Raw genomic sequence first — 57,671 nt, 5'->3', positions numbered from 1 at the left:
AGGGGTGTTATTTTGAAAAAAGGTTTAATCATTACACTATCAGCTGTGTTTTTGTTTTTAATCTACAGTTTACTTGATTATGCCTGGCTAGCCAATCGCCAGAGTCCATTGTCATACAATACAAGCCATGTGAATGTTACGGACTCCGAGCTCTATGGTCAAAATTCAGATTATTATCAATACAAATCCACTAAAGTTGAAAATTATCCAGCGATTACAACGATAGTAATCCCTGGTTCACAATACGATACGATGACCGGTAATCAACAAATACTTGGTAACTATCAAGGTTTATCGGATGTCTTACTCACCGAAGAAACAGGTACAGTCACTTATAAATTCAGTGTACCTGAGTCTGGTTTTTATCATGTTTTGGTTCAATACTACCCATATGAAGGAAAGTCAGCGAACATCGAAAGAAAGATTTTGATCAATGACACTATTCCTTTTATAGGGTTAGAGAATGTGGTTTTCCACCGCATTTGGGGCGCAAAAGAAGCGGTTAAAAAAGACATTTATGGGAATGATATTCGCCCATCACAAGTGGAAAAACCGCAGTGGCAACAAACTTACATTAAAGATGCTGTTGGTTATATTACAGAACCTTACGAGCTTTATTTCCAAGCAGGTTCAAATACCATCACCTTCGAATCGGTGAGAGAACCGATGGTCATTGGTCGATTAAACATCTCATCGGTAGTTGCGTTACCGACCTATGCAGATATGAAATCGATGTATGATTCGATGGGGTATACCCCAGCTGATCAAGCCAATCTCATCATTCAAGCAGAAGACCCAACGTATACAACCGCACCAACCCTATACCCACTCAATGACAGAACCAGCACCCTCACCATGATGTCTGATCCAAGCAAGATTATTTTAAACACCATTGGTGGAAACAACTGGCGTATCTCAGGGGATAAAATCAGTTGGTCATTTGAAGTAGAATCCGATGGGTTATATCAACTATCGATGCGTCTTAAACAAAAGATTGCAAGCGGGGTGAATGTCGGTAGAAACATTTATATCGATGGCGAGATTCCGTTTGCTGAACTTAGAAATTACGAATTTAAACACGCCAACGATTGGAGACTACAAACCTTAGGCACCAAATCCGAAGCTTATTTGTTCTATTTTGAAGCTGGAACCCATGAAATCACTTTGGAAGTATCCTTAGCTCAGTATGGGATTTTGATCGATGAAATTCAAAACTCAATCGCGAATCTCAATAAAATTTATCGTGAAATATTGGTCTATACAGGTCCAGAACCTGACCAATATCGTGATTATCAATTGACAGAGAGAATTCCTAACTTGGTCGGACGTTTACAAGACGAACGTACCACCTTAAGAAATGTTCGTAAAGCCTTAATAGCCATTTCGGGATCAACCTCTGAAAAAACGGGTATTCTCGACACGATGCTTTTACAACTCGATGATTTCATTAAAAAACCTAGAGAGATTCACCGTAAATTATCTGCATATAACTCAAACATTTCAGCGTTAGGGACATTGATTACTTTACTTGATGCTCAACCCCTTGAAATCGATTATTTTGTATTACACGAGCCAAATGCGAAACTGCCAAAGGCTAAAGCCAGCGTCATGGAAAGCATGTGGTACAGTGTTCGTGCCTTCTTCGCATCCTTCTTAACCGATTACTCAGCTGTAGGTAAAACAACCACAGGCAGCAGTGAAACCATTGAAGTATGGTTATCCATCGGTAAAGACCAAGCGAACATATTAAGAAAACTCATCGACGAATCGTTTACGCCTGAGTCTGGGATTCAAGTGGATTTGAAACTCGTCAATGGCGCAGTCCTATTACCGGCTACTTTATCCGGACGTGGTCCAGATGTCGCGATGGGTGTAGACCACAGTGTACCTGTGAACTACGCGATGCGTAATGCGGCTTACGATTTATCGAATTTCAGTGATTTTAATACCATCAGCGAACGCTTTATGGATAGTGCATTTACACCTTACGAATACAACAACGGTACTTATGCATTACCTGAACAACAAACGTTCTTGATGATGTTCTATCGAACCGATATTTTTGAAGAGATGGGTTTTGATGTTCCACAAACTTGGACCGATGTCATTCAATTGGTACCAGACCTTCAAAAACACAACTTAGAATTCTATTTACCAATTCCAGCGTCTGCTGGTAATGTTGCGAACCTACCTGCGAACCCTGTGTTCTCATCGATGTTCTATCAAAATGATGGGGCGTTCTATATCGATAACAACAGCCAATCAGGGTTTAACGAAGGTAAAGGTCCAGCTGTATTTGAAACTTGGACAAAGTTCTATACAGATTATTCATTCCCTGTAGAAGCCAACTTCATCAACCGTTTTAGAAGTGGACAAATGCCGATTGGTATCACCTATTACAATACTTACAATACCCTCGCGGTGTTCGCCCCTGAAATCAAAGGTAAGTGGAATTTCGTATCCATTCCAGGTACAGCTGACTTTGATGAACTTGGTAACCCAATCATCCGCAGAGAAACCGTATCCTCGGGTACAGGCGTCATGATTCTCGAACAATCGAAGAAGAAAGAAGCGTCATGGGACTACCTAAAATGGTGGACCTCGACAGAAACGCAAGTACGATTTGGACGCGAGATGGAAGGGATTTTAGGTGCAGCTGCACGTTACCCTACCGCGAATATCGACGCTGTAGCCCAATTGCCTTGGACGGTATCCGAATACAACAAACTCATGGATACATGGGTTTGGGTCAGAGGGATTCCTGAAGTACCAGGCGGATACATGACAGGTAGACACTTAGATAATGCATTACGATTGGTCATCAATGACAATGCGAATCCAAGAGAAACCCTGTATGATTACGTACAAATCATCAACGAAGAAATAACGAAGAAACGAAACGAATTCGGACTAGATTAAGGAGGTCTATTGTGCAACAAGCATTGAATCCAAAACCTAAATACACAAAACGACAACTCCTTAAAATGGAAATCAAAAAGCATAAACATCTGTACATTTTAATGGCACCGTATGCAATTCTATTTTTCACATTTACAGTGATCCCGGTGTTCATGTCGTTAGGCATCAGTTTTTCTTATTACAATTTATTAGAAACCCCAAGATTCATTGGGTTAGACAACTACTTGAAGTTGTTGTTATACGATGATGAATTTATCATCGCAATTAAAAATACGCTCATTTTAGCCGTCGTTACAGGACCGGTGAGTTACATGATGGCCTTTGTATTCGCATGGCTTATCAACGAACTTAGACCTAAAGTGAGAGCATTCATGACCTTAATCTTCTACGCACCATCCATTTCTGGTAATGCGTATTTGATGTGGCTCATCATTTTCTCTGGAGATATCCATGGTTACGCCAATGCATTCTTGATCCGTTATGGATTCATCGATAACCCCATTCTTTGGTTAAAAGATCCGGATTATATTATGATGGTTATCATCATTGTACAATTATGGTTATCGTTGGGGGTATCCTTCCTATCCTTCATCGCAGGGCTTCAAAGTGTAGATAAAACACTGTATGAAGCAGGGGCGATTGACGGGATTAGAAACCGTTGGCAAGAACTTTGGTACATCACCTTACCAAGCATGAAACCACAATTATTGTTCGGTGCCGTGATGCAAATTACCACCAGTTTGGCCATCGCTGAAGTATCGATGCAACTGGTTGGGTTCCCATCCGTTCAATATGCAGGGCACACGATTGTCACTCACTTGATTGACTACGGTTCAACCCGATTTGATTTGGGTTACGCCAGTGCGATCGCAACCATTTTATTCCTCATCATGATGAGCGCGAACTTATTCGTTCGTAGCTTCTTAAGAAAGTTGGGTGATTAAGATGGCGAAAAAATTAAGAATCAAAAAGAACCGTAAACTCAACCGTTCGTTAGGTGGCGATATTTTCCTAATGACATTACTCGCTTTGTTTGGAATCTTTAGTGCATACCCACTCATCATGACCGTGTCGAATGCCTTTAAACCACTCGATGAATTGTTCAAGTTTCCACCAACCTTATTACCTAGAAACATCACATTTGACAACTTTAGAGACTTATCTGAATTGATGGAAAACTCATGGATTCCATTCTCTAGATATTTCTTTAATACCATCTTCATCACATTAACCGGGACTGTAGGACACGTCATCATCGCTTCGATGGCAGCCTATCCACTCGCAAAATACAAATTTCCAGGGAAGACCATTTTCTTCACATTGGTTGTTTATTCCTTGATGTTTGCACCACAAGTTACCGCTACACCAAACTACATCATCATTTCATCGATTGGCTTAGTAGATACGCCATTCGCCATCATCTTACCGGCCATCGCATCATCCCTTGGGCTTTACCTCATGAAACAATTCATGACACAAATCCCGGATGAATTGATTGAGTCGGCGAAGATTGACGGTGCGAGTGAATACCGTATATTCTTCCAAATCGTGATGCCATTGGTTAAACCAGCTTGGTTAACCTTAGTCATCTTGTTATTCCAAAGACTATGGACAACCGATGGGGGTTCCTTCATCTTCTCTGAAGAGTTGAAACCTGTCTCGTATGCGTTAAGACAAATCGCCCAAGGGTCGATTGAACGTGCCGGTACCATTGCTGCGGTTGCTTTTGTTATGATGATTGTTCCAGTCACATTCTTTATGATTTCACAGTCTAGAATTGTTGAAACATTTAGCCATTCGGGCATGAAATAAGGAGGATACACATGAAAATATTCGCATTTTTCACCCTGTTATTCACCTTACCATTGCAAATTTCATCGGTTTCGTATAATTATTCCTATTATAACGAAGTCATTCATTCCGCACCAGGCATGACGTTTGCTGCGTATTTCAATGCGCAAACTTTAGGGACAACCTTATCTACACCAGAAGATATGGTGGTTTTTGATGATCACATTTATATGCTGGATTCCACAGAAAATGCAATCGTGGTTGTGAATCCACAATTTGAACTCGTTGAAGTAGTTAAGGATTTTCCATTTACCCAAGCTTTTCTGGATAAACAAGAACCTGGTTTCGCAGAAGCGTCAACAACACTCAATGGGGCATTTGGATTAGAAGTGACCAATAACGCCATTTATGTGGCTGATACAGGTAATAAGCGCATTGTTAAACTCAATCGTGACTACGAAGTCATCGATGTGTTTGATACCATTGATGACCCAACGTTTGAAGAACTTAACTTTGAACCCATCAAGATTACTGTGGATGCGACAGAACGCATGTACGTAATCGCGAAAAATGTCTATGAAGGCATCATTGAACTTTCTTCTAATGGTGATTTTAATCGCTTTACAGGTGTCAATCCAATACAGATGACACCCTACGAAATATTTAGAAGAAACATGATGACAGAAGCACAGTTGGCACAGTTAAAGTTATTCTTACCAACCGAATACACCAATGTGGTGCTCAATCCAGAAAGTTTCATTTATGCGACATCGAAACCCAGCGAAAACAACGCTAAAAATACCATTCAATTGATCAATCCAAAAGGGATCGATGTCATTAAAAAACGTGGTTATTTCCCGCCAATGGGGGACATTCATTACCTAGAAGCAGGCAATAAATACGTTGTAACTGGACCATCATTACTTCAAGATATCGCCTATACTGAACATGGTATTTATACTGTATTAGATCAAAAACGCTCAAGACTTTTCACCTATGATAATGAGGGTAATTTACTCTATATCAATAGCGCTGAAGGTCAACAAAGCGATAAGTTCACAGAAGGTGTGGCTGTTGCCTATCTAAATGATGACATCATGGTGCTAGACCGTAAAACTAGAACAGTCATCGTTTATCGACTCACCGATTTTGGACGTTCAGTCAATCAAGCCGTATCCCTTCAAGATGAAGGTTTATTTGATGAAGCTGCACAAATTTGGCGTGAGGTCTTGGTATTAAACACCAACTATGAAGTGTCTTACAATGGCATTGGTAAATACTTGTTAAGACAAGGTGAATACAAAGAAGCCATGGCCTATTTCAAATTAGGACACGATGATTTCTATTATTCGAAAGCATTTAAAGGTTACCGTAATGAAATCCTAAGAGAAAACTTTGGTTGGATCATGGGCGGAACGGTTGCTTTAGCAGGTCTATTCGTCTACATCAAGATTCGTAAGACCATCAGAAGTGGAGGTCACGTTCTATATGAAGATTAATTTCAAACGCTTCAAGGAACAATTCCTCAGCTTTCCAAAATATGTATTATTTCATCCATTTGATGGGTATGAAGAATTCAAGCGCTATGAAAAAGGCAAAATGAGTGTTGCAATTACCTTTATCTTCTTGTTTGCATTCCTCCGCATTTTTACCTATCAATATGAAGGACCACTCATCAACAATCGTAATCCGATGTTGTTAAATTCCTTAGAAGAAATATTTGCTGTGGTCTTATTGGTTGGCATCTTTACCGCTGCCAATTGGTCAGTGACCACGTTGATGGAAGGTAAAGGCAAATATAAAGAAATCCTCATGGTAACAGGGTATTCCTTGTTTCCTATCCTCATCGTTGGATTTCCAGCCGTCATTATTTCAAACTTTTTAACCCTCGAAGAAATGGCATTCTATACCCTAGCAGTTTCGATTTCATATGTCGCTGCAGGTTGGATGTTATTCATGGGTATTTTAAACATTCATAATTATGGTCTCTTTAAAACCATCTTAGCATTTATCGCAACCTTCATCGCGATGGCGGTATTGATGTTTTTAGGGTTACTATTCTTTGATTTAATCCAACAGTTTATTTCGTTTGTGGCTTCCATCTACAATGAAATATCGTTGCGATATTAGGAGGCAATCACTATGAAATTAAAAATATGGATTGGCATCCTAGTCATCATCTTAGGCATCACAACCTATCAATTGGCATTTAAATTAAAGGCTGCAGACTTACAATTCCCTGAACTCATTCCATTTGATGAAACAGGATTTGTGGCAGGTAGTGAACTCAGTGATAACAACAAATTGGTAGTATCAAATACGAATTTTGAACTGTATTTGGACGAAACCAATACGTATTTCAAAGTGGTAGATAAACGCAATGGTGAAGTATGGCAATCGAACCCAACCATCCCAGACCCATGGGAAGCCGAATCTGGTAAAATTACCCCTACCGCGATTGAAAAACAAAAAGCAACCTTAGAAGTTCAATATGTGGATGCGAATGGATCATTAACGACCATCAACAACTATAAATTTTCCATCAGTCATCCAGAAAGCAGACTCTCTGCAGCTGGAGAACGCACCTATAAAATCAAGTATCTCAACGATGGTTTCCAAGTCTTGTATATGTTAGAAGACTTAGAAGTCGATTACCTATTCTTTCCTAAATTTTTACCAAAAGAAATCATGGAAACCTTAGAAGACCGAGCCATTTTAGAACAAATCGCCTATACCAAATTTGATGAAGTCACGGGTCTATACGAGATTGCTCGTTATGAAACCATGAGCCGTTTAGTCATCAACCGTTTATACGACATATTCTATGGTAAGTTGGGTTATACCCGTGAACAAGCCATTGAGGAAAACTTTGGTTATGGCTATACCGTGGATTATGAAAAAATCCGCTTTCAGATTGGTGTAGAAGTGAAACTCACAGATAAAGGTATTCAAACTGCCATCATGCGAAATACCTTACAAGAATTTGGTGGGTCTCGTATTTCAAGTATTTCCTTATACCCAATGTTCGGTACAGCCATCGCGGAAATCGCTGGCGTCCCAACCGAAGGTTACATCGTCTTACCGGATGGTGCAGGAGCCATCATGAACTTTAACAATGGTAAGTATTATCAAAACCCTTATCGCAAACGCCTTTATGGTCAAGATTTGGCTTTACTACCATTTAAGATGAGAGAACAACAACAAGACATCACCATCCCAGTCTTTGGTATGATCAAAGAAGTCGGTGGATTTGCAGGTATCATCACTGAAGGGGATGCTATGGCAACCATCAACGCCGATGTCTCTGGGCGTATTGACTCTTACAACAATGTATTCATATCATTTAACCTTAGAGAATCTGAAGCCATCACGTTAGGTACCCCATCGGTACCACACGGAATCACACTATGGACAAAACCGATTGTCAGAACCGATTTTGTGGTTCAGTACGAGTTTCTCACTGGCGCGAATAATAATTATGTGGGGGTAGCTGAGAGCTATCGAAATTACTTGATCGATACTTATGGATTAAGTTTAAATGATCAAACCACACAAACCGTCATCACCACAGAGTTTTTAGGTGCTTACGATAAAAAAGAATTCTTCTTAGGTATCCCGTATCATACCACACGCTCACTTACCACTTTCAAACAAGCACTGAAAATCATTGATGAGATGCAAGCGTTGAACATCGATGACATCAATGTGATTTATTCCGGTGTATTCAATGGTGGTCTTTCACAATCCATTGAAACCAAGATGGATGTCGAACGTGTTTTGGGCAATGAACAAGGGTTTAAGCGTATGGTGAATACGCTAGAAACCGATCATATTGACGTGTATGCATCGGTGAAATTGATGACGGTCAATGGGTATCGTCGTTTCTCTGACCAATACACCTACTCAGCAAAGAGAATCACAGGCAACAATGCGTATTTATACGAATATCATTACCCAACAGGATTACCTTATTCTGAAACGATGTATCCACATAGCGATGCGGATTACATCATTAACCCAGCGTATTATCAAGCGATTTACGATAAAATGGTCAAGGATTTCAAACATGACTATATCGATTTATCCATGTTAGGTCAATATTTAACCGGTTCTTATGACAAATCAAACATCCTATTTAAACAGGATGCCTTACGTTTACAACAAGCGATTTTAGCGGAATCCAACAAACAACTGATGTTACGTAACCCGATGGGTTTCGCGATACCTTATGCGAAATACATCACAGATTTGCCAACAGATACCACATTATACGCCATCATAGATGAACAAATTCCCCTCCTTCAATTGGCATTATCAGGCCTTGTAGATTATGCAGGGGATTCTATCAATATCATCTCAACCAGAAGCATTGAGTATAATTTCTTGAAAGCCATTGAAACTGGGTCGAATTTAAAGTATACCCTCACCTATGACGATTCGAGGGAATTACTCAACACCGAATACAATCAGTACAACTCGACCTACTACAAAAACTGGTTGGATTTGATGCAGACACAAAAAGTAGAACTCGATGCCATTGGTATCCACCAAGGCCGTTTGGTTCAACATGAAATTATTGCGAATAACGTGTATAAAGTTACGTATTCACATGGATTAGAAGTCGTGATTAACTACAACTTGACGCCTTATAATTACCTAGGACAAGTCGTCTTCGCCATGAATTATAAAGTGGTAGGGGGTAATTAAGATGCAACAAGTACAAAAAAATATCGGTGTAAACACGAAAAATATCAATAAGTATCAAAAACAAAAACAATTGTGGTCGTTTATATTCTTGTTGCCATGGTTGTTAGGGATTGTATTCTTATTTGGTATGCCGCTCATCCAATCCTTCATGTATTCATTCTTCAAGTTGACCCCACGTGTGGGTGAAATTGTGCTTGAATTTGTCGGGTTTGGTAATTACTTATTTGCGTGGAATACCCACGTAACTACGGTTAGTAGCTTTAAAGTTGAATTGATCAATACCGTCACGGACGTGGTCATCAACTTACCGGTGCTATTGATCTTCAGTCTATTCATCGCAGTCATGCTCAATGCGAAATTCCGCGGTAGAGCTGTGGTGCGAGCGATATTCTTTATCCCAGTGATTTTAAACTCAGCCGCGGTCGCGACAGCACTCGGTGGCGGAGATATCATCACACAAATCCTTGAACAACAAAACATTGGTCAGCTGTTTGATTTAGAGCATTTCTTGGTTCAAACCGGTTTAGATCAAATGATTGTTGGATTTATCAGTGGATTGATTGGTCGTATCTACGACATCTTGGCGTTGGCAGGGGTGCCAATCCTTCTGTTTTTAGCATCCATTCAATCTGTACCAAAACATTTGTATGAAGCAGCGAAAATCGAAGGCGCGACAGCCTATGAAATGTTCTGGTTGATCACGTTACCAAACGTGTCCCCTCACATCCTTACCGTTACAGTATATGCACTGGTCGATACGTTCTTGACTTCATCGGTTTCAGGCATTATTTCAGATGAACTCAATAGCCAACAATGGGGACTTTCCTCAGCGATGTCATGGATGTATGTGGGATCGATTTTGGTGATTCTACTCATCATCTTCTTATTAGCTAAAATCTTTGGTATTGGAGGTTCTCATTATGAAAACTAATCTCTTCCAAACCATTAAAGCATTCATCGAGAAGAAGAAAACAGACATTAAAAATACCTATTTCACACAAAAGTTGAATGCGAAAAGAAAAAGAGATTTCCAAGCATTCTTTGGGTCATTCTTCCGTTATGTATTTTTGATTGGGTTGTGCTTCGTTATTTTGTTCCCAACCATCCAACAAATCCTACAAGCCCTAAGAGCACCAGAAGATGTCAATAATCCAGCGGTTATTTGGATACCTGAGATTTGGTCATTAAAAAACCTAGAACTCGCGGTATTGGTGTTGGATTATAAGGATGCACTGATCAATACAGCGACCATCTCATTCATTTCAATGGTGTTACAGTTATTCTCTACCGCGTTGGCAGGGTATGCTTTTTCAAGACTTAAGAACAAAGTTACCAATACCCTATTCATTTTGGTCATCTTAACCATTGTCATCCCGCCACAAGCTTTATCATTATCACAATTTCTCTACTTTAGAGACCTTCAATTGATTGGGAAGCAAACCTCTATCTATTTGATGAACCTCTTTGGTATGGGGATTCGTTCTGGTATCTTCATTTTTATCTTTAGACAATTCTTTGCGGGATTGCCAAAGGAATTGGAAGAATCCGCACAGATTGATGGTGCTGGTGTCTTTAGAATATTCTTTAATGTTATGTTGCCAAACGCCAGAGGTGCGATGGTTACCGTTGGTCTATTCTCGTTTGTATGGGCGTGGAATGATGCCTATTATGTGAAAATCTTTGAAGTATCCACAGCAGATTTTCCAATCTTAACCATGCGTCTTCTCAATGCTGCAGAAAACATGTATGCACAATTGTTCTACACGGGTGGTCTGGATTTGGTTGGTCAAGATGTTTGGGAAAACCCACTCTTCTTAGCTCTCATCAGCAACGTTGCGGCGTTACTCATGATGTTACCACTGCTCATTATGTATTTATTTGTTCAAAAACAATTTGTTGAATCGATTGAAAGAACCGGTATTGTCGGTTAGGAGATTATATGTTCATTGAAAAACCCTTTTTCCAAAAAATTAATCAAATCAGTGACTGGATTTTGCGTTTGGTAATCATCAATACATTGGTGATCATCACCATATTACCTGTCATTACGCTCTTTTTAGGTTTATCCACAGGATATAACACTTTAAGAGACCTTTGGAAGAAACAGGAAAAAGGGTTGTTCAGAACATACTTTAATCATTTGAAACACCGTACTTTTTACAAGATTTTATTGGGGATTTTAATCGGTATGATTATCTCCATCGGGTATCTCAATATGACTTATTATGTTGATCTCATCGAGGATGCACCCAATCTTTTCTATCAAGCAGGCTACTACATCACGTTATTTTTTGTAGTGATGATGCTGGCTGTATCACTATATTTATTACCGATTGCCTATTTTAAACCAGACTTAGGTATGAAAGCTTCTATCAAATTATCATTTTATATTGCAGGAAAATATATCCTAAGAACCATGTTCATGTTATTGACACCCGCAGTATTGTTATTGTTATTACTCACCTCATTCACATCGATGATCTTCGTTTTATTTGGTGTGAGTGGCTGGTTAATGGTCATGGCGATCATCACTGATCGTGTGGTCGATGATGTGAAGGAGATGAAGTTCAATGATTAAATTGGGAATTGAACGTATTCATGAATATAAATCCTTGTTCGAAGGTAAACGCATAGGCTTAATTACCAACCCGACTGGTGTGGATGCTAACTTTAAATCGACCATTGAGATTCTCCATGAAATAGGCACTTTGGTTTCGTTATTTTCGCCCGAACACGGGGTTAGAGGTAATGTTCAAGCAGGGGTGAAATTAGACCCCTATGTCGACCCTGAAACCAACGCGATGGTGTATTCACTTTATGGTGAAACGAGAAAACCAACCGCTGAAATGATGGCGGACATCGATGTCTTGTGTTTTGACATCCAAGATGTCGGGGCACGCTTTTATACATTTATCTATACCATGGCTTTCGCATTGGAAGCCTGCAAACTTTATCAAAAGAAAATGGTCGTATTCGACCGTCCTAACCCGCTAGGTGGGGTAGCAGTCGAAGGCAACTTGTTGGATTTAAACTTTAGAAGTTTTGTAGGGTACTACTCGATACCTCAACGCTATGGTCTAACCATAGGTGAGTTGGCTAACTTCTTTAATGAAACCGAAGGTATTCACGCCGATTTGACCGTGATTCCAATGAGCGGATACCGTCGTTCGATGAATTTTAAAGATACCGGGTTACCGTTTGTGTTACCATCCCCCAATATCCCAACCATCGATACCATCTATGCTTATATGGCAACGTGTTATTTTGAAGGGACCAATCTCTCCGAAGGTAGAGGTACAACCAAACCGTTCCAAATATTCGGCGCACCTTGGTTCAACAGTAAATTGACCATTGAAGCATTAAAAGCTTATGATTTACCAGGGGTTCAATTCAGAAAACATTATTTTACCCCAGTCTTCTCCAAACACGCCAATGTGTTGTGTGAAGGCTTAGAAATGTTCGTTCAGGATGTACATGCATTCGAACCAGTTAAAACCGGGGTTATTTTGATTCATATAATTCGTCAACTACACCCTGAATTTCAATTCATTCAACCCCCTAAAACCAGTCAAAATTTGTTTTTTAACTTGTTGATGGGTACTGATATCATTGAAAAAAACCGCCTCAGTTTGGCAGATTTATTGACCAAAATGGAGGCAGATTCTAAACGATTTATGACTATGAAAGAAAGGTATCATCTCTATGACGTATGATATTAACAAATTGAGTTTGGAAGAGAAAATTGGCCAATTATTTATGTTTGGCATCCAAAAAGACCACCTCGATGAAGTCACTAAAGAGATGATCGTCAAATATAAGTTAGGTAATGTAATCTTGTTTGCGAGAAATTGTATCTCGCCAGAACAACTCTTCCAATTGAATCAATCGCTTCAATTGGAAGCGACAAAACATTTACGTGTCCCGATGTTCATTAGCATTGACCAAGAAGGTGGTATGGTCACACGCATATTCAATGGCGCAACCTTCTTCCCTGGGGCGATGACCATCGCCGCGACAGATGATGTTGAATATGCCTTAAAAAATGGTACGTATATGGCAGAAGAATTGGATGCATTAGGCATCAATATGAACCTTGCGCCAATCTTAGATGTCAACAACAACCCTAAAAATCCCGTCATTGGGGTACGTAGTTTCTCCGATGACCCACATAAAGTATCACAATTCTCAGAGGCTTTTTTCAAAGGACAACAAACCAAAATCCTTTCAACCGGGAAGCATTTTCCGGGTCATGGTGATACCCATTTGGATTCACACCTCGCTTTACCAAAAGTGGACTACGATTTGGATCGATTGGAAGCCATTGAATTGGTGCCATTTAGAAATGCCATTCAAAAAGGCATTCACGCCTTAATGACATCACACATCGACTTTCCTGTATTTAGTGAACAGGGATTACCGGCCACTTTATCTAAAAAGTGTTTAACGGAATTCTTGAGAAATGATTTGGGATTTGAAGGTCTCATCGTTACAGATGGCATGGAAATGAAGGCAGTTCAAGATGCTTACGGCACCGTAGAAGCGTCACTCATGGCAGTTCAAGCTGGCGCGAATCTGGTGTGCATTTGTCATTCCTATGAATACCAAATCCAAGCCTTTGAACGATTCAAACAAGCGGTTTTAACGAATGAATTACCCATGTCAGTATTAGATGAACGTGTATCTCGAGTGCTTAAATATAAAACCTTGATAAATACACACATCATCAATCAAACCTACCTAGGTATTGAGTCTGTGGTCGTCAACGAAATGCATAAAGCTTACGCCCTTGAAACCGTCAGAAGGGCAGCTACTTTGGTTAAAGGTGACATCTATCAACCTAAAGGTAAAACGCTCTTTATTGGGGTATCACCTCAAGTGACTTCTGGGGCCGATGATACCGAAGGGAATTACTTGATCACCAAACAAATCAAAGCGAGTTTACCAGATATCGGACGATACTTGATGCCTGTCAATCCAAGTGATGAAGTCATTCAAGATGTGGTTAAAAAAGCCAAAGGATATGATCAAATCGTCGTTACAACCTACAATGGCAACATCTATCAACAACAACTCGCATTAATTGATCAACTTCAAGCCCTATCAAAAGAAGTCTATGTGGTTTCCATGAGAAATCCTTATGACTTGCATTTTAATCCCAACATTAAAAATTATGTATGCTTGTATGAATATACACCCAACTCAATGACCATCCTCATTGAGTATCTAAAAGGTCAACTCACACTGAAAGGGAGGTTACCAATACATGGATAAATGGATCATCGGCATCGATGGTGGTGGCACCAAAACCCTCGCAGTATTGTATGACTTTGAAGGGCGAGAAATCGCTCGGGCTTTGGGTGGTTTTTCGAACTTTTCAATCGATGAAACAGAAGCATTGAAAAACATCGAACAAACCATTCAAACACTCGTTTCAAAAATCCCAGTAGTCGAATACGAATTATGGATTCAATTGGGTATCGCTGGTGCAACCAAAATGAAAGACAAAGGGGTCGAAGCGTCCCTTGAACAACGATTTCACGCAAAAGTCAGGTTAGATACCGACGCGATGATTGGTTTGTATTCGGTTGAAAAAGAACCCGATCAAGCGGTCATTATGGCGATTGGTGGTACAGGCAGTGCTGTGATTACCTTAAAAGAGGAAGCCATCAACACCATTGGGGGTTATGGACACCTCCTAGGGGATGAAGGTAGTGCCTATCACGTGGTCATCAGCGCATTTAAAAATCTCATCTATGAAAGTGAACACAACCTGGGATTTAGTCCTTTATCTAAGTTGTTGTTAAAAGAAATCAAAGGACAAAGCGAAGCGGACATCATCGCTTACATCTACAACAAAAACAAAAGTGAAATCGCTGGTTTATCGCCGAAAATGGGAGAACTCGCGAGAACAGGGGATGAACTCACCCTCTCTTTATATCAAAAAGAAGGGGAAATGTTAGGTGAACAGATTTATAACGCCTACAAGCGATTCATCCATCCACACCGTGTGAAGGTAGCGCCAAGAGGATCATTTGTCCTTCAAGCACCAGCCGTCAAAACATCCATGATCGCGTATCTCAAAGACAGAATGCCGTCTTTTGACATCGAAGAAGTCCCAGTTGAACCTGTCAAAGGGGCTTACCATCTCGCGATAAAACACTTTACAAAGGGGTAAAAACTATGGTAGACATTGGAAAAATTAGTACTGAAAAACGTAATGAAAACACTCGAAACATCGATTTGGTATCCACTCAAGAAATCTTGACGATGATTAACAATGAAGACAAATTGGTGCCTATCGCCGTTGAAAAAGCGCTAGGACAAATATCCAACGTGGTCGATGTCGTCACACAAGCTTTCCAAAAAGGTGGACGCCTCATCTATGTCGGTGCCGGCACATCGGGCCGCTTAGGTGTCCTAGATGCCTCAGAATGTCCACCAACCTTTGGTGTGTCTAAAGATATGGTTATCGGCATCATCGCTGGTGGAAACAAAGCTTTGAGGTTCCCAATTGAAAAAGTCGAAGATTCCAAAAAAGCAGCGATTAAAGACTTAAAACGTAAGAAGCTTAAAGCCAACGATGTGGTCATTGGTGTCACCGCGAGTGGCAGAACCCCATACGCTGTAGGGGCAGTGGAATATGCCAACGAACTCGGTTGTCAAACCGCTTGTATCACCACATCCTCCAATTCAGTGATCGCAGCGACAGCCAAGCATCCGATTGAAGCCATCACTGGGGCAGAACCATTGACGGGTTCAACAAGAATGAAATCAGGCACAGCTCAAAAACTCATCATGAATATGATTACAACAGCTTCCATGGTTAAAATCGGTAAGGTGTATGAAAACCTCATGGTTGACGTGCAAATGTCCAATGATAAATTGGTATCACGTGCCACATCCATTGTTATGGATGTCACTGGATGCAATAAGGATACAGCAGTTGCTCATTTAATGAAATACGATTCCGTGAAGTTCGCGATATTTTCAATCATGTCAAAAATCGAAGATAAAGACAAGATTAAAGAGATTTTAATGGATCACAACGGAAACATCCGTGAATCACTGAAACGACTCTAAAAACAAAGGAACTCTAGCGATAGAGTTCCTTTTTCATGAGATAAAATGTGTGTGTGATTTGGCAGCCAGCGGCCATGTAAATATGCTTCGCAGGGTTGTTTTGACCCGTGAATAAAGTCACGTAAGTAGCCCCCATATCTTTAAATGTTTGAAGCAATTTAAAGAAGAGTAATTTGCCTGCCCCATACCCTTGTAAAGCATCTAGTATCTCGATGCCGCCGAATACACCACGGCCATCAGTATCGACACTGATTGGACCAGTAAATCCCATGATTGAGCCATTATACATCACAAATAAAATGGGTTTAGAGGCAGCAATCCCATGTCTGATGACATCTACAAAAGCAGGATTAGGTAACAATTGAAGAAAATCATCCACCGATTTTGTACACTCGTTTAACACCACAAATTCAATCCCCAACTGTTTTAAATGAATGGTTTTTTCTGCCAAATAATCGTTTTTTTGAAACGAAGTTAAATCGACTTCATAGGTATCCATTGTGGCGTAAATTTGATAACCAGAACTTAACAATAAGGACTCAATAGGAGAATCCTTTAACACCCCTTGAGCATTGAAATGAATGTGGGGGGGATTTGTATAGAAAGGCACCTTGATTGGGTTATTATATGACCACCATAATGTCTTGATTGAAGTGGTTCTCAATTGATATTCTAAGTCATTCAACAAAGCGTATTGAGCTGCCTTTGTACCGAGTAAATAAGCGATATAGCATGCGTTGTCTTTAAAACTCCCCATCAACAAACCTTGAATTTGGTCATCCGTAACATGAATCATGACATAGTGTGTTTGGGATAAATATTTGAACTGTTCGAAGGTCATCGGCAGGTAGAACTGACTTTCGAGGATTGCTTGATTGAAATAAGCATACGTCTTTTCGTTGATGATTTCATGATGGGTTGTCAACATTGAATATCACACCTCTCTTTGGCAATAGTTTTCGCACCTTAAAAAAATGACCATTTTTATTATGTTATAATAAAGACATACTATGGATTAAAACCGAGGAAAATACCATGAAAAAAACCATTCCAACCATCTTCATAAGCATTTTTATGTTCATGTTGATGGCTTGTCAAAAACCGACATTACAACCAGTTGAGGTGACTTTAGACCTCAATGGGGGCCATATGGATGCGTCTTATTTGTCCACCATTGAACCCAATAGCGCTTTAACCATCACGAGTAAAAATGATACCAGTGGTAGTTCACTATCACTCATGGATCATACACAAACCAAACTCAGATGGTTTTACAAACTGTTCATCGCCTATAACCAGGCAGTTGGTCTCTATGAAGTGGTCTATGTCGATCCGATGACCGCTGCCGTAGAAAACTTAACCTTACCTGAGTATGATTATATCATTGGCGCACACCAACAATTACCAGATACTGAAAGTTTAAACCAAATCATCGAGTATACCAATGAACCCAATCAAAAAATGTTTGTGCAATTCGAAACGGATGTGATTGCTTATACAGAAGGTGAACTCAAGGTCTCTTTTTATGGGGAAGCAGAACTATATCAAAATCCACAATTAACCTTATTAGAGCCCACCAGATTACCAACACCCGTCAAAGAAGGGTTTCGCTTCTTGGGTTGGGAATACCAAGGGCAAACCGTATTGAGTTACCCTGGTTATATGACCAATGATCACATCCAATCGATGACTTATGTTGCGAAATGGGGGTCAAAAACCGTGAATGAATTACAAACTTATCTAGAAGATCTTTTGCCAGATTTGACAGAGGAAAGTGTGGGTTTGCCACTGGTCTTTAGCGGCTACTTTATGGAATGGACTTCAAGCCATCCTGAAGTCATTTCGAATAGCGGTTTATACAAAAGACCCTATCAAACCACAACAGTCACACTCATAGCCAACATCACAGGTGAAATCACGGATACCCTATCTTTTGACATCGTTGTTCCAGGGTACAAATCCTTAGAAGGTCCCATCGCCTCCAGTTACATTTATCGTGGATATAACACGGTCAATGATGATTTCTTTGAGACATTAGACATCATCAATACAGCATTTATTACAGCCGACGCCACTGGTGCATTGTACGGCGAAACCTATTTAAGCAACATCCAAACCTACATCATGCCGAAAGCCAAAGTCTATGGCAATTGGGTCATCATGTCGGTGGCACCTGAATCTTCTTGGAGCACCATCGCTGCGAGTCAAAACTTGGTAAATACCTTCGCGGATAATATTGTTTCGATGATCAATCAATATGGATTTGATGGTGTCGATATCGACTGGGAGACCCCAACCGATTCAGAAAAAACCAGATACACGGCTTTGATGAAAGTAGTCTATGAAAAGGTGAAAGCCAATAATCCGAACCACTTGGTGACCACCGCGATTACCGGTGGTATCTGGCAACCACCAAGATATGATTTAAATAATTCCAAAGTCTATTTAGATTATATAAACCTGATGACTTACGGCATGAGTAACGCCAATGGTCAATATCAAAATGCCCTTTATCGCGCAACCACTTATCACAATACTACTTTATTGGTAGGTCGTTCTTTATCGACTGCGTCCATCGATGAAACCGTCAAAAACTTTAAATCTACTTATGGTATTTCATACGATAAAATCATCGTCGGTGTCGCATTCTATGGCATCAAACAAACGAGAACCTACAACGCAAGTACTCAAACATTTGGGTCATGGATCAATGCGGGGTCTGTCTATTACAATAATATTCTACTGAACTATTTGAATAATGACGATTATATCAAAGCTTACGATACCCGTGCTGGTGTGCCTTATATTTTAAAGACAGATGGTACGGAATTCATTTCTTATGACAACCCAAGATCCATTCAAGAGAAGAGTGATTATGTCATTGAACAAGGCTTGGGAGGCATCATGTTTTGGGAATATGGTACCGATACATCAGGCCAATTGTTGATTGCTTTAAAAGATGGGTTAAATAAGTAAGCATTTCTTGATACAATGGTATTAAGGGGTGATGATATGCGAGTAGCACTCATAGCACACGATAAGAAAAAACCAGAAATCATCGATTTAGCCAAGAAGTATCGAGACATTTTAGCCAAACATACCTTGTACGCGACAGGTACCACAGGGACCCTCATCATTGGTGAAACTGGATTGTCCATCATTCGGATGAAATCAGGTCCGCTCGGTGGTGACCAACAAATAGGTTCTATGGTTGCAGACAACCAGCTGGATTTGGTCATCTTTTTAAGAGACCCGCTCACAGCCCAACCGCATGAACCGGATGTTTCCGCGTTATTAAGGCTGTGTGATGTCTTTTCAATCCCGCTCGCAACCAATAAGACTTCGGCTGAAATCATGTTAAAAGCCTTGGATGCCAATCAAATATCGAATAAGTATTTATCGAGTAAATAGCCATGATTATTGACCTTACTAAAACCATTGAAGATGGGATGACTGTCTATCCAGGTGACCCGAAAGTCTCATTAACAACCATCGCTGAGGTTGAAAAAGATGGCTATGAAAACCATCTATTAATGACCTCAATGCATAGTGGTACGCATATCGATGGACCCAAACACTTTATTTCAAATCAACCATACATAGACGCGTTCCCACTGGATACATTCATTGGAAAAGCACGACTGATTGACGATGGTCAGCCCTACAATGATGCAGGTGAATCGATTCTCTTTATACGTTCTAATGGTTATTTAACCGAAACGTTTGTACAATCCTTATTGAAACATCCCATTCGTGTAATCGTGCTTGAAGGCACATCACCAGATGAATCGCCTTACCCGATCCACCAATTATTATTAGGTGCGGGTGTATTCATCGTTGAGAACGCGACCAATTTTGATCAATTACCTTCCAATCAAACCTTTAAAGCGTATATTATCCCACTCAAAATCCACGCGGATAGTAGCCCGTGTCGTGTATTTGTTGAAATATAAAAAAGTAAAAATCATCTGATCACCTGTACGTATTATGTAGAGGTGATTTTTTTTGAAAAAAATATGGATTTTAAGTTGTTTATTCATGGTGTTTTTCTCTGGCTTATCCATTCAAGCTGCGGATTACGCCACCAATGCGTTGAGGTTTCCTTATGGGAAAAACTATTTAGACTTAAGAAACATCCAACGGACAGAACCTAGAGATATCGATATGTTCACGCACATCAAAATTAAAAAGAATGTGTCCTACACGTTGGTGATGGATTTAGATTACATTGGGGTGGATAATTTCTCACAAGATGAATATCCATTTTTAACCCATTGTGAAAAGGAAAACGTGAACTGTCAAACCAAAGATATCAGTGTGGATTTGACCAATGAACGCTGGTATTACACGTTCATTAGTACGGTAGAAACGCTATTGTTTAGAAACATTCCTGCCATGGCTACCACAGGGTATAACATCATGTTGTACGAAGGAACTTACGCTCAATTTACGGGTTTTGAGTATTACATTTCAAACGCACCCATTTATTATCATGGTGTTTATTTAGTCGATATCGATCATCCTGTACCCGAAGCGACCATCAGACAAAGTTTATCCATCAGTGATCCAAAAGGTGGGTCATTAAAAATGGATTTTTTGGGCGGCGATTATGACGATTCCAATCCGGAATTGGGTGAGTTTTTTCTACAGTATCGTGCATCAGATCAAATGACCAATACCAGTTATTTTGAAATGATGGTCAAAGTCATCGATAGAACCAAACCCATCATGACGGGTTTAGATACCTACACGATTGAACACGGCACTCCACTTGTGATGGCCGACATGTTGTCACAAATCACTGTTTCCGATAACGTGACTGCACTGACCAATGAAGATATCGATGTGGTCAGTGATGAGTACACACCGAATATGAACCAAGCAGGCACTTATAACATTGTCTTAAGTGTGATGGACGGATCCTTTAATGAAACAACCAAGACGATTCAAGTTCGCGTGGTGGATACGAAACCACCGGTGATTACAGGACCCGATGTCATTTATACATATTTAAGTGATGGTGCAAGAACACTCGAACAGATTACCAGTTTGTATCGCGCAATGGATGCTCATGATGGTGATATCACATACAAGCTCAACATTTTCTTGGCTGATTATGATGGCACATTGATTAAAAATCATACCATTTATGTGCGCTGTAAAGATGCTGCTGGAAATGAAACTTTAAGAACAGTGCATTTGCATGTCATCGATGATACCGCACCTGTTTTCGACACCGCAGATTATGTATTGGATATCGATACCTACGAATCGATGACAAGAGAAGAAGTCATCGAATGGTTAACCAATCAAATGGCCCAAACTGGGGCATCTCCAAGAAATCTTCAAATCTTGTTGGATGAAACGGAACACCTCCAAAGCAAAAGAGAAAAAGCCTATATTTATTATAGTTATGAAATCGATGGTATCACGTATCAAAGTAGACTCGCAGTTGACTATGTCAGTGAATCAGAACCCATACCATGGATTTATGTGTCATTTGGGGTCATTGGAATCGCAGGGGTTGGTTTTATTATGTATCGAAGACTGAAAAAAGCATAAACGTCATTAGACTCATTCATTTGAATGGGTCTTTTCACATCATTAGACCCTAAAATCATTTCACATTTATGTTATTTCAAAAAAATGATATACTAGGGTTACGCAAGGTGATCAGATGAATCAAAAAAAGTGGTATTACTCATTCCTTGGCCTTTTCTATGGATTAAATATAATCAACACTTATATGGTAACAACCGCCATATTGAACCGATACTTAATTCCATTTAGACGCCATGGTTTATTAGAACTGAATGCGATCATAGGCAATATCGCAGCCTTGACCATCCTATTGATCATAGGCTTTTTAATCTTTAAGAAAAGACGTTCCCGTATGACGTATTTGATTGTTATTACAGGGTTACTCAATATCGCGATATTCTCCATTGGGATATTCACCAAATATTATTCTACGATGTTCTCCATTTATGAGATGACATTGTTCAATAACCCAGCAGCTGAATTGGCAGGGTCTATCTTTGTTGAAGCCCTCACGGAACTCTATCGTTATTATCGAATCATCGTATTCATACCGGTGATGGTATTGATGGGTATTTATATCGCTTATTTCAAACGCATCAAAAAACAACAGCTCATGGTAGATGAAGTCACTTTCCCATGGCATCGGTTGTTATCCATATTCATTTTACTCGCATCGATGGTACTGTCGTTGAGTACCAACGCGATTGTAAAAGCCAATCTCGACAAACGTTGGCCAATATCCGCGGAAAGAGCGCTCTTTGGCATCCAAAGTGCCGGTTTATATAATTATTATGTGGGACAAATGATGGGTATCAATTTGTCTAATGTGAATTTGACCTTACCGAGTTTAACCATTTATAACACTTATAATAAGAATCAAGATACCTACACCAATTTGTTTGATCAATCCTATAGCAACCAACTCCCAATCACACAAGCATCGACCGTAGAAATCGATCCAAGTCTCTTACAAGATGGCCAATTAAATGGTGTATTTGAAGGGAAAAATGTGGTTGTGTTCCACCTAGAAACCTTCAATCATTTCCTCTTAGATGAACAAGGTCCATACATGGATAGTGATTATTTTAGTACATTAAAAGCACTGTTAAATGAATCCTATGTCTTAGATAATTTCTATACCAATGTTGGTTTAGGCAACTCCGCTGACGCTGAGTTTTCGGTAATGACTGGGCTATATCCAACCGGAGATACCACGCTGTATTGGAATTATAATAAAACCAAATATGTCTTTGAAGCTTTACCCAAATTATTTCCGGATTACTATCGCGCATCCTTACATGGGGACGTGAAAACATTTTATAACCGCGACATTGTCCATGAACAAATGCTGGGTTTTGAAGATTATTTTTATTATGATTCGAAAGCGGCTTATTATGAAGGTACCAAAAATGGGGTCTATCGATTCCCAGATTTCCTAGAAAAGAATACCCCTGAAAGCCCTTGGTTATCGGATTTATCTTTATTGAAATGGACCGAATCCTTGATTGAGTCACATGAACAGTATTTCCTATACCCCATTACCATTCAACCCCATACACCTTATTTATATGACCCATTCCCAAATCAGTTTACGAATGAGGACATCCCAGTCAGCCCAACCACATTGAAATACATCAATTATGAAACTTATTATGACGATTTCTTCGACCATTTCATCGAGATGGCGAAACGTGTCGAAAACACAGTTTATGTATTTTATAGTGATCATGGTTCTGGTATTCCAAAAGTAGATTTAGAAGTCTTGTTGGGTCGTGAATTAACCACCCTCGAATACAAACAAGAGATGATCAAGACGTTGGCCTTTATTTACGTACCGGATGATAGCGACTCAAATAGCAGTATCCCTCAAGGTTTACTCAAGGGAACCCAACCGCTCGTACGCAGTCAAGTCGATATCTATCGCACGGTGTTAGAACTGTTTGGCATCAACTCAGATTATCAATATTATGGCGTCAATGCCTTATCCGATGAACGCACATTCGCCATCGATACGCGCGCTTTTGACATCGTCACCGATGATTATTTCATCATCAGCAAATTCATGAGTTCGGATGAATCACCCAATGACATGAACACCCTGTATTTTGTCGATCCATCGGCCGTGGTGAATGAACCATATGACCTCTATTTAGACGTGATGTTATTTAAAAAACGTATGGACATCGCGTTACAATTGAATTTATATCAGCACTTAAAAAATATTTAAGAAGTTTTATTGACAACCCTGCCAAAAAACGATATAATTCAATTTGCGCGGATGTGGCGAAACTGGCAGACGCACTAGACTTAGGATCTAGCGCCTTCGGCGTGCAGGTTCAACTCCTGTCATCCGCACCACTCGAATTTAGAACGGCTATTTGTTAGCCGTTTTTTATTTAAAGCAAATAGCTCAAAAAACGAATTGAATGGTATGATATTGACAAATGGCAAAAATTCGTCAAAAGTGGAGTTGAAATCCAATAATTACGAAATAGGGTGAAGCCATGTATTATCAAAGACATATAGAAAAAAAAGATGATAGAAGCTAGAGATATGTCTAAAGTCCTCTTGATTACAGGTCCAAGACAAGTTGGCAAGACAACAACACTAAATCATTTATTTAAGGGAAAATGCGATGAGCATATTTAATCAAAGCACTAGAAATTCAAACGGCTATTTGTAGCCGTTTTGTTTTCATGATCATCACATAAAAAAACCAACCAATGTGTTATCACCGGTTGGTTGTGTGTCAATAGTGACTATTACGATCTGACGAGCAGTTTGTTTTTTATCATATAGTTGTATTTTCGGCGTTTAACGATGAATACATTATTTTCTTCTAATACCATGGACTGATTGAAATCACTCGTTAGAAAATAGTACGTGGTATAGATTCCAGCATATTTGAAACCGAGTAAAAACGATTTGAACCAAAGCTCAACATAATCGATTCTTTCTAGTCTTCGTCCGGATAAACCACTGATATGAGTTAAACCAAGTAAAAGATGACCTAGACTCGCAAAACCAAACTTTAGTATGGTTAATTGAAAGATAATCATGAATAGGATGTAAGCGCCAGCGATACCGTAGGTGATACCTGGATCCATAATGTTATTAGGTATGATGTAGTAAAAAACAATACATAAGAATAACCCCGTAAAGATAACCACATCCAATAGGGATGCTAGAATGATTCGAAATTTACTGGGCATCAAAAAATATCGATACATATACGGATTGAATGATCTGTCTTGGTCTTCCATAAGTCCACCTCTGTTCGTTGATTAATTATCTACAGTTTATCATCAAAATACTTAAAAGTAAATGTAAAATAGTCTTTTGCATACCAATCATCCAATCTATTTTTCATAGCTGTTTCCATAATTATTCTAAAAAAGACTCTATTTATAATAAATATGTGCATTATTTATAAGAACAATTGAGAACTGTGTTATACTTGTCTCAGTGGAGGACTTATGTATGAACAAGAAAAATAATTTAGCCTTAGAAACCATCTTTACAGTCACTGCCATCGGCCTCATTTTATTTACATTGATTTTCGGACGTTATGTCGGGGATACTGCTGAGATGGTTTTATTTGGATTATCCTTTCTATTTGGCGGTTTTTATAAAGCCAAAGAAGGTGTGATTAAAACCATTGAAAACAAAGCATTGAACGTTGAATTTTTAATGATCGTTGCAGCACTAGGTGCATTTATATTAAAAAATTATGCTGAAGGTGCAATCTTAATATTCATTTTCGCGTTATCGGGGTTATTAGAAGATTACGCAACATCGAAGAGTGAAAAAGCATTTACGAGTTTATTGAATCTCGCACCCGAAGAAGCACTACTGGAAAAGGATGGCAAAGAAGTCGTTGTTAAAGTCAGTGATTTAAACATTGGCGATGTGGTCATCGTTAAAGTGGGATCATCGATTCCAGCCGATGGTGAGGTTGTATTTGGCAATACATCCATCAACGAATCGATGATTACCGGTGAGTTTGTCCCTGTCGATAAAAAAGTCGGTGACAATGTCTTTAGTGGCACCCTAAATGAATCGGCTTTGATCAAAGTTAGAGTAACCAAAGATATGAAAGATTCGATGGTTCAAAAAATCATTGATTTCGTCGAAACTGCTCATGAGAATAAAACGGAATCACAAAGTTTTATTGAACAATTTGAACGTTGGTATGTCTACGTGGTGATTGCATTATCCATCCTAACGATGGTCGTACCACCCATTTTTGGATGGTGGACCCAAGATGTCGCGATTTATCGTGGTATCGTCGTTTTAGTCGTTGGTTCCCCGTGCGCGCTGGTCGCGAGCGTGTCACCCGCAGTTCTATCTTCTTTATCCAACGCCTCAAGAAAAGGGATTCTCATCAAAGGTGGAAAACACTTAGAAACCTTGTCAAAGATTGATGCAGTATTACTTGATAAAACAGGTACCATCACGGAAGGTAGACCAGAAGTCAAAGAAATTTATTGTGCTTTAGATGAACACGAAACCGTTTGTAAAGTCATCTATGCACTAGAAAGACAATCTACCCATCCGCTTGCCAAAGCCGTGGTTGATTATTTGAAAGATACCGATGACATTCACATAGAATCCAAAGAAACCCCAGGTAAAGGGATTGAAGGTCAATATCAAGGTCATCTATATCAAGTTGGTCGCTTTGATGTCCAAGTCGATGACGTCTTAAGAGATAAAGTGGATTCAGCCCATAAAGCAGGTTTCACCACCATTTTGGTATCCAAAGATGGTGTTTTGATTGGCTATATTTCATTGATGGATCGTATCAGACCAAGAGTCAAAGAAGCCATTGAATCCTTAAAAGCACACAACATTAGACCGATTTTAATGACTGGGGATAACCGTTATACTGCTGGTTCGATTGCGAAAGAAGCAGGCATTGCCTATGTGTTATCTGAATTGTTACCAGAAGATAAACTCAAACACGTGGAATCATTAAAGAAATCTGGCAAAAATGTCATGATGGTTGGTGATGGTATCAACGACGCACCTGCACTTGCAGCTGCGGATGTTGGGGTTGCGATGGGGTCAGGTACCGATGTTTCATTAGAAACAGCCGATATTGTCTTCATGAATAACAACATTGAAAACATTGAAAAATCAATTCAACTTGCAAAACGAATGAAGCAGATTGCCAATCAAAATATTATATTCTCTGTCACGGTAATCAGCCTATTGTTGTTATCCAATGTCTTTGGAATTGTTTTACTACCACTTGGGGTTATTTTCCATGAAGGTTCAACCATTTTGGTTATTCTAAATAGTTTAAGATTATTGTTAAAATAGGAGAACATGATGTTAGAAGTAGGCACAAAAGTTAAAGATTTTACATTGTACGATGGGTTTGGAAAAGCCCATCGTTTATCCGATTATCTAGGTAAAAAGGTTGTCATTTACTTTTATCCTGAAGACGATTCACCGGGTTGTACAGAACAAGCTTGTGGTTTTAAAGTTGTGAATGATGAACTAAAAAATCACCATGCGGTTTTATTGGGCATTAGCCCAGATACCATTGAATCACACCAATTGTTTCAAACCAAATATGGGTTACCATTCACGTTATTAAGCGATGTAGACAAGTCTGTATCGATTTATTTTGGCGCGTATGGTAAGAAGAACTTGTATGGAAATATCGTCGAAGGCATCATTCGTTCCACCTTCATTTTGGATGAAAATGGTGTGATTGAAAAAGTTTTCAAGCGTGCTTTCGCGAAATCCAATGCGGATTCGGTTTTAGCCTACATTAAGGGCTAGATTAGAATCTCTCTAAGATGTAAAAATTTTCACATTATTGGTTTTTACTAGGTTGATTTACGCCTGTAAATACGTTATAATCAATACGCAGGTTATTCTATAAGAATAAGAAATTAGGAGGATAAAAATGGCTGATAATAAGAAAGTTATTAAGTCAATGGATGGCGCAGAAGCTTCAGCATATGTGGCTTACGCGTTAACCGAAGTTGCGGGGATCTATCCAATTACACCATCAACACCAATTGGACAAAACGTCGACTTATGGGCATCCCAAGGTAAAAAGAACATTTTTGGTATGCCAGTAAAAGTCGTTGAAATGCAAAGTGAAGCCGGTGCAGTCGGTACCGTTCACGGGTCATTACAAACCGGTCTATTGACGACATCATTTACAGCATCTCAAGGGTTACTATTAAAGTTACCTAACATGTATAAAATCGCTGGTCAATTGTTACCAGGGGTTATCCACGTCGCTGCTAGAGCAATCGCAGCACAAGCATTATCCATTTTCGGTGACCATCAAGACGTGATGGCTGCTAGACAAACAGGTTGGGCTTTATTGGCTTCTAACTCTGTTCAAGAAGTTATGGACTTAGGTGGTATCGCTCACTTAGCGGCTATTAAAGGTTCCATTCCATTCCTTCATTTCTTTGATGGTTTCAGAACTTCACACGAAGTTAACACCATTGAAGTCATGGACTATGACGTACTTGCAAGACTTGTCGACAGAGAAGCACTTGCGAAATTCAGATCTGGGGCTTTAAACCCAGCTCACCCAAAAACACGTGGTACAGCTCAAAATGACGACGTTTATTTCCAAACTCGTACATTACAAGCGTCCAAATATGCAGCTATTCCTGACATCGTCAACGAATATATGCAAGAAATCTCCAAAGTAACTGGCAGACATTATGCACCATTTAACTACTATGGTGACCCAGAAGCAACCGATGTGATTGTTGCGATGGGCTCTGTCATTGAAACCGCTAAAGAAGCCATTGACTACTTAAACCGTCATGGTAAGAAAGTCGGTATCGTTTCTGTTCACTTATTCAGACCATTCTCAGAAAAATATTTCTTTGATGTGATGCCAAAATCCGTGAAGAGAATTGCTGTACTTGATAGAACCATTGAACCAGGTAGCACAGGCGAACCACTATTCTTAGATGTCAAGAATATGTTCTATGGCAAACCAAATCAACCAGTCATCATTGGTGGTATTTATGGTCTATCCTCTAAAGATACCACACCATCTATGATCAATGCGGTATTTAAAAACCTTGCTGGTGAACAAAAAGACCACTTCACTGTGGGGATCAACGATGACGTTACATTTACTTCCATCGATATCTCTGAACAAATCGACGTTACAGACAAAGACACCCTTGAAATGTTGTTCTTTGGATTGGGTTCTGATGGTACCGTTGGTGCTTCTAAGAACATCGTTAAGATCATTGGTGATAACACCAAGTTGAATTCACAAGCGTATGCGGCTTATGACTCTAAAAAAGCCGGTGGTGTTACACGTATGCACTTACGTTTCAGCCCACATGAAATCCGCTCAACTTACTTAGTTAACAACCCACACTTCGTGTCTTGTTCTGCCGATACTTATTTAACCAAGTACGACATGATCAAAGGCTTACGTCAAGGTGGTAAGTTCTTATTAAATACCCAAGTACCTAAAGACCAAATTGAAGCGTTCTTACCTAACAAAGTGAAACGTCAATTGGCTCAAAAGGCAGCTAAATTCTTCATCATCAATGCGGTAGATTTAGCATATGAAATCGGGTTAGGTAGACGTACAAATACCATCATGCAAAGTGCTCAACTTAAATTGGTTGAACAAATCATGCCATTTGAAACCGCTGAAAAATACATGAAGAAGTACGCAGAAAAATCTTACGGACGTAAGGGTGATGCGGTTCTTGAAATGAACTATGCAGCGATTGAAGCTGGTTACAAGCACTTAGTCGAAATCGAAGTTAAGCCTGAATGGGCATTCTTAGAAGATGAAGTAGTTGAAAAAGACAACCGTCCATCCTTCGTTAAAAATATCGCTGACATAGTCAACGCGATTGAAGGGGATTCACTACCTGTATCCGCATTCTTAGGCTATGAAGATGGTCACATGGACAATGGTGCTGCTGCGTATGAAAAACGTGGTATCGCGAACTTCGTTCCAGGTTGGAGAGAAGAAAACTGTATCCAATGTAACCAATGCGTATTCGCATGTCCACATGCCGTTATCCGCGCATTCTTAGCAACCCCAGAAGAAGCTGAAAAAGCACCTGCTGGTTCTAAGATGATTCCTGGTAAAGGTAAAGGCTTAGACCAATACAAATACACCATCCAAGTATCTACCCTTGACTGTACAGAATGTGGCGTTTGTGTCCAAGTATGTCCAGCGCCTGGTAAAGCTTTATTCATGACCCCAATCGGTCCTGAACTATCTGCAGGTTCACAACAAATCGCAGATTACTTCTTCAATGAAGTTACCTATAAGAATATCGGTAATGACAACGTGAAGAACGTCAACTTCAACAAGCCTCTATTCGAATTCTCAGGTGCATGTGCTGGTTGTGGTGAAACACCATACATCAAAGCCATCACTCAATTGTTCGGTGAACGCATGATTCTTGCGAACGCGACTGGTTGTACCTCCATTTATGGTGCGTCCTACCCAGCAACCCCATACACTACTTTACCAAATGGTAGAGGTCCAGCATGGGCGAACTCCTTATTCGAAGACAACGCTGAATTCGGTTTTGGTATGAGAATCGCTTATGAAACCATGAGAGACCGTATCCAAACCATCATCGTTGATCACTTAAATGAAATGCCTGAAGTCTTGAAGGGTCTTGCACAAGAATGGTTAGACCACAGAGCTGAAGGTGAATATACTCAAAACCTAGCACCTAAACTAGAGGCTGAACTTGCGAAAGTCAATGAAGGTTATGCGAGAGAACTCTTAGAACTCAAAGACTACTTCGTACGCGTTAGCCAATGGATTATGGGTGGTGACGGTTGGGCATATGACATCGGTTATGGTGGTATTGACCACGTCATCGCGAACAATGAAGATGTCAACATCCTTGTTCTAGATACCGAAGTTTATTCCAACACCGGTGGTCAATCTTCTAAATCTGCACCATCCGCTTCGATTGCGAAATTCACAGCGTCTGGTAAGAAGACCAAGAAGAAAGACTTAGCGGCGATTGCGATGAGCTATGGCCATGTCTATGTTGCACAAATTTCACATGGGGCTTCCCCAGCACAAGTCATCAAGACACTTAAAGAAGCTGAATCTTATCCAGGACCATCTTTAGTCATCGCTTACTCACCATGTATCGAACATGGTATCAAGGGTGGCTTGACTCAATCTGCTTCACAAGCTAAGCTTGCGACAGAATGTGGCTACTGGCCAACCTTCAGATATGACCCAAGATTGGTTGCACAAGGTAAGAATCCATTCCAAATCGATTCGAAACCACCGGTCTGGGATAAGTATCAAGATTACTTATTGTCTGAAGCACGTTATGCACAATTATCACAAATCAACCCTGACCATGCTGCAGAATTACTTGCACAAAACTTGGCAGATGCTAAAGCACGTTGGTCCATGTATCAACGTTACAAAGCAATGGATTGGTCAAAACAAGAATAATTAAATAATCATACTGTATCTTAAAAAGTAGACCGTAAAAAGTCTACTTTTTTTGATCATTTTTTAGGTTATGAATACCATTATCAAAATATTGACAACTACGAAAATTAGACTAGAATATTCTTGCAATAGAATTCCTTATTGTGTTCATAACATATATTTGTTATAATTTAACTGTGATATCTAGATAGCACAAGAGGTGCCAGATGATACTGATCGATCCTAACATTTCTATATACATACAATTAGCGAGATACATCAGTCTTGAGATTTTTAGTGGCAAGCGACCACCAGGTTCAAAACTTGAATCCATTCGTGAAATGGCTATCCAACTCGAAGTGAATATGAATACCATCAAACGGGTATATCAGGAACTAGAAGAACAGGGACTAATCTTTGTTGATAGCACACTTGGTTACTTTGTCAGAGATTATTCACAAATCATATTAGTAAAAGACAAGTTCTTGCATACTGAATTAGATAAATTTAAACAAGTTGTTAGGCAACTGAATCTTACAAAAGAAGATTATAAAAAACTTTGGGAGGATTTAAAGGATGATCACATATCAAATTGACAATTTATCTAAAGCATATAACAATCGTAGTCTTTTTTGGCATAAAAGCTTATCTTTAACAACAGGTGAAATCTATCTTCTCATTGGTCGAAATGGTTCTGGTAAAACAACTTTATTGAATATATTAGCTCAAACGATTAAAAATGACTTACCCATCGCCATTCATCCTTCAATAAATAAAAATCAAATCAGTTTTATGACATCAGAGTTATTGTATTTTGATTACATGAAAGTCATTGATTTAGTCCATTTTTACCAATCGTATTCGGGATATAATCTAAACTATGCCTTATCGAAATGTCAGCTATTTAGTATAGACCTAAACCACTTCATAAAAAACTTATCCATGGGTGAAAAAAAACTGCTGGGATTCGTCCTTGCAATGTCATTTGATCGGACCTTTTATTTTATCGATGAACCATTTCCTTATGTAGACTTGATTCATGACCAAATTATGAAAAAGATGATTATAGAAAAGTCTGGTGAACATAATATTTTCATCATAGCTACGCATCACATCCATGAATTTGAACAAGTATCAAGCCAACTAATTGTTTTAATGAAAGATAACAAAGGACTACCTGATTTAGTTACCATGGATGTCGAATCACTGAGAATGACTTTACCTGGGTCAGTTGAGAAATATTTTAAGGAGAAGCTGATATGAGATGGATTTTATGGACAGAATTTAGACGATTGATTCGACCTATCCTAGGCATATTTTTAATCATATTGAGTCTTCTTTTAATATTGGCTTTAAGAGGAAAGCCAGACATTTTTCTTTTATTAAACGATTTAATCAATACCTCGTTTTTGTTTTTTCCGGTGATCATATTTGCCAAGTTAATGCATGATTTTTATGGACCAAAATTTAAACTGTACCAATCATCTTCAATTCAACCGACTGCAGTATTGTATGCAAATCTAGTTCTTTGGATCATGGTTTTTACAGTATATTTTATTATGATGGTTGGTAGCATAAATCTATTGTTTACTGCGACAGATGTGCCCCCATTATGGTCTGAAGGTTATGGGTATAAAGTATTATTGATGATTGGTAAAAGAAGTAGCGATTGGTGGGGGATTTTTCAAAGTTATTTTCATAGTATTTATCTCATCATCCTAAGCATAATATTGGCGTATTGGATTAAGAGTTCTGAAAAAAAACTATGGATGATTTATGCCGAAGTTGTTGGCATGTATCTTGTTCACGCATTCATCAGATGGATTGTTATATCGATCAATAATCGTTTTATTTTCATGAATTATAATCGAGTAAATTCGTATTATCCGATTATGTATCTCGATAACGAAATCAATCATATGTCATTGTTTGGCATTATTATTCCAATAATTTATCTTAGTGGGTTGATGGTATTTACCGTTTGGAGGCTTCGCCATGAAAATTAAGTACATTATTTTAGCGGTGCTGACGGTTCTTTCGATTGCAGCAATCGACCAATTTCATGTGATTTTTCAACCGATTGAAGTCATTCCGATTGACCATACTATTGTTCAACCAGATTATGATTACTTAGTGGATCATCGTGCTCTACAAATGAATGAGACCTATGATCTTAAAATTGATGAATTATACAATACTTTTGGGTTTCACGATATTGAATATGCCTATGACAAAACGATTGTTACGATTAATAAATACGGTGAAGTCATCCCGCTTCAACCAGGTATTACAAATCTTAGTATAACTCTACTAACAATCAATAAATATGGACGCACCTTAAAGAAGGACATCAATTACGGCACCATTCATGTCATTGATTCAAATTATGATAACTATACCTTGATCGATAGTGCATTTAAATTTTGGGATTATATTTCGCTTAATCCCAGTGGTAATTATATCATTGGTAGTGATCTCGATTTTTCTAGTAAGAAAGGTGAATTCCTAATTTCGTATTTTAGTGGGGTACTCATCAATCCTTATGGATATGAATTAACGAACATTCATTTAAGCGGACCAAGTGAGGTTTCAATATTCAAATATTTGGATCATGCCTATATTAATGGATTAATTATTAAAGACTCAAGTACAAACATTATTAACAATCCACTTGACCAAAGATCACCACGTGGAGCAGCCATCGTGGCATATCATGCCAACAATAGTTATCTAACAAACATCCATGTTGAAGGCACAGTGAACGGTTCCTCAAACTTAGCTGGTATCATCAGTATATTCTATTATTCTAGATTAGAAAGTGCATCTTTTGTTGGTGAGTTTATAACGAATGCCAACCACTTAAATACTGTGGGCGGATTAGTCGCTTACGCAACCAATTCTGATTTTGAAAATGTATACTCAAGATCAGTCGTTACTGGTAACGTATTTAAGTTAGGTGGATTATTTGGTGAGTTTGTTCAAAGTGATATTCAAAAAGGATATGCGGTGGTTGAAACCGATGCTAGTCTAATCGAACATTTCGGTAGTTTTGCAGCAGCAAACACCACGTTATTTACCAATAATCAAATTCAGTATGTCTATACGATTGGCAATGTTGGGTTAAGCGGTTTCGGTGTCGCGGGTTCTCATATACTTTCGGATATAGAAAGTCTAAAAACGGGTGAACCATTAGAAGGTTTGGAAGCATTCGATTTTGTTGAGGGAGTTTTCCCAGAACTGCATAATCATTTTAACAATTGACCTTACGCGAGATTGCAAAGTATCAACTCAATAATGCAATGGATTGGTCAAAACAAGAATAATGATTTTAAAACGGATGCTAAAAACATCCGTTTTTTTCTACATACGCGCGTTATTATTATAATGCGATGCTTTTCTTGTCTAAATGACGTTTTAAAATTGAAAAATTTTCATACATAGGCATTAAATGTCTTGACATTCACGTTAAAAGTTATAAAATAAGAATAATTAATGAAAAGAGGTGTCTTATGAATTTAGCCAAAATTGGTCTAAAAAAGCTATTTAGTGTATATATTTTATTGCTACTCAGCTTAGTGATTGTCGGTTGCCAACCGTCAGTCAAAGAAACATTCACAGTAACCTTTAATAGCGATGGCGGGACTTTGGTCGCCGAACAAACCATCGAAAAGGGGCAGTTAGCCGTTGAACCGGAGGACCCAACCAAGGAAGGATTTGCATTCCAACGTTGGTATCTAACGGATGAAGCAACCGCATTTGATTTTGCTACACCGATTGTTGAAAACATCACGTTGACAGCATCTTGGGTAGAAGTCATCAATAACACAGCGTTGATTGAGGCAGATATTCAAAATGTGGAGGATAACTTGGTAGTCAGTCCTGTACAATTGAGTTTGCCGACACGTGGTCGTGTTAACCGTAGCACGATAGTGTGGTCGACTACATCTAAATATGTGACGACCACAGGGTTCTTACTCCCAATCAACTATAGTGATTCAACCACCACACAAGGTGAAATTACAGGTAAGTTCACATTAAATGGTGAATCTGTCACACGCACATTTACAGTGGATCTATCACGACATGACGATGTTGTAATCACCAACTCTAGGGTTGTACCATTTGAAAACAAAACCACAGAATACGATGTTGCCAATGCAAACGTGGAACTATTCTTTGAAGAAAATGGTTCTGTGCCATACATCAGTGTACTAAACTTCTTAGAACTTCTAGAAGGTTTTGTGGATCCGGAAGTGGATTTTGAAATCACTGAAGACGACAACACCGTTGAAATCGCTTATCAATACATCGATGAAGATACGCAAGAAGTATATGATCTAAGATTAACCATTGATGCAGTTGAAAACGAAATTCGTGTCAATGACCCTGGTTTCTATTGGGGATATATCTATTCAACCGCAACCAACTATGGTAGACACATTGAATATGTCCAAGACCATCCAGATGCGCATTTTGATGAAGGCTCGGATGTGGTATACGATTTAGACCACTTCAACCTTGACATGGCTATTTATGGTGGTGAAATCTTATTGCCATATTATATCGTGAATCAATTATTCGCGGGTTCAAGCTACTATAATGTGTATTATAACTATGATAAACTTGTGGGTATTTATGGCACACCAGAATCTGGTACATTAGAATATAGAGCGATTAAGACAAGTTCTATGAATAATGAAGATATTCCAGCAGATCTATTGGTTCATACCTTCTCCACTTTAGCATTTGACTTAGATAATTTCTATGGACTACGCGAAATCATGGGTGTGGAATCCTATTACGATTTGTTATATCAAAGAAGACACAAACTCGTCACAGATGACCCAGAAGATTTCGATAATGCAGTCGCAAACTTATTATTACAAGATATCGATGAACCACATACCAGCTATGGGTACCCATCGTATTTCAATAAAACCGCATGGAGCGGACCAGCAGTCAACTCATTATCTGCATATGGTTCTCGTTTCACACAATGGTACTACGATGGTTTCATCGATGTCGATGACGCGATTGAAGCTAAATGGGGTAGAGGTAACATTTCAAGTACCTCTTGGGCAGCCACTTCACCTAACCGTCCTGACTATTGGTTCGTGAATCCAACCTCAGCAGTGGTCATCTTGGATGGTTTCAGAACATCTGACATTGAAGAGAGTGCAACCTTTGATCCTGCTTTAATCGATAGCATATTAGAAGAAACAAGTGTTGTACCGGCTATCGCTGGTGGTAACAAGTATTTCTTCTATAATAATTCGACGGCGACTGAAAATATCGCAGAAGTATTGGTCAAAGGATTAAATGCCGCTTATCTAGATTCTTATAAAGCCGCTTTGGTCTCTGCAGGTTATACACTTGTGGTTGAATCAACCGAAGAAGCAAGCAAGGTTGATGGTTATTATTCTAAGAATGTCAATGGTAAGGACTTTATGGTTCAAGTGGGCTTCGATGCAGATAGAGCTGTATTCTACCTTGGGGTTGTCGATAAATTGCCAACCAGCTACGCCTTAGTATGGCCAGTTGAAAAAGATATTCCTGCATTGGTTGAAGCCGATTCAGCAGTTTATATGGAAATCACACTAGACCGCGTATTGGCAGACCAACCGAACGTTCAAAGAATTCTATTAGACTTAACTTGGAATACCGGTGGTAACGTCGGTGCACTCTACCGTGTCGTAGGGTTCATTACCGACCAACCATTTAGAGTATCTTCAATCGACGGTGATACCGGTGGATTCTCATCGAGTTACGTTCAAATCGTCGGTGTACCTAACTATTCACATTTGAAATGGTCATTGTTAACATCACCGCTCACATTCAGTGCTGCGAACTCGATGGCAACCATTTTCAAAGAAAACAACTTAGGTAAGATCATTGGTAAGAAATCAGGTGGTGGTGCAAGCTCCATTACACCAATTCTATTACCAAATGGTACCGCATTTACGATGTCATCCAATAATATCAATGCCTATCGTACAGGTACTGGTACTGAGGAAGATCCATATGTGTATCACAACAATGAATTTGGTATTGAACCAGACTTCGTTGTAGAGATGGACAACATCTTTAATAACGATACTTTGAACCAAATCATTGATCAGTTACCATAAAAAAGCTGTTCATAATTACAAACAATCTAAAAATGTAGTTATAAAACATCGAAAAACCGCTATTTTATCACCATTAAAACGTTTTCATGATATTTTCATAAAACAATTTTATTATAACGGTTTTATTTTGAAAACAGATTTGATATAATGATAAAAACCCTTAAACAAGGGTAATAAAAGGAGAGAGAGAGAATATGAAAAAATTACTAGGTGTAATCACTCTAGTATTGGTAGCAGTCGCTCTAGTTGCCTGTGCAGGCGAAAAGAACGAAGCCCCAACATTCGCAGGTGTCGGTCCTGTAACGTCATACATTAACGTATCGTTCGACCCACTTGAAGGTGTTTCAGCTACCGATAAAGAAGACGGAGACTTGACAGAAGCTATTGAAGTTGTTTCAAACAACGTCAACATTAGCGTTGCTGGTACATATTCAGTTAGATATGAAGTAAAAGACAGTAAGGACAAAGTAGCATCAGCTGTTCGTACCGTTACTGTTGCTGAACTTGACGCTGAAAATGTCGCATTAGCACAATATCTATCAGGTATCGACCTATCGAAACTTCCAGTAGAAGATAAGGATATCTTATTCGCTGCTGCAGAAGACTATTTACTTGAAAACGTGTACGCAGGTGTTCCACTATACACTGGTGCTACCAGAGTAATGTACTCAAGCAGAGTTCAATTATTCAGCCCAATTTATAATGGTGTCCTTGGTTTCGGTACCGCGTTCTCACAATTTACTGAAGATGACTCTAAAGTAATCATGTTCGGTTCTACCGCAGGTAATGTCGGTGAGTATACTTGGAGAGCTACTTACAGCACAGACCCTACAACATTGAACCAATGGATTTCTGACGACTCGTCAACAAGTGACTTCATCGATCTATTCACAGGTGCATTATATGACTTCTATTTCGATGAAACTAAGACAGGTTATGAAATTTTACCAAGCTTAGCAGCTGCTGAACCAGTACCAGTTAATCCAACTGTTGTCAACGGTAAAGTTTATGCTAAGACATGGCAAATTCAAGTTAGAGACGGCTTAACATGGAAATACCATCCATCCACTGACCTAGCTGGTTTACCTTCTGGCCATGAAGTACTCAACGCTGAAGACTTCTTATGGACTTGGAGACATGCTCTTGAAGAAAAATGGTTCAGAGCAAGAACTGGTGGCGGTGACTTCGTTACTGAAGCAGTTAAAGGTGCAGCAGATTATCTATCTGGTGCAGTATCTATCGACGAAGTAGGTCTAAGATTAGCAGCTGGTAAAACAAATACTCTAGAAATTGAATACATCAACGAAAAGAGTGCATTTGATGTTAAATACCAATTCTCATCTACATCTATGTCCCCTGTTAACCAACAATTATTAGAAAAATTAACACCTGCAGTTTATGGTACTACACCTGAAACTGTACCATCATCTGGTGTTTACTATTTCGAAACATGGACTCCATCACAATTGTTAGTGTTCAAGAAGAATACATTACACCCACAAAGTGCTATGTACTACTACACTGGTCAACAATTCAGATTCATGAGCGGTTCTGACCTCATTTTCCAAGAATTCCTTGAAGGTAGACTTGAAAGTGCATCCGTTCCTGCGTCCCGTGTTACTGAGTTCGCATCTGACCCACGTGTTAAAGTTGCACCTGCAGCTACGACATGGAGAATGGTTATGAACTCATTTGGTACCGAAGCTAACCGCGATGCATATATCGCTGCTAACCCAGGCGTACCACTATCCAATACATTCGTTCCTGAACCGATCTTAATGTATAAGGAAATGAGACAAGCATTATACTTCGGTTTCGACCGTTATGAAGCAGCAGTAAACGTCGTTAAGACTTATCTACCTGCTTACACATTATTTGCTAATACATACTTCCTAGATGGCGAATCCGGTATGTCCGTAAGAACATTACCTGCCGGTGCTGCTATTCTTGAAAAATATGGCGCATCATCTTATGGTTTCGTACCAGATGCTGCTGTTGCATTATTCCAACAAGCTGTAACTAAGGCAATCGCTGATGGTTATTACACAGCTGGTTCTGCATCAGAATACAGAGTCATCGACTTAACCTTAACTTATGCATCTAGTGGTAACACTGCTGCACAAGCGATGATTGCACAAATCAAACAACAATATGAAAGCCGTTTAGTTGATACTACAAACTTCGTCAGATTAACCATCACAGTTAACGACGTTGCGTTCCCTGGTAACTATTATGACTTCATGATGAAAGCTAATACTGACTTAGGTATTGGTGGTATCTCTGGTTCATTACTAGATGCTCCAAGCTTCCTAGATGTATTCTCTGACGACAACCGTGGTGGATTTACTCTTAACTGGGGTATTGACACTTCTACACCAAACATCGCTGTTGCTTACCGTAACCTTGATGGCGTGCTTGTTACTGAAAAATGGAGCTACAATGCATTAGTTGCTGCTCTAAACGGTAAAGCATACATCAGAGATGGTGTTGAACAAAAAGCTTGGACAGATGCTGAAGACTTAGTTGCTGCATATCTAGATATGGGTGGCGAAGTGCTTGACTCTGTAGCTGCTGATAGTGAAGGTTTAGCTGGTTATATCGTTGGTGATCTTGCAGACTTAGCAGAAGATTTGAATGTTGATTCCGTTGAAGCGTATGTCGCTGTTACTGAATCTGGTAAAGCATTCTTGTTCATCGTTAAGAAGACTGGATTCAACTATGAATTACATCAACAATTAGGATTAGCACTAAATGCACGTGATGCTGTCGCTGCTCACAACTCAGATTACACATTAAACGCAATTTCCGAAAATCCGTTAACTCTTGAAGAATTGAACGCGATTCCGTACATTGTATCCACTTATACTTCATTTGCATCACTTGATGAAGTGTTTGAATCCGTAGGTGTTCCTGCTGGCGTTGAAGCATTCGTTTACAGTACACAATTTAACACATACGCAACCGACGCATATGTAGTCATTAAAGTTGGCGCATATTATGTAGGTTGGGCTTGGTTATAATTTTAAAGATTTGAAACGATAAATAAATAGTGTGATAATGGGGTGACCATATTTTACGGGGGCACCCCTTATTACGCTTTTAATTTCATTAAATATCTTGTTTTTGTGTTATTATCATTGTATCTATGGTGTATAAGACATAAATAATGATATAATAGTTAAAACTAATAATAAGGATGCGATCAAATGACAAAGTATATTATTCAAAGAGTAATCTGGATATTCATCATCTTATTTACTACTTTGACCATCACTTTCGTGCTGCTCAAATTAGCCCCTGAATATCCACCAACAAAAAATGAAGAAAAGGATACATGGCTCGAAAAACAAGTATCAGACGGTTATTATACCTCTGTTTATTATGATGCCAATGATCCGAACGATCTAGCTGAAATTCAAGCTATCCGTGAAGCTAATAGAGACAGAATTGATAGAACCATCTTTATTGTCAGCCCTATCCAAGGTAGTGGTGTCATTAAAGTCTTTTATCGTGTACCAATTTCAACCCAATATTTTAGATGGTTGGGCAATGTCTTAACCGAATGGAATTGGGGCACATCTACACGTGTTAGAACGAACGCCAGTGCATTCAGTGTCATCGCAGAAAAAATGCCACTCACGTTATCACTGAACGTGTCGGTACTGTTATTTTATCTACCATTCGGATTCTTATTCGGTATTTTGGCTGCGCTTAAAAAAGATACCATCGTTGATAATATCATGCAGATCATCATCATGATGTTCTTATCTGTACCAGCACTTGTATTCATCCTCGTCTTGATCATCATCTTCAGTTATCAATTTGACCGATTACTTGAGCCGCAGTTCCCGCTCATCGAACTTGAAAGTGGTTGGGAGATTGCGAAAGGTTATGTAATACCTGTTATCGCAGGTGGCTTACCAGCCATTGCCGGATTAACACGTTTATTAAGAGCTGAATTATCAGAAGTCTTAACCAGCGAATATGTATTGCTAGCGAAAACCAAAGGTTTAAGCCACAGACAAGCCGTTTTAAGACACGCTATTAGAAACTCCTTAGTACCAATGGTACCAGTCATCATCGGTTCCTTCGCAGGACTCCTCGGTGGTTCTTTCATCATGGAAAGTGTTTATGGTATCCCTGGTGTCGGTAGAGTTACACTACAAGCTTTAGCACAAAACCAATATGACTATAACGTCATCATGGCTTCAAGTGCTTTCTATGGCATCATTGGTTTAGTCACCGTTTTAATCGTTGACTTATCTTATGGTCTCATCGATCCACAAATTAGAATGGGGGCGAAGAAATAATGGAAAAACAGTATGATCCGAGTTATTTCCAACTGGTCCAAGAAAATGAAAAATTAATGGACAAAAAGTTGCGTACAAAGCAACTCAGTTATTTCCAAGATGCGATGCTTCGTTTTACTAAGAATAAGTATAACGTGACCGCAACCATTATCTTGCTCATCATGATTTTGATGTCCATCTTCGTTCCAATGATTACACCTAAATATTTATATAGTCAAACCAATGCAGGTATCATGACCTTGCCGCCAAGAATTCCTATTTTGGAACTCATTGGTATTACCGATGGGACCAAACTATATAAGAACCAACCTGTCCAAGTCAATACCATTGAAATTGATGAAGATGGTAAGGCTTCGGGTACACCTGAAGGTTTTGATATGGAATATATCAAACCAGGATCCATCAAATACAGTTATACCATTGGTACTGAAGTTGACGAAAAGTATGTCGGCGGAACTAATACCTTATATGTAAACTACGATAGAATCGGTTACTCCGTAGCATCGAATACATTATTTACATACACCAATGCGCATGAAATCGTATTGGATATTGAAAGCATCACTGAAGGCGCAACCCTAAAAGTGTATCTTTCACAATGGAATACCAGCAGTTTCTCCAGAACTTGGGATCAACTTGAATTATTGGGTACAGTCACCAGTGAAGGAATCCACCGTTTTGACCCAATGGATGGTGTCAGCAGTGGTACTGCTAGATTCATTGTACTAAAACTTGAACTACCTGAAAAATCTGTAGATGGTAGTGAAAATGTCGTATTTAATTCTGTCCAAATTCAAAACAAGGCAGATGAAACAGTTTTACAAGATTATACAGGTTACACTTTAGCAACATTCGTATTCTATACTCATGGTCAAGGTATTGAAAATGGGCGCTTCGTCAGAAAAGATGCGAAAATGTTGGTAGCAGAATTCGTTTATGACGTTTATGGCGCTATTTTCGCTGATAAACCTGCCACCATTGGTAGAGTAGAATATGAACGTATTTTATCGGAAAACCCAGGCATGGAAGACACCATCGAAATGGATGAAAATGATCCAAGAGCATGGACTTTCGGATCCGGTTATCCACTATCGGCTGTCACCGGTTATGAAGACTTTACCGTTCCTGGTACAGGCTTACAATTCAGAAATTATTTCGTTATGAAAGACGGCGCATACGCAGTCGGCTTTGAAGATACACCGTATTTCTTATTCGGTACCGATGAATTTGGTAGAGACTTATTTACCCTTATTTGGTTAGGTTTAAGAACATCCCTATTACTTGGTTTCATGGCAGCAGCTGTTAACATCGTTGTAGGTATCATCTGGGGTTCTACCTCCGCTTATTATGGTGGTCAAGTAGATATCTTGATGGAAAGATTTGTCGATATTTGGGGTAGTTTCCCTCAAATTACGATGATTGGTATTATTACAGTCCTCATTGGACCGGGGTTCACAGCGCTCTTCATATTCATGATTTATGATGGATGGATCGGAGCTGCCGGTATTACCCGTATCCAATTCTATCGATACAAAGGCCGTGAATATGTCCTCGCTGCTAGAACACTAGGTGCATCCGACCGCCGTATCATCTTTAAACACATCTTACCTAACGCATTAGGTACTATTGTCACCAGAGTTGTCTTAAGTATTCCATCGGTTATCTTCCTTGAAGTTAACTTATCCTTCTTAGGTTTCGGTATTGGTAATGGTCAAACCTTAGCCATCGGACCTATCGAATTAACAGGTACCTCCATTGGGGTCATCTTAAACGATGGTCAACAACAAATCATGGCTGGTAACACTTGGTTGGTTATTTTCCCAACATTGGTTGTTGCTACACTGATGATTTCTTTCAATATGTTCGGTAATGCTTTACGTGACGCCTTGAATCCACAATTGAGAGGTAGCGAATAATGAGTAATCAAGAAAAAGTACTAGAAGTCAAAAATTTGACTGTATCATTTAAGACACCTAACGGATTGGTTAGAGCAGTTAGAGACATTTCGTTTGACTTATATAAAGGCGAAACTTTGGCCATCGTTGGCGAATCTGGTTCCGGTAAATCGGTAACCAACCGTGCGATTATGGGTATTCTCGCTGGGAACGCCATCATTGATGACGGCGAAATCAACTACCGTAATCAAGATTTAACCAAATTATCAGAAGCCAACTTCCACAAGATTAGAGGGAACGAAATCGGCATGATTTTCCAAGACCCACTATCGAGTTTGAACCCAATCATGAAGATTGGTAAGCAAATCACCGAAGCGATGTTGGTCAATGGTAACCGTGTGAAGAATCGTTTCATCGATTTATTCCATAACGAGTATCACGATTATCTAAATTTATTGACACGCATCAAACTTGCGAAAAAAGATTTAAAAGACAAGATTTATGAGATCAATGTCGATAAAGAAATGACAAAAGCCGATAAGCGAGAAAAAATTGTCGCTTACAAAGCGAAATCAAAAGCATTGCTCGCTGATTTGAAGTCACAAGTTCCTGATGTAAAACGTCGTTATTTGGCTGCAAAAGCAACCGCTAAAGTTCAAATCAAGAAAGAAATTGTTGAAGTAAATCAAGAAAAACAAAAAGCAGTTTCTAATTTGAATGCTGAAATCGCGAAGAAAGTGTCTGCATTAAAGGACGCTCAAGGCAATGAAGCACAACAAAAGAGAATTAACCAAGAAATCAGAGAACTTCGTGTTGAATTAAGCAACTTAAATGAAGCTTTCAGAAGACGTTTTAAAGTCACTCAAAAAGAAGCTTATGAACGTGCTATCCAAATCATGAGAGAAGTTAACATTCCAGATCCTGAAAAACGTTTCAATCAATATCCTTTCCAATTCTCTGGTGGGATGAGACAAAGAATCGTTATCGCAATTGCGTTAACCGCAAACCCTAAACTCTTGATTTGTGATGAGCCGACCACAGCGCTAGACGTGACCATTCAAGAACAAATCTTAAACCAAATTAAAGATATTAAGAAAGAAAGAGACCTTTCGGTTATCTTTATTACCCATGACCTTGGTGTCGTAGCGAACATGGCTGACCGTGTTGCAGTTATGTATGCAGGTAAGATTGTTGAATACGGTACAGCCGATGAAATATTCTATAATCCAAAACACCCTTATACATGGGCCTTACTATCCTCAGTACCGGATTTAGATACTAAAGACAAATTGGTTTCGATTCCAGGTACTCCACCAGACATGTTATTCCCACCTAAAGGGGATGCATTCGCTGAACGTAACAAATATGCTTTAAAAATCGATTTTGAAGAACAACCACCGTTCTTTAAAGTATCCGATACGCACTATGCTGCTACATGGTTGCTACATCCAGATGCACCGAAGATTCCAACACCACCAATCATTCAACAACGCATCGAACGTTATACCAAAACAACCGCGGCAAAATTAGCGGAAACAGAAACCAAAACTAAGACAGTAGAGGGTGAATAATTTGAGTAATCCAAAACAAGAAATTTTAAGAGTGGAAAATCTCAAACAGTACTTTAAGCTTGGTTCTGGCAGGAACAAAGCAGTCAATAAAGCTGTTGACGATATTTCATTTACCATTAACAAGGGTGAAGTATTCTCGCTCGTTGGTGAATCCGGTTGTGGTAAAACCACTACAGGTAGAACCATCATCAAGTTGTATAATTCTTCCGGTGGTGAGGTCTTCTTTGAAGGCACCAGAATTATCTCAGATGTGAAAAAGGCGAAAGCAGATCATCAAGCAGTCGTTCAACGTATTACAGCCATTAAAGAACGAAAATTAAAAGCATTGTCCGAAAAAAGCGGCTTATCTGAATCAGAATTGAATGAAGAAAAAGCTAGAATTCAAGCAGAATATGATGAAGAATTCAATCGTTCCATGAATGTCCTTAGACTTGCGAAACGCGACAAACGTTTTGTCAGTGTTAAAGACCCACATGGTTTGAAGGAAATTGCAGAACTGGATAAGAATGAACGCTATCAAGCTATTCTAAAACGTTATAAAGATTCTAATGAAGCGATCAATGCACAAATCAATGAACTTCAAAAAGCAGTTAAATCTGCGGAAGGTGCTTTGGCTCGTGATAGTCAATCCAATGATAAGGATGCGAAAGCAGACTTAGCAAACAAATCTAAAGAATTGGCTAAACTAAGAAAAGAAATCAGTTTGAATGCAATTAGACAAAAACAAGACATTCTTAACTTGAAGTATCAATTAACACACAAGAACAAATTATTAATGCGTAAGATGCAAATGATTTTCCAAGATCCAATTGCATCCTTGAACCCTCGTATGACTGTTAAAGAAATCATTGCTGAAGGTCTACGTATCAATGGTGTTCGTAATGAAGCTGAAATTGATGAAAGAGTTAGAGAAGCGTTAAAAACGGTTGGTCTATTGCCTGAACATGCGAGCCGTTACCCACACGAATTCTCAGGTGGTCAACGTCAACGTATTGGGATTGCAAGAGCACTCGTTGTTGAACCATCATTCATCATCGCCGATGAACCAATTTCAGCCCTAGACGTTTCGATTAGAGCACAAATCATTAACTTGCTTAATGAGCTTAGAGAAACCAAGGGAATTACCATCTTATTCATCGCCCATGATTTATCGGTTGTTAAATACTTCACCGACCGTCTTGCCGTGATGTATTTTGGTAAGATTGTTGAAATTGGCGATAAAGATGCCATCTTCAATAATCCGTTGCACCCATATACCAAAACATTACTTGAGTCTATTCCACTGCCTGACCCTGCGTATGAGCGCACCAGAGTGAGAAGAGAACGTTACAATCCAAAAGAAGAGCATGATTACTCCGTCGAAAAACCAACCTTACGTGAGATTGAACCAGATCATTTCGTATTGTGTAACACGGTTGAATTCGAAAAGTATCAAGCTAAAATCAAAGCGAACAAATAATGAATAAGGTTCGATTGGTTATTCTGTTTACCATTCTAAATGTGTTTGCCCTAATCCTCCACTTGTGGATTATGGGCAGCACATTTACCATTTCATCCCTCAGTGATGTGCTCTTCGTTGTGGGAATTATTACATTTTTACCATCCATTGTTGCGATGACAAAAGCTTATGTGGTCTTTCAAGGATTTAGCTATGCAATGAAGTCATTATTTGCAAGAAACTTCAAAACACAGTATCCAAACTTCAAAGACTATCAATCGGTTAAAGAAGACGATGTTAAAACAACGTTTTTCATTGAATTATTGATTGCGTCGGGCATCGTCATGGTGATTGGTATTATTTTGGCGGTGATTTAACATGGATGAATTAAAACGCATTAATCAGCAATTCACAAGAACTTATATTCTATATTTGGTTGTATTCTTATTGTTTGGTGCTGTTGCAATCACTGCAGGTTTTCTCATCCGGGATAGTAATCTGGAATTCATCGTTTTTCTTTTATTAATCATCGTGTTGATGGTCGTATCTGTGTTTTTCAAATCTTATCTTGACCGTATTCAGAATGTGTCTTATTTGATTAGAATTATGCGAAACGCATCTGGACCACTTGAACTAAACCATATGAAAGAAATCCCAGTATTCGAAGCCTATGCCCGTCAGAAGGATTTTGTCCTCTATAGTCAAGCAGAAACCTTTAAAGTATTTTATAAGGCTGAAAAGGACCATATAAATCGAATCAGAAGACGCTATATTCTTCAAGTTTTGGTCTTATTGAGTCCAAGCGAACCGATTTTCTTTTCTGATAAAGCCGATGTTGAAATCAATAAGCTGAATCAAGAATTATTGAAAAAGAAAATGAAAATCTCTCGCATGCTGGTTTCACAAATCAAACCTGTAGATGAATTAAACGAATCTAACAAGCAAGCTTTAAAAGAAATCGTGTTTTATCGTAGCAAACGAGAAACCATTTCGGTCATTAATGTTGCGTTAGATAAAAACACAAACAAAGCTGTGATGTTATATTCGGATACCTACAGTCCAAGTCAGTACTATAAGTATCATGTGGATCAATTAAAAACACTCATATAGGTAAAAAGACAATCGATTTGATTGTCTTTTTTGATTTTAAGAAAGAAAAAAATGTTAGCCGGGGAAACTAACATTTCCATATCTTGATAAAGAATGAATTATTCCGGGATATTGTAGTTCAAACGATATCCAGTACCCCAAATCGTATCGATCAGTGGTTTTTGTTTATCAAATTCAATCTTATTTCTCAAGCGTGTAATATGAATGCTTAATGCATTGTCTGTAGCGGATTCATCATCATCCCAAGCATAGTGAATGATGGCATCCTTTTCAACAATATGGTTTTTATTATTGAATAAAATGCGTAATATTCTCGCCTCAACATTGGTCAATTTAACATATTCATCATGTTTTTTAACATAACGATTGTGTAAATCGATTTCAACCGAACCAATTTTCACCTTACGAATGACCCGACTGGTCTTTTCCAACAACTTAATGATAGAGCAAATACGTTCAGCGATAAGAATTGGATTAAATGGAATCCGGATGACCCCTTGAACGCCTAGTTTGTAATAGGCAATTTCATCGGATTCACTGACATCACCAATGACATAAATGGGTACAGTACCAGTTCTCACGATGGGTGATAAGTACTGCACATTCGCTTCAAAGGTAGGTTTGATTTCGTATAAAACGAAATCGAAAATCTGTTCTGCAGTCTTTTTCTGAGTTGCGGCTGCATACTTCTTTGATACTACTTGAAAATCATTTCTTCTAAACTGTGCAATAAGATCGTCATAGGGCTTAGGACGATCCGAAATCAATAAAATGTTACCCATACACACTCCCTCAAACGTCATGGATTCTACGTATTTATTGCTTTTGATTCATTTTTGATGATGAAAATAAGGTTATTTTCCTTCATCTTCAATAATATTATAGCAAACAAGTCTTTCATCTATCTTTCATACTATGTTATTTTGAAGAATGATATAACATTATTAGAAACGCTTTCATTATTCACACGAATCATTTAAAGCACTCGTTCATTGAAATAGTTATCGTTTCAATGTTTGAAAATAAATAAAATCGAAATAAAAATATGGATTTAAGTGGGTAACAATACACGATAGCCAATATAATGACAATAAATTATAGTGATTCTAGAATGCATTAAATCGACTTGAAATGAAAAAAAACCTCCTTTTTAAGGGAGGTTAATAAAAGACAATTATTTGTTTTCTAAAGATAAAATTGATTTTGTTCTCGCAAGCAGATATGAAGCTGTAACAAGTGCTAACAACGCTGCTACAATTCGATATGTACCAGAGAATATGATGTATAAGTACACATTATATCCAAACAATAGTGCAAACAAGACAATATTGATGATCATTAATAATATCATAAAGCGGTGTGATGATACAAAATCGGATTGCTTACAATAGTTGTTTCGCATCTTAAAGACGTCAGAACTTGTAATGAAGTTGAGGATTGATATGGCAAATGCAGCTACTGCAACACCAATTTCGATTGCACTCAATAGCTCATATCTAAATGTTAGTAGATTAATGGATAGGAATGCAAATAACATGTGCAACATACTGATGTAGAATAACTTACCATCAAACATGAACGTATCATACATGATGTCTGGTTCTTCTTGAATTTCAAATGACTTAGTACCAATGATCATGGCTTGAAGAACAAGTGCTTGTGCGAACAACATAATTTCTGAATTAAAACCACTGAAAATGGTTGTGATATACGTTAACTGTTGTAAATTGATTCTAGATAAATCAAATACCAAAGCAGGATTACCGCCTAGAATCTGGTTTTTAATGATATTTTGAGTATCAACAATTAGATAATATTTATACATGTAAACACTGAAGAAATAAGTACATAATACATAAAAACCAAGCCATAACAACTGCCGTAGTGTAGATTTAGATAGGGAAAAACTACCGTCTTTTACCCAGATACTAATGATAATGAATAGCATAAGGAACGTTAAAGCTTTTAAATAGATAAGAATATCGGGTAATCCAAACCCCGTTAAAATAGGTGCTATGTATAAATTGGTGATGATGATCATGATGTCAAAAAAGACAATCGCTCCAATCACATACATCAAATAGCGCATTTTTGATTCATTGCTGCGATTAATCATATGATAAATACCTCACTGTATTGTAAAATCCGTGTTTTCATTATACCACAAGAAATTATTTCGAAAAGGTGTTTCACGTCAAATCTATTAAATAAATAGCATAATCATACTAAACCTCAAAAGAGTAAAAAAAAATCACCGTTTACAGATGTTTCGTTATTGAGGATGGCAGATCAATAACAAAACATCATGATGCGTGGTGTTACGCTTAGGTATTTTTTGGGAGAAAAAATACGTAAATGGTCAATCGCTCGATCATAAAAGGACCGGTGTCGCTTTTGACAATTTCATTATAAACAAAATAAAACAACAACGACTGTGAAAATGCTTTTATTTTTTTATGAAAACGATTACCAGTTATTTTCACAAATTTTTCCCACAATTCCATTATAAATAATATAATAAATAGTGTGTATCATTAGATATACCGTTTTAAATGCGTTATAATACATGTGGTACAAGGAGGACATACAATGTCAACACTAACAATTAATAACTTACATGTCTCAATTGAAGACAAACAAATCCTAAAAGGAGTCAATCTAATAGTCAAAAGTGGCGAAGTTCACGCCATTATGGGACCGAACGGAACAGGTAAATCCACACTTGCAAGTGCATTGATGGGACATCCTAAATACGAAGTTACTGAAGGTGAAGTTTATTTAGACGACGAAAACCTACTAGAACTCGAAGTCGATGAAAGAGCAAGAGCAGGTTTATTCCTTGCGATGCAATACCCTGCAGAAGTACCTGGTGTTACCAACAGTGATTTCATGCGTTCTGCATTGAAAGCGAAGAACGATGGTCAACCAATTCCTTTATTTGATTTCATTGGCAAATATGAAAAAGCGGCTAAAGAATTAAAAATGCGTGAAGATCTACCACACAGATATTTAAATGAAGGTTTCTCTGGTGGTGAAAAGAAACGCAATGAAATTCTTCAACTAAAGATGTTAAAACCTAAATTTGCAGTCCTTGATGAAATCGACTCAGGTCTAGACATCGATGCATTGAGAGTTGTCGGTGAAAACGTCAATGGTATGGTCAATGACCAATTCGGTTGTATTTTAATTACACACTACCAAAGAATTTTAGATCACATCAAACCTACGAATGTTCATATCATGATTGATGGTAAGATTGTGCTTAGTGGTGGTCAAGAATTGATTGAAAAGATTGACCAAAATGGTTACGAATGGGTGAAAGAAGAATTGGGTATCGATTTTGTAGAAACGGACAACGAATAGTATGAATCAAATCGTCATTAAAGATCATCAAGTTCAAGGCTCTTTACCCAAAGGGATTACATTTGATGAACAAGTATTGTCCATTCAAAGAAATCAAACATTCGAAGACCCAATCAAAATCACACTCAAAGACGATAACAATGAATCTTTAGAAATCGTGGTTGGAGAATCCGCAGAAGTGAAACTCATTTTAGAGATTGCGAGTGCAGATATCAATCCAAACACCTATAATATTAAACTTACAGGCAAACCAAATGCCAATGTCAAATATCTATTGGTTTGTGACCTAGCTAGCAAGAACGCAAACTTACAACATTATTTCGTTGCTGAAAAAGATGCACAACTCGATTTAATCGGTGGATTTGTGTCCAATGTCATCAACGCAAAAATGAATGCGAAATTGGTGGGACAAGGTGCGAACGTTAAACTCAGAGCAGTCGCCATCAGTTCAACGGACAATAATCAAGTCATCGACATCGAAATCGTGCATGCTGCACCAAATTCCACGGGTACCATGCACAACATCGCGATTGCAAACTCGAATGGCCGAGTCATCCTTAATGGGGTTGAAAAAATCCTTAAAGGAATGAAACAAGCCGACGCTTATCAAAGTTTAAAAGGTATTATTGCAAGTGACCAAGCCATCATTGAAGTAAATCCAATCTTATTGATTGATGAATATGACGTCAAAGCTGGACATGGGGCAACCATCGGTAAATTGGATGAAAATAGCGTTTATTATTTGATGAGCAGAGGATTAACTCGTCCAGATGCTGAACGCTTAATGATCAATGGATTTTTAAATCCAATCATCTCCGAAATCGAAGATGAACCACTCAAAGAACGATTTGTTTCTTTGGTCAATCAAAGACTATAATCTTATGTTAGATGTCAAACAAATACGCCAACAATTCCCCATTTACGACCATAATCCTAAACTGGTATATTTAGATACAGCGGCCTCATCATTAAAACCAAAAAACGTCATCGATGTCGTTGATCACTATTATTCAAAATTAGGTGTCAATGTCCATCGTGGTGTATATGGGTTATCTTATGAAGCGACCGATTTGTATGAAGCAGCAAGAACCACGGTAGCACGCTTTTTAAATGCAAAATTTGAAGAAATCGTCTTTACCCGTGGTACCACAGCATCCCTTAATTTAGTCGCTTCTAGCTATCAAAAGCAATTAAAACCTGGGGATGAAATCATCACATCCGAATTAGAACACCATTCATCGGTTTTACCGTGGATGCAAGTTGCTAAAAACACAGGAGCAACCTTAGTATATGTCCCACTAAATTCAGAAGGACGTATTACCGTAGAAGCGTTTAAATCTGTGTTAACAGACAACACCAAAGTAGTTGCGTTAACGTATGTATCTAATGTGATGGGTTATATTACCCCCATCAAAGAAATCATCGATTTGGCACATCAAAAAAGTGCAATAGTTGTCGTGGATGCAGCTCAAGCTGCACCACACATGAAAATCGATGTCACCGCCTTAAATGCCGATTTTCTTGCCTTCTCTGGCCATAAGATTTTAGGGCCAACCGGCATCGGTGTCCTCTATGGGAAAAAACACTTACTTAACAAAATGGAACCAACCGAATTCGGTGGTGACATGGTCGACCAAGTCGAACTTTCAGGGGCAACCTGGAAGGATACCCCATACCGTTTTGAAGCAGGGACCCCCATCATTTCTGGCGCCATCGGTTTAGGTAGAGCCATCGAATTCATTGAATCGATTGGTTTTGATGAAATCCACGCACACGTGCACGCACTACATCAATATACATTAGAGAAGTTGAAATCTGTTGAAGGCATTACAGTTTACAACCCAACCTCTGAAACAGGCATCATTACATTCAATGTGGATTATGTTCATCCACACGACGCAGCCAGCATTTTCGACCAAAATCAAGTGTGCTTACGTGCAGGTCACCACTGTGCTCAACTCATTACCAAATGGTTGAAACAATTAGCAACCTTACGTGCGACATTCTATATCTATAATGATTATGAAGATGCCGATCGATTTGTAGAAAGCGTCAAAGAAGCGGTTCGTTTCTTTAAAGCGTTTTAAGGAGAAAATACATGAGTTCACAATTAGAAAATTTATATCGTCAAGTCATCATGGATCATTATAAAAATCCATACAACAAAGGCTTGGTACAAGACCCTTCCTATTTTACAGTTCATTTACACAACCCATCTTGTGGTGACGATATGACTGTACAGTTGAAGGAGACCGATGGCATCATCACCGACATTAGACATCAAGGGACTGGATGCAGTATTTGTTGTTCAAGTGCGAGTGTGATGAGCATTACGCTTAAGAATCATACCAAAGCAGAAGGGTTATCCATCATCCAAGCTTACTATCAAATGTTGACGAATGAACCATACGATCCAAATATTCTAAAAGGGGACGCTTTAGCATATCATGGTGTTGCACAATTTCCAGCCAGAATCAAATGTGCCACACTTGCATGGAAAGCAGCTGAACAAGCATTGCTTCACAACAAGGAGGAATAAACATGGATGACAATAAAAAGAAAATAGACGCCATCATTGGTGACTATAAGTTCGGTTTTAAAACCGAAAATACCCCGGTCATTAGAACGAAAAAAGGGCTAAGTGAACCGGTAGTTCGTGCCATCAGTGAATATAAAAATGAACCTGAATGGATGTTAGACTTTAGATTAAAGAGTTACCAAAAGTTCTTAGAATTAAAAAACCCTAAGTGGGGTCCAGACCTATCAGGCATCGATTTTGATGAGTTTACCTACTTCATTAGAGCGTCCGAAAAATCAGAGAATTCATGGGACGATGTTCCATCAGAAATTAAAGATACCTTTGAAAAACTAGGTATTCCTGAAGCTGAAAGAAAATTTTTAGCAGGTGTATCAACCCAATTTGAATCTGAGGTTGTATACCATTCAACCATGGCAGAATTAGAAGCTGAAGGTGTCATTTTTACCGATACCGATACCGCATTAAGAGAACACCCTGAATTGGTTAAAAAGTTCTTCGGAACTGTCATTCCTTATTCAGATAATAAATACGCCGCTTTAAATAGTGCTGTTTGGAGTGGTGGGTCATTCATCTACGTACCTAAAGGTGTGAAGGTGAAAAAACCACTACAATCCTACTTCCGTATCAACTCTGAACAAATGGGACAATTTGAACGTACCTTAATCCTCGTCGATGAAGGTGCTTCAGTCAACTATGTCGAAGGTTGTACAGCCCCTGTCTATACCAAAGACTCCCTACACGCAGCGATTGTAGAAATCGTTGTCATGAAAGGCGCAACCTGCCGTTATACCACCGTCCAAAACTGGTCGAATAACGTCATTAACTTAGTCACCAAACGTGCCTTCGTTTATGAAGATGGACACATGGAATGGATCGATGGTAACATCGGTTCAGACGTTAACATGAAATACCCATCTTGCGTATTGCTTGGGGAACGTGCTAAAGGCACCACCATCTCGATTGCGTTCGCAGGTAAAGGCCAAAATCAAGATACTGGTGCGAAGATGATTCACGTCGCACCAAACACCACTTCATCGATCATTTCCAAATCGATTTCTAGAGGTGGCGGTACTGTGAACTATCGTGGTAAAGTCGACTTTGGTAGACGTGCTAAAGGCGCGAAAGCCCATGTCGAATGCGATACCATCATTTTAGATGACTTCTCATTCTCAGATACCATCCCAACCAACATCGTTCGTAATTCAGATGTTTCATTAGAACACGAAGCAACCGTTTCTAAGATTTCAGAAGACCAATTATTCTATCTTATGAGTAGAGGTCTAACTGAAGAAGAAGCGACTGAAATGATTGTTATGGGTTTCATTGAACCATTCGCAAAAGAACTTCCAATGGAATATGCAGTAGAACTTAACCAGCTCATCAAGCTTGAAATGGAAGGTTCCATCGGATAATAAAACAAAATTCCCCAGTTTTTGGGGAATTTTTTACTTTATGATCGTTTTTATGGTACCTTTGCCATCTTTGGATTCGATCTCGACAAAAGCGCCACTAATCAATGTAAAGGTTGGTGGGATATGACCGAAATCAGCATCCATGATGATTGGGACATTCAAGTCCCCTAAAATATCCAATGTGGTTTGGTATTGGTCTAAATCAATGACAGGTGACGCATTTAGATGTCTACCAAAAATGAAGCCTTTGGTGTACTTAAACCACCCCGCCTGTTTCAGTTGCCATAGGGCTCTTTTTAAACCAAATAAGTTTAGGTCGCAAGCCTCCATGAACCAAACAATCCCTTCATCTTTATATTGTTCGATAAAAGAACTAATGTGGTCTAACGGTGTGCCTAAATGCGATATAAATACATCTAAACAACCACCGATGAATCGCCCTGCTAAGCGGATTTCAGATTCACCCCTTAAGTTAACCCATCGTGTAGGTTCAGAGAGAACATAACCACCCAATGGGTCTGGTTGTTCTGCACCTTTACCTTCATATAATGGAAAACTCGATTGGGTTAAGCGTTCTCCTGAGATGACTTCTAAAGCTTGTTTTAAAGATTCATCCATTGGATTCATACCAAATTCAGTGGTGTGTTGACCATAGATTGAAGCGGTATCTAATAAGGTATTCATCAACATCGTTAAATGGGTATTATCGGAATAGCCCATCACATATTTGGGTGGGTATTTTTTTAGGTCTTCAAAGTCGATATAAGGCAACATTTCCATCAACCATTCGCCACCACCAACACTCCATAAAAAATCGACTTTAGGGTTTTTATATAAGGTCATGAAGGCTGCTGCCCGAGCTTCTTTAGAAGCGCTCGCGCCTTGATAATAACCAAAAATATCGCCTTCACTGACAATTTGATAGCCTAGAGATTTTAACTGTTGGATGGCCGATTCTAGTCTGCTTTTATACGGTTCTGTATTCGCACCAAAGCTGCTCGCGAATAAGCCAATGGTACCATTGGGTTTTATAAATTGTGGGTATTTCATCTTATCACCAAATCCATTATATCATAGCAAAATTGACATATTTTAATTAAACACGAAATCACTCTCTTTTTTTGGTATAATTAGGTTGGTGATAACATGTACAAAGGCTACCTTTTGGTCAGTCCAGTCGAACAATTGAATCTTGATGAATTGACGACCATTCAGTCGCTTTTTTCTGATATGTTGATTAATCCAAAACAATATGTCGAAAATGATAAACTCGTCGTTTTGGTGAGAGAACCCAGTGACTTGGTTTATGAAGAATTGATCAATACCATCAATACCGATTTATTCCAAAGTTTATCTTTGTATGAATCGTCATTCTTTGAATCTGAATCTGCTTTGAAAGAGGATATGCAAAAGAAGATGTTGTCATTAAAATTTGACCGTCCATACTTAAACGACAAGATTCTATTTTATGATCGTATCCTAGGTTCAATCGATGAGCAATCGAAAAAGATGATTTTAAAACAGTTTTATGAGGATGAAGAATTCTTACACTCGATGAAGATTTTCATTGAAAAGAACCAAAATACATCTGAGGCTGCGAAAGCCTTGTATCTCCACCGTAACACATTGATTAACCGTTTAGATAAGTTCTATCGAGTTACTGGATTTGATTTGAAGAAGTTTGAAGACGCAGCGATTATATATTTGTTGATTAAGGAGAACTAGCCATGTTTAAAGCAAAGATTAAATATACCAAATACCATTATTCTGAGTTCTTTTGGTCTCACTTTTTTCGCAGGGAATCCATCATCCCGTTGATTGGGTTCGCAGTGATTCTCTTCATATTCAATATGAACTATAAGGATGTCCCTGAAGCACTTGAATTCTCACTGATTTTCGGGACTATTTTATATGTCACTATAATATCAATATTTTTTACACTCATCATTAAATTTAGGGTTAAAAGGAGCATGAAAGATACGGCTAAAAACATCCTTTTTGAATTTAACGACCAGCAATTTCATCAAACCAGCTTATATAAAGATCAACCCATCGATCAAACGGGTCCATATGTTGTTTTCAAAAAAGTGGTTGTCACCAAACGATTGATTCTGTTATATATTCGATTTAATATGGCCATCATCATACCAAAATCATCTTTAGTAGAGGGTAATGTGAATGACTTTATAAGTTTTCTAAAAGAGCGAATCCCTACATCTAAAAACAAATAACGAAGTGTGCAACTTGCACATTTCTTTTTTTTATATACTTTCGTATAATGTAAGCGTTGACAACTATATACTAATAAAGCAACCGGTAAATATGTCAAGCAGTAAAGAATAAAAAAAATATCACGAAAACGGTTGTTTAGGTGATAAGAGGACATGATTAAAAAAGGTTGAATGGATTAGAAAGAGATTTAAATGTTACTGAT

45 protein-coding genes, 1 tRNA gene and 3 pseudogenes are annotated in these 57,671 nt (G+C 38.6%); 44 read left to right on the top strand and 5 right to left on the bottom strand.

Going from position 1 to position 57,671, the window contains the following annotated elements:
• Nucleotides 1–12: 12 nt before the first annotated feature.
• The 13 genes from N7548_RS06640 to murQ all read left to right on the top strand — a co-directional run bounded on the left by N7548_RS06640 (nt 13) and on the right by murQ (nt 16,497).
• Complete coding sequence (locus tag N7548_RS06640) at nt 13–2,919, top strand: extracellular solute-binding protein (RefSeq protein WP_263608689.1); 2,907 nt, start codon at nt 13–15, stop codon at nt 2,917–2,919.
• Between the two features lie 65 nt (nt 2,920–2,984).
• The gene (locus tag N7548_RS06635) at nt 2,985–3,863 is read left to right on the top strand and encodes a carbohydrate ABC transporter permease (RefSeq protein ID WP_303645812.1); all 879 of its coding nucleotides are present in this window, start codon (nt 2,985–2,987) and stop codon (nt 3,861–3,863) included.
• A gap of 1 nt (nt 3,864) precedes the next feature.
• Nucleotides 3,865–4,731 (top strand): carbohydrate ABC transporter permease, encoded by an 867-nt coding sequence (locus N7548_RS06630; protein WP_263608686.1) that lies wholly within the window; start codon nt 3,865–3,867, stop codon nt 4,729–4,731.
• 11 nt (nt 4,732–4,742) lie between these two features.
• Nucleotides 4,743–6,209 carry a hypothetical protein gene (locus N7548_RS06625; RefSeq protein ID WP_263608685.1) on the top strand — a complete coding sequence of 489 codons (1,467 nt, stop codon included), beginning with the start codon at nt 4,743–4,745 and terminating at the stop codon, nt 6,207–6,209.
• Nucleotides 6,199–6,840, top strand: coding sequence for a Yip1 family protein (locus N7548_RS06620; RefSeq protein ID WP_263608684.1), 642 nt, complete (start codon nt 6,199–6,201; stop codon nt 6,838–6,840). Before N7548_RS06625 ends, N7548_RS06620 begins: the two co-directional genes overlap by 11 nt.
• Before the next feature lie 12 nt (nt 6,841–6,852).
• Nucleotides 6,853–9,417: a DUF5696 domain-containing protein gene (locus tag N7548_RS06615; RefSeq protein ID WP_263608683.1), complete on the top strand. Its 2,565-nt coding sequence runs from the start codon at nt 6,853–6,855 to the stop codon at nt 9,415–9,417.
• A gap of 1 nt (nt 9,418) precedes the next feature.
• Complete coding sequence (locus tag N7548_RS06610; RefSeq protein WP_263608682.1) at nt 9,419–10,348, top strand: carbohydrate ABC transporter permease; 930 nt, start codon at nt 9,419–9,421, stop codon at nt 10,346–10,348.
• A complete protein-coding gene (locus tag N7548_RS06605) occupies nt 10,338–11,348 on the top strand; it encodes a carbohydrate ABC transporter permease (protein WP_263608681.1) in 1,011 nt (336 codons plus the stop codon). The genes N7548_RS06610 and N7548_RS06605 overlap by 11 nt, the downstream gene beginning before the upstream one ends.
• 8 nt (nt 11,349–11,356) lie before the next feature.
• Nucleotides 11,357–11,995, top strand: coding sequence for a hypothetical protein (locus N7548_RS06600; RefSeq protein WP_263608680.1), 639 nt, complete (start codon nt 11,357–11,359; stop codon nt 11,993–11,995).
• Entirely contained in the window at nt 11,988–13,130 is a 1,143-nt protein-coding gene (locus N7548_RS06595) for an exo-beta-N-acetylmuramidase NamZ family protein (protein ID WP_263608679.1), read from the top strand. Before N7548_RS06600 ends, N7548_RS06595 begins: the two co-directional genes overlap by 8 nt.
• A complete protein-coding gene (gene nagZ / locus N7548_RS06590; RefSeq protein WP_263608678.1) occupies nt 13,120–14,688 on the top strand; it encodes a beta-N-acetylhexosaminidase in 1,569 nt (522 codons plus the stop codon). The genes N7548_RS06595 and nagZ overlap by 11 nt, the downstream gene beginning before the upstream one ends.
• Nucleotides 14,681–15,592 (top strand): BadF/BadG/BcrA/BcrD ATPase family protein, encoded by a 912-nt coding sequence (locus N7548_RS06585; RefSeq protein WP_263608677.1) that lies wholly within the window; start codon nt 14,681–14,683, stop codon nt 15,590–15,592. The genes nagZ and N7548_RS06585 overlap by 8 nt, the downstream gene beginning before the upstream one ends.
• 5 nt (nt 15,593–15,597) lie before the next feature.
• A complete protein-coding gene (murQ, locus tag N7548_RS06580) occupies nt 15,598–16,497 on the top strand; it encodes an N-acetylmuramic acid 6-phosphate etherase (RefSeq protein ID WP_263608676.1) in 900 nt (299 codons plus the stop codon).
• A gap of 13 nt (nt 16,498–16,510) precedes the next feature.
• Here murQ and N7548_RS06575 read toward each other — a convergent pair whose 3' ends face one another.
• Nucleotides 16,511–17,425 carry a GNAT family N-acetyltransferase gene (locus N7548_RS06575; RefSeq protein ID WP_263608675.1) on the bottom strand — a complete coding sequence of 305 codons (915 nt, stop codon included), beginning with the start codon at nt 17,423–17,425 and terminating at the stop codon, nt 16,511–16,513.
• 107 nt (nt 17,426–17,532) lie between these two features.
• Here N7548_RS06575 and N7548_RS06570 point away from each other — a divergent pair, with 107 nt between their 5' ends.
• The 7 genes from N7548_RS06570 to N7548_RS08975 all read left to right on the top strand — a co-directional run bounded on the left by N7548_RS06570 (nt 17,533) and on the right by N7548_RS08975 (nt 24,687).
• Entirely contained in the window at nt 17,533–19,473 is a 1,941-nt protein-coding gene (locus tag N7548_RS06570) for a glycosyl hydrolase family 18 protein (RefSeq protein WP_263608674.1), read from the top strand.
• A 36-nt stretch (nt 19,474–19,509) separates the two neighbouring features.
• On the top strand, nt 19,510–19,908 hold the full coding sequence (mgsA, locus tag N7548_RS06565) for a methylglyoxal synthase (protein ID WP_263608673.1): 399 nt from the start codon (nt 19,510–19,512) through the stop codon (nt 19,906–19,908).
• Nucleotides 19,909–19,910: 2 nt separating this feature from the next.
• On the top strand, nt 19,911–20,450 hold the full coding sequence (locus N7548_RS06560; RefSeq protein WP_263608672.1) for a cyclase family protein: 540 nt from the start codon (nt 19,911–19,913) through the stop codon (nt 20,448–20,450).
• A gap of 52 nt (nt 20,451–20,502) precedes the next feature.
• On the top strand, nt 20,503–22,059 hold the full coding sequence (locus N7548_RS06555) for a hypothetical protein (protein WP_263608671.1): 1,557 nt from the start codon (nt 20,503–20,505) through the stop codon (nt 22,057–22,059).
• 115 nt (nt 22,060–22,174) lie between these two features.
• On the top strand, nt 22,175–24,265 hold the full coding sequence (locus N7548_RS06550) for an LTA synthase family protein (RefSeq protein WP_263608670.1): 2,091 nt from the start codon (nt 22,175–22,177) through the stop codon (nt 24,263–24,265).
• Nucleotides 24,266–24,312: 47 nt separating this feature from the next.
• Nucleotides 24,313–24,396, top strand: a tRNA-Leu gene (locus N7548_RS06545).
• Between the two features lie 177 nt (nt 24,397–24,573).
• Nucleotides 24,574–24,687 (top strand): AAA family ATPase, encoded by a 114-nt coding sequence (locus N7548_RS08975; protein WP_373425184.1) that lies wholly within the window; start codon nt 24,574–24,576, stop codon nt 24,685–24,687.
• 113 nt (nt 24,688–24,800) lie between these two features.
• On the opposite strand, the gene N7548_RS06540 is transcribed toward N7548_RS08975, so the two are convergent.
• Nucleotides 24,801–25,301 (bottom strand): hypothetical protein, encoded by a 501-nt coding sequence (locus N7548_RS06540; protein WP_263608669.1) that lies wholly within the window; start codon nt 25,299–25,301, stop codon nt 24,801–24,803.
• Between the two features lie 217 nt (nt 25,302–25,518).
• Between N7548_RS06540 and N7548_RS06535 the strand changes: the two genes are divergently transcribed.
• From N7548_RS06535 to N7548_RS06465, 17 genes and pseudogenes are all read left to right on the top strand, one after another.
• Nucleotides 25,519–27,360, top strand: coding sequence for a heavy metal translocating P-type ATPase (locus N7548_RS06535; RefSeq protein ID WP_263608668.1), 1,842 nt, complete (start codon nt 25,519–25,521; stop codon nt 27,358–27,360).
• Between the two features lie 9 nt (nt 27,361–27,369).
• Nucleotides 27,370–27,828, top strand: a complete 459-nt coding sequence (locus N7548_RS06530; RefSeq protein ID WP_263608667.1) for a peroxiredoxin — start codon at nt 27,370–27,372, stop codon at nt 27,826–27,828.
• Nucleotides 27,829–27,955: 127 nt separating this feature from the next.
• Nucleotides 27,956–31,492 carry a pyruvate:ferredoxin (flavodoxin) oxidoreductase gene (gene nifJ / locus N7548_RS06525; RefSeq protein ID WP_263608666.1) on the top strand — a complete coding sequence of 1,179 codons (3,537 nt, stop codon included), beginning with the start codon at nt 27,956–27,958 and terminating at the stop codon, nt 31,490–31,492.
• Between the two features lie 206 nt (nt 31,493–31,698).
• Nucleotides 31,699–32,067: a GntR family transcriptional regulator gene (locus N7548_RS06520; protein WP_263608665.1), complete on the top strand. Its 369-nt coding sequence runs from the start codon at nt 31,699–31,701 to the stop codon at nt 32,065–32,067.
• Nucleotides 32,048–32,734, top strand: coding sequence for an ATP-binding cassette domain-containing protein (locus tag N7548_RS06515; protein ID WP_263608664.1), 687 nt, complete (start codon nt 32,048–32,050; stop codon nt 32,732–32,734). The genes N7548_RS06520 and N7548_RS06515 overlap by 20 nt, the downstream gene beginning before the upstream one ends.
• A complete protein-coding gene (locus N7548_RS06510; RefSeq protein ID WP_263608663.1) occupies nt 32,731–33,477 on the top strand; it encodes a hypothetical protein in 747 nt (248 codons plus the stop codon). Before N7548_RS06515 ends, N7548_RS06510 begins: the two co-directional genes overlap by 4 nt.
• Nucleotides 33,467–34,732, top strand: a complete 1,266-nt coding sequence (locus N7548_RS06505; protein ID WP_263608662.1) for a hypothetical protein — start codon at nt 33,467–33,469, stop codon at nt 34,730–34,732. Before N7548_RS06510 ends, N7548_RS06505 begins: the two co-directional genes overlap by 11 nt.
• 248 nt (nt 34,733–34,980) lie before the next feature.
• Nucleotides 34,981–37,599 carry an InlB B-repeat-containing protein gene (locus tag N7548_RS06500; RefSeq protein ID WP_263608661.1) on the top strand — a complete coding sequence of 873 codons (2,619 nt, stop codon included), beginning with the start codon at nt 34,981–34,983 and terminating at the stop codon, nt 37,597–37,599.
• Between the two features lie 194 nt (nt 37,600–37,793).
• Nucleotides 37,794–40,619: an ABC transporter substrate-binding protein gene (locus N7548_RS06495; protein WP_263608660.1), complete on the top strand. Its 2,826-nt coding sequence runs from the start codon at nt 37,794–37,796 to the stop codon at nt 40,617–40,619.
• Nucleotides 40,620–40,805: 186 nt separating this feature from the next.
• Complete coding sequence (locus N7548_RS06490; RefSeq protein ID WP_263608659.1) at nt 40,806–41,909, top strand: ABC transporter permease; 1,104 nt, start codon at nt 40,806–40,808, stop codon at nt 41,907–41,909.
• Nucleotides 41,909–43,825 carry an ABC transporter permease gene (locus N7548_RS06485; protein WP_263608658.1) on the top strand — a complete coding sequence of 639 codons (1,917 nt, stop codon included), beginning with the start codon at nt 41,909–41,911 and terminating at the stop codon, nt 43,823–43,825. The genes N7548_RS06490 and N7548_RS06485 overlap by 1 nt, the downstream gene beginning before the upstream one ends.
• Nucleotides 43,825–44,280, top strand: a pseudogene (locus tag N7548_RS08970) (ATP-binding cassette domain-containing protein); the annotation flags it as partial. The gene N7548_RS06485 and the pseudogene N7548_RS08970, both read left to right, overlap by 1 nt.
• Before the next feature lie 48 nt (nt 44,281–44,328).
• On the top strand, nt 44,329–45,375 hold the full coding sequence (locus tag N7548_RS06480; RefSeq protein WP_373425185.1) for an ABC transporter ATP-binding protein: 1,047 nt from the start codon (nt 44,329–44,331) through the stop codon (nt 45,373–45,375).
• Nucleotides 45,368–45,772: pseudogene (locus N7548_RS08965) on the top strand (ATP-binding cassette domain-containing protein); the annotation flags it as partial. The gene N7548_RS06480 and the pseudogene N7548_RS08965, both read left to right, overlap by 8 nt.
• Before the next feature lie 369 nt (nt 45,773–46,141).
• A pseudogene (locus N7548_RS08960) lies at nt 46,142–46,834 on the top strand (ATP-binding cassette domain-containing protein); the annotation flags it as partial.
• Entirely contained in the window at nt 46,834–47,190 is a 357-nt protein-coding gene (locus tag N7548_RS06470; RefSeq protein WP_263608656.1) for a DUF3899 domain-containing protein, read from the top strand. The pseudogene N7548_RS08960 and the gene N7548_RS06470, both read left to right, overlap by 1 nt.
• Nucleotide 47,191: 1 nt before the next feature.
• On the top strand, nt 47,192–47,923 hold the full coding sequence (locus N7548_RS06465; RefSeq protein WP_263608655.1) for a hypothetical protein: 732 nt from the start codon (nt 47,192–47,194) through the stop codon (nt 47,921–47,923).
• Nucleotides 47,924–48,021: 98 nt separating this feature from the next.
• On the opposite strand, the gene N7548_RS06460 is transcribed toward N7548_RS06465, so the two are convergent.
• Complete coding sequence (locus N7548_RS06460; protein ID WP_263608654.1) at nt 48,022–48,705, bottom strand: winged helix-turn-helix transcriptional regulator; 684 nt, start codon at nt 48,703–48,705, stop codon at nt 48,022–48,024.
• 392 nt (nt 48,706–49,097) lie between these two features.
• On the bottom strand, nt 49,098–50,039 hold the full coding sequence (locus N7548_RS06455; protein ID WP_263608653.1) for a hypothetical protein: 942 nt from the start codon (nt 50,037–50,039) through the stop codon (nt 49,098–49,100).
• Between the two features lie 473 nt (nt 50,040–50,512).
• On the opposite strand from N7548_RS06455, the gene sufC reads away from it, so the two are divergent.
• Genes sufC through sufB form a run of 5 tightly spaced genes read left to right on the top strand, consistent with a single transcriptional unit; the run spans nt 50,513 to nt 55,237 of the window.
• Complete coding sequence (sufC, locus tag N7548_RS06450; protein ID WP_263608652.1) at nt 50,513–51,286, top strand: Fe-S cluster assembly ATPase SufC; 774 nt, start codon at nt 50,513–50,515, stop codon at nt 51,284–51,286.
• Between the two features lies 1 nt (nt 51,287).
• Nucleotides 51,288–52,163 carry a SufD family Fe-S cluster assembly protein gene (locus N7548_RS06445; RefSeq protein WP_263608651.1) on the top strand — a complete coding sequence of 292 codons (876 nt, stop codon included), beginning with the start codon at nt 51,288–51,290 and terminating at the stop codon, nt 52,161–52,163.
• Between the two features lie 4 nt (nt 52,164–52,167).
• On the top strand, nt 52,168–53,373 hold the full coding sequence (locus N7548_RS06440) for an aminotransferase class V-fold PLP-dependent enzyme (RefSeq protein ID WP_373425183.1): 1,206 nt from the start codon (nt 52,168–52,170) through the stop codon (nt 53,371–53,373).
• A gap of 11 nt (nt 53,374–53,384) precedes the next feature.
• Nucleotides 53,385–53,825, top strand: a complete 441-nt coding sequence (gene sufU, locus N7548_RS06435) for a Fe-S cluster assembly sulfur transfer protein SufU (RefSeq protein WP_263608650.1) — start codon at nt 53,385–53,387, stop codon at nt 53,823–53,825.
• A gap of 2 nt (nt 53,826–53,827) precedes the next feature.
• The gene (gene sufB / locus N7548_RS06430) at nt 53,828–55,237 is read left to right on the top strand and encodes a Fe-S cluster assembly protein SufB (protein WP_263608649.1); all 1,410 of its coding nucleotides are present in this window, start codon (nt 53,828–53,830) and stop codon (nt 55,235–55,237) included.
• A gap of 33 nt (nt 55,238–55,270) precedes the next feature.
• On the opposite strand, the gene N7548_RS06425 is transcribed toward sufB, so the two are convergent.
• Complete coding sequence (locus N7548_RS06425; protein ID WP_263608648.1) at nt 55,271–56,287, bottom strand: S66 family peptidase; 1,017 nt, start codon at nt 56,285–56,287, stop codon at nt 55,271–55,273.
• 96 nt (nt 56,288–56,383) lie between these two features.
• Here N7548_RS06425 and N7548_RS06420 point away from each other — a divergent pair, with 96 nt between their 5' ends.
• Together N7548_RS06420 and N7548_RS06415 are read left to right on the top strand one after the other, a co-directional pair.
• The gene (locus tag N7548_RS06420) at nt 56,384–56,962 is read left to right on the top strand and encodes a PucR family transcriptional regulator (protein ID WP_263608647.1); all 579 of its coding nucleotides are present in this window, start codon (nt 56,384–56,386) and stop codon (nt 56,960–56,962) included.
• Between the two features lie 2 nt (nt 56,963–56,964).
• Nucleotides 56,965–57,468, top strand: a complete 504-nt coding sequence (locus N7548_RS06415) for a YcxB family protein (RefSeq protein ID WP_263608646.1) — start codon at nt 56,965–56,967, stop codon at nt 57,466–57,468.
• Nucleotides 57,469–57,671 lie beyond the last annotated feature (203 nt).

The organism is Paracholeplasma manati, from assembly GCF_025742995.1.
Taxonomy (GTDB): Bacteria; Bacillota_I; Bacilli_A; order Acholeplasmatales; family UBA5453; genus Paracholeplasma; species Paracholeplasma manati.
This window is presented reverse-complemented; position numbering and strand designations above follow the sequence as displayed.

Bases quoted from the DNA above. Each gene is read 5' to 3' on its own strand.
- N7548_RS06635 (WP_303645812.1), top strand. From the start codon at position 2,985: ATGGAAATCAAAAAGCATAAACATCTGTACATTTTAATGGCACCGTAT.
- N7548_RS06630 (WP_263608686.1), top strand. From the start codon at position 3,865: ATGGCGAAAAAATTAAGAATCAAAAAGAACCGTAAACTCAACCGTTCG.
- N7548_RS06625 (WP_263608685.1), top strand. From the start codon at position 4,743: ATGAAAATATTCGCATTTTTCACCCTGTTATTCACCTTACCATTGCAA.
- N7548_RS06620 (WP_263608684.1), top strand. From the start codon at position 6,199: ATGAAGATTAATTTCAAACGCTTCAAGGAACAATTCCTCAGCTTTCCA.
- N7548_RS06615 (WP_263608683.1), top strand. From the start codon at position 6,853: ATGAAATTAAAAATATGGATTGGCATCCTAGTCATCATCTTAGGCATC.
- N7548_RS06610 (WP_263608682.1), top strand. From the start codon at position 9,419: ATGCAACAAGTACAAAAAAATATCGGTGTAAACACGAAAAATATCAAT.
- N7548_RS06605 (WP_263608681.1), top strand. From the start codon at position 10,338: ATGAAAACTAATCTCTTCCAAACCATTAAAGCATTCATCGAGAAGAAG.
- N7548_RS06600 (WP_263608680.1), top strand. From the start codon at position 11,357: ATGTTCATTGAAAAACCCTTTTTCCAAAAAATTAATCAAATCAGTGAC.
- N7548_RS06595 (WP_263608679.1), top strand. From the start codon at position 11,988: ATGATTAAATTGGGAATTGAACGTATTCATGAATATAAATCCTTGTTC.
- nagZ (WP_263608678.1), top strand. From the start codon at position 13,120: ATGACGTATGATATTAACAAATTGAGTTTGGAAGAGAAAATTGGCCAA.
- N7548_RS06585 (WP_263608677.1), top strand. From the start codon at position 14,681: ATGGATAAATGGATCATCGGCATCGATGGTGGTGGCACCAAAACCCTC.
- murQ (WP_263608676.1), top strand. From the start codon at position 15,598: ATGGTAGACATTGGAAAAATTAGTACTGAAAAACGTAATGAAAACACT.
- N7548_RS06575 (WP_263608675.1), bottom strand. From the start codon at position 17,425: ATGTTGACAACCCATCATGAAATCATCAACGAAAAGACGTATGCTTAT.
- N7548_RS06570 (WP_263608674.1), top strand. From the start codon at position 17,533: ATGAAAAAAACCATTCCAACCATCTTCATAAGCATTTTTATGTTCATG.
- mgsA (WP_263608673.1), top strand. From the start codon at position 19,510: ATGCGAGTAGCACTCATAGCACACGATAAGAAAAAACCAGAAATCATC.
- N7548_RS06560 (WP_263608672.1), top strand. From the start codon at position 19,911: ATGATTATTGACCTTACTAAAACCATTGAAGATGGGATGACTGTCTAT.
- N7548_RS06550 (WP_263608670.1), top strand. From the start codon at position 22,175: ATGAATCAAAAAAAGTGGTATTACTCATTCCTTGGCCTTTTCTATGGA.
- N7548_RS08975 (WP_373425184.1), top strand. From the start codon at position 24,574: ATGATAGAAGCTAGAGATATGTCTAAAGTCCTCTTGATTACAGGTCCA.
- N7548_RS06540 (WP_263608669.1), bottom strand. From the start codon at position 25,301: ATGGAAGACCAAGACAGATCATTCAATCCGTATATGTATCGATATTTT.
- N7548_RS06535 (WP_263608668.1), top strand. From the start codon at position 25,519: ATGAACAAGAAAAATAATTTAGCCTTAGAAACCATCTTTACAGTCACT.
- N7548_RS06530 (WP_263608667.1), top strand. From the start codon at position 27,370: ATGTTAGAAGTAGGCACAAAAGTTAAAGATTTTACATTGTACGATGGG.
- nifJ (WP_263608666.1), top strand. From the start codon at position 27,956: ATGGCTGATAATAAGAAAGTTATTAAGTCAATGGATGGCGCAGAAGCT.
- N7548_RS06520 (WP_263608665.1), top strand. From the start codon at position 31,699: ATGATACTGATCGATCCTAACATTTCTATATACATACAATTAGCGAGA.
- N7548_RS06515 (WP_263608664.1), top strand. From the start codon at position 32,048: ATGATCACATATCAAATTGACAATTTATCTAAAGCATATAACAATCGT.
- N7548_RS06510 (WP_263608663.1), top strand. From the start codon at position 32,731: ATGAGATGGATTTTATGGACAGAATTTAGACGATTGATTCGACCTATC.
- N7548_RS06505 (WP_263608662.1), top strand. From the start codon at position 33,467: ATGAAAATTAAGTACATTATTTTAGCGGTGCTGACGGTTCTTTCGATT.
- N7548_RS06500 (WP_263608661.1), top strand. From the start codon at position 34,981: ATGAATTTAGCCAAAATTGGTCTAAAAAAGCTATTTAGTGTATATATT.
- N7548_RS06495 (WP_263608660.1), top strand. From the start codon at position 37,794: ATGAAAAAATTACTAGGTGTAATCACTCTAGTATTGGTAGCAGTCGCT.
- N7548_RS06490 (WP_263608659.1), top strand. From the start codon at position 40,806: ATGACAAAGTATATTATTCAAAGAGTAATCTGGATATTCATCATCTTA.
- N7548_RS06485 (WP_263608658.1), top strand. From the start codon at position 41,909: ATGGAAAAACAGTATGATCCGAGTTATTTCCAACTGGTCCAAGAAAAT.
- N7548_RS06480 (WP_373425185.1), top strand. From the start codon at position 44,329: ATGACAAAAGCCGATAAGCGAGAAAAAATTGTCGCTTACAAAGCGAAA.
- N7548_RS06470 (WP_263608656.1), top strand. From the start codon at position 46,834: ATGAATAAGGTTCGATTGGTTATTCTGTTTACCATTCTAAATGTGTTT.
- N7548_RS06465 (WP_263608655.1), top strand. From the start codon at position 47,192: ATGGATGAATTAAAACGCATTAATCAGCAATTCACAAGAACTTATATT.
- N7548_RS06460 (WP_263608654.1), bottom strand. From the start codon at position 48,705: ATGGGTAACATTTTATTGATTTCGGATCGTCCTAAGCCCTATGACGAT.
- N7548_RS06455 (WP_263608653.1), bottom strand. From the start codon at position 50,039: ATGATTAATCGCAGCAATGAATCAAAAATGCGCTATTTGATGTATGTG.
- sufC (WP_263608652.1), top strand. From the start codon at position 50,513: ATGTCAACACTAACAATTAATAACTTACATGTCTCAATTGAAGACAAA.
- N7548_RS06445 (WP_263608651.1), top strand. From the start codon at position 51,288: ATGAATCAAATCGTCATTAAAGATCATCAAGTTCAAGGCTCTTTACCC.
- N7548_RS06440 (WP_373425183.1), top strand. From the start codon at position 52,168: ATGTTAGATGTCAAACAAATACGCCAACAATTCCCCATTTACGACCAT.
- sufU (WP_263608650.1), top strand. From the start codon at position 53,385: ATGAGTTCACAATTAGAAAATTTATATCGTCAAGTCATCATGGATCAT.
- sufB (WP_263608649.1), top strand. From the start codon at position 53,828: ATGGATGACAATAAAAAGAAAATAGACGCCATCATTGGTGACTATAAG.
- N7548_RS06425 (WP_263608648.1), bottom strand. From the start codon at position 56,287: ATGAAATACCCACAATTTATAAAACCCAATGGTACCATTGGCTTATTC.
- N7548_RS06420 (WP_263608647.1), top strand. From the start codon at position 56,384: ATGTACAAAGGCTACCTTTTGGTCAGTCCAGTCGAACAATTGAATCTT.
- N7548_RS06415 (WP_263608646.1), top strand. From the start codon at position 56,965: ATGTTTAAAGCAAAGATTAAATATACCAAATACCATTATTCTGAGTTC.